We start from the raw sequence: 57,671 nt of genomic DNA on the forward strand, positions 1-57,671 counted from the left end.
GCGGAATTTTTAAACCGTCCAGCTGAAACAACTATTAAAACATTACTTTTCATGGCAGATGGCAAACCAGTAGTAGCTTTATTAGTTGGTAATGACCAAGTCAATGATGTTAAATTGAAAAACTATTTAGAAGCTGATTTCTTAGAAGCAGCAACTGAAGAAGAAGCCTTCCAAACTTTTGGAGCTCATTTTGGGTCACTTGGACCAGTTGGCATTTCTGAAGATATCCGCATTGTCGCTGATCGTAATATTGAGAACTTGGCTAATGCTGTTGCCGGTGCTAACAAAGATGGCTTCCACGTAACTGGTGTTAACCCAGGTCGCGACTTCCAAGCTGAATATGTCGATATTCGTGAAGTTAAAGAAGGTGAAGATTCACCTGATGGACATGGTGTTCTTCAATTTGCCCGTGGTATCGAAGTTGGTCATATCTTTAAATTAGGGACACGCTACACAGAAAGCTTTAATGCCAATATTCTTGATGAAAATGGGCGAGCAGTTCCAATTGTTATGGGATGTTATGGTATTGGTGTTTCTCGAATCTTGTCTGCAGTCATTGAACAACATGCCAGATTATTTGTTTCCAAAACGCCTAAAGGTGATTACCGTTTTGCCTGGGGTATTAACTTCCCAGAAGAATTAGCTCCATTTGATGTTCATCTCATCACTGTTAATACTAAAGATCAAGAAGCTCAAGATTTAACAAGTAAGGTTGAAGCTGACTTGATGGCTAAAGGCTATGAAGTACTAACTGATGACCGTAATGAACGTGTTGGTTCTAAATTCTCAGATAGTGATTTGATTGGTTTGCCAATTCGCATCACTGTTGGTAAAAAAGCTTCCGAAGGTATTGTCGAAATTAAAATCAAAGCAAGTGGTGATAGTATTGAAGTTCACGCTGATAATATTATTGAAACACTAGAAATTTTGACTAAGAAATAGAACGTAGAAGCAGATATTTTAAGACACTGCTTTTACATAGGGCAAAGTCCTTCAAAAAAACGACCACGAATCTATGGTCGTTTTTTTGAACCCGAACAGGGTTTGATGATTACCGAGGCTTATCTTGCCAGTCGAAATTTATCAAGAAATATGATAAAATAGAGCCTAAGAAATTCAGGAGAAAATTATGTCAGACTTATTCGTAAAATTAATGGAACAAATAGAAATGCCACTTGAAATGCGTACTTCAAGTGCTTTTTCGACTGCTGACATTATTGAAGTTAATGTGCATTCCCTGTCACGTTTATGGGAGTTTCACTTTTCTTTTGCGGAGATTTTACCCATTGAAATCTTTCGGGAATTGCATTATCGCTTAACGCATACCTTTAAGGCGGCTGATATCAAAGCGACTTTTGATATTAAAGCGGACAAGGTGGATTATTCAGATCAGGACTTGTTACAAGCCTACTATCAGGAGGCTTTTGAACACGCGCCCTGTAACGCGGCCTCTTTTAAGTCTTCTTTCGCCAGTCTCAAAGTTTCTTACCAGGATGGCGTACTGATTATTGATACGCCTCAATTTGTCAATAATGATCATTTCAAGAAGAACCACATTCCTAATCTGGTTGCACAATTTGAAGCCTTTGGCTTTGGCCAAATGGCCATAGAAATGGTAAGCAATCAGGAAATGACCGAGGCTATGAAGCATTCTTTTGTGTCCAATCGCCAAGCTATTCTAGAGAAGGCGGTACAGGAGAATCTAGAGGCGCAAAGATCATTAGAAGCCATGCAGCCACCTGCTGAGGAAGCTAGCGACAAGCAGCCAAGTTTTGACTATAAAGAAAGAGTTGCTCAAAGGCAGGCTGGTTTTGAAAAAGCGTCTATCACTCCGATGATTGAAGTGGAGACTGAGGAAAACCGCATTGTCTTTGAGGGAATGGTTTTTGATGTTGACCGCAAAACAACGCGGACAGGTCGTCATATCATCAACTTTAAAATGACCGACTATACCTCAAGTTTTGCTATGCAAAAGTGGGCTAAGGATGACGATGAGTTACGCAAATTTGATATGATTGCCAAAGGGTCATGGCTACGGGTTCAAGGGAATATCGAAAACAACCAGTTCACTAAGAGTTTGACCATGAATGTGCAACAAATCAAGGAGATTGTTCATCACGCTCGGAAAGATTTGATGCCAGAGGGGCAAAAACGGGTTGAACTCCATGCTCATACTAACATGTCAACCATGGATGCTTTACCAACCGTTGAATCTTTAATTGACACAGCTGCAAAATGGGGTCACACGGCTATTGCTATTACTGACCATGGCAATGTTCAGTCCTTCCCTCATGGTTATCACCGTGCTCGTAAAGCCGGGATTAAAGCTATTTTTGGTATAGAAGCCAATATTGTTGAAGACAAGGTTCCTATTTCTTATGACCCTATTGACATGGACTTGCATGAGGCAACTTATGTGGTTTTTGACGTTGAAACAACGGGTCTTTCAGCCATGAATAATGATTTGATTCAAATTGCGGCTTCAAAAATGTACAAAGGAAATATTATTGAACAATTTGATGAATTCATTAATCCTGGTCATCCACTTTCCAGTTTTACAACGGAACTTACGGGAATTACCGACAATCATTTAGTTGGTGCTAAGCCACTCTTACAAGTACTAGAAGAATTCCAAGCCTTTTGTCAGGATACGGTCTTAGTTGCCCATAATGCTAGCTTTGATATTGGCTTTATGAATGCCAACTATGAGCGGAATAATCTGCCTTTAATCACGCAACCGGTTATTGATACCTTAGAGTTTGCCCGTAATCTTTATCCAGAATACAAACGTCATGGTCTTGGCCCATTGACCAAACGTTTCCAGGTCTCTCTTGATCATCACCACATGGCCAATTATGACGCGGAAGCCACTGGACGCTTGCTTTTTATTTTTTTAAAAGAAGCTAGGGAAAAACATGGCCTTACCAATTTAATGGACCTAAATACCAAACTTGTGGCCGAAGATTCTTATAAAAAAGCTCGGATTAAGCATGCGACTATTTATGTGCAAAATCAGACTGGTTTAAAAAATATTTTTAAACTTGTTAGTCTTTCTAATGTGAAGTATTTTGAAGGTGTGCCAAGGATACCAAGAACTGTTTTGGACCAATACCGTCAAGGTTTACTTTTGGGTACAGCTTGTTCTGAAGGTGAAGTCTTTGATGCCGTTCTAACCAAGGGTGTTGATGCGGCTGTTGAAGTGGCTAAGTATTATGACTTTATTGAAATTATGCCGCCAGCCCTGTATCAGCCACTGATTGCACGTGAGTTGGTTAAGGACCAGGCAGGCATTGAACAGGCCATTCTCGATTTGGTTGAAGTAGGTCGTCGTCTCAACAAACCTGTCATAGCCACAGGTAATGTTCATTATATCGAGCCAGAAGAAGCGATTTATCGTGAAATCATTGTCCGCGCCTTAGGTCAAGGGGCTATGATTAATAGAACCATCGGCCGAGGGGAAGGGGCGCAACCAGCACCATTACCAGAAGCCCATTTTAGAACTACTAATGAGATGCTTGATGACTTTGCCTTTTTGGGGAATGACCTGGCTTACCAAGTTGTGGTTCAAAACTCGCAAGATTTTGCCGATCGGATTGAGGCCGTAGAGGTCGTTAAAGGGGATTTGTACACCCCATTTATCGACAAGGCTGAAGAAACTGTTGCAGAATTAACCTATCAGAAAGCCTTTGAAATTTACGGAAATCCTCTACCAGATATCATTGACCTTCGAATTGAAAAAGAATTAACCTCTATTTTGGGAAATGGATTCGCTGTGATTTACTTGGCCTCTCAGATGTTGGTTAATCGTTCAAACGAGCGGGGTTACTTGGTAGGTTCGCGGGGGTCTGTTGGCTCTAGTTTCGTTGCCACCATGATTGGGATTACGGAAGTTAATCCTATGCCACCGCACTATGTTTGTCCCAATTGCCAGCACTCAGAATTCATTACCGATGGTTCTGTCGGTTCCGGTTACGACTTAGCTGATAAAAACTGTCCAGAATGTGGCACAGCCTATAAAAAAGATGGGCAAGATATCCCATTTGAAACCTTCCTTGGTTTTGATGGGGATAAGGTTCCCGATATCGATTTGAACTTCTCTGGAGATGATCAACCGTCAGCCCATTTGGATGTTCGAGATATTTTCGGGGAGGAGTATGCTTTCCGTGCGGGTACCGTTGGTACGGTTGCGGAAAAAACTGCCTATGGTTTTGTTAAGGGCTATGAGCGTGATTTTGGTAAAATGTATAGAGATGCCGAAGTTGATCGACTAGCAGCAGGTGCTGCCGGTGTTAAACGGACAACAGGTCAGCACCCGGGTGGTATCGTTGTTATTCCAAACTACATGGATGTTTATGATTTTACACCTGTTCAATACCCAGCTGAAGATGTTACGGCTTCTTGGCAAACCACTCACTTTAACTTCCATGATATCGATGAGAATGTCTTAAAACTTGATATCCTGGGTCATGATGACCCAACTATGATTAAAATGTTGGAAGATTTAGCAGGCATTGATGCTAAGACCATTCCAGCTGATGATCCAGGAGTCATGGCGCTCTTCTCTGGAACAGAGATTCTAGGGGTAACGCCAGAACAAATTGGGACACCAACAGGGATGTTGGGAATTCCGGAATTCGGAACCAACTTTGTACGTGGCATGGTTAATGAGACCCATCCAACCACCTTTGCAGAACTTTTGCAGTTGTCAGGACTGTCACATGGTACCGATGTTTGGTTGGGGAATGCCCAAGACCTTATTAAAGAAGGAATTGCAACCCTAAAAACGGTTATCGGTTGTCGGGATGACATCATGGTTTACTTGATGCATGCTGGCTTAGAACCCAAAATGGCCTTTACCATTATGGAACGGGTGCGGAAGGGCATGTGGTTGAAGATTTCTGAAGATGAACGTAATTCTTATATTCAAGCCATGCGTGAGAACAATGTGCCCGACTGGTATATTGAATCTTGTGGGAAAATCAAATACATGTTCCCTAAAGCCCATGCAGCAGCTTATGTATTAATGGCCTTGCGGGTTGCTTACTTCAAGGTACATTACCCAATCATGTATTATTGTGCTTATTTCTCTATTCGGGCTAAAGCCTTTGAATTGAAAACCATGAGTGGTGGTCTTGATGCTGTTAAAGCAAGAATGGAAGATATTGCCCTTAAACGCAAAAATAATGAAGCAACTAATGTTGAAAATGATCTCTTTACGACTCTGGAACTGGTTAATGAAATGTTGGAACGTGGCTTTAAATTTGGTAAGTTGGACCTTTATAAGAGTCATGCCCTTGAATTCCAAATTGAAGGAGATACCCTTATTCCACCTTTCGTGGCCTTAGAAGGCTTGGGTGAAAACGTGGCTAAACAAATCGTTAGGGCGCGTGAAGAAGGGGAGTTCTTATCGAAAATGGAGTTACGTAAACGTGGCGGTGCTTCACAAACGATTGTTGAAAAGATGGATGATATGGGAATCCTGGGGAATTTACCAGAAGATAACCAATTAAGTCTTTTTGATGATTTCTTCTAAAAAAACAATTATCTTAAAAAATCTTCTATGAACGAAAGAAAACAAGTTGATTGCGTTTATTACTAATTAGTTATAAAATAAGTCCATAAAAGGAAAGGAGGCAATATGGGAACATTTAAAAATTCAGCAGTAAAATCAATGGTTGTTATGCGTAAGGCATTCCGGACTATTGATGCCAAAGTTTCTGAAAGCTATAAAGACTTTGAACTAACCCCAACACAATTTGCAGTACTGGATGTCTTAAATGCAAAAGGAACCCTTAAAATTGGTGAACTCATCAATAGCATGTTGGCAACATCAGGTAATATGACCGTTGTTATCAAAAACATGGAGAAAAAGGGTTGGGTTGAACGGATCATGTGTCCAAATGACAAACGCTCTTTCCTTGTTAGCTTAACGGAGGATGGCAAAGCAGTTATCGAGAAAGCTTTACCTCAACATATCAGTCGTGTTGAAGAGACCTTTTCCGTACTGACAGAAGCAGAGCAAGAAGAACTCATTAGACTTTTAAAAAAATTTAAAAATTCCTGAGTCATTTCTTTCGACTTTACTAATTAGTAATAATATAATTACTACATAGTAATAAAAAAGAGTGTTACAGACATTCTTTCATAGCCACAATTTCATAGGAGAAAAACATGTCATTTTTACAAGAATTAAAAAACCGTCGCACAATCTACGCTTTAGGTCGTAATGTTGAAGCTTCAAACGAACAAATCGCTGAAGTGATTAAAGAAGCTATCCGTCAATCACCATCAGCATTTAACAGTCAAACAACACGCGCTGTTATCTTGTTTGATGAGCAAGTGACAAACTTCTGGAATACATTAGTAGCTACTGACTTAGAAGCTACAATGAAAGAACAGGGTGTTCCTGAAGAAGCAATCGCTGGAACTAAAGAAAAATTAGCTAGCTTTGGAGCTGCTAAAGGGACAGTATTGTTATTTGAAGACCAAGACGTTGTTAAAGGCTTGCAAGAACAATTTGCGCTTTACGCTGATAACTTCCCAGTTTGGTCTGAACAAGCTTCAGGTATCTCAACTGTCAATGCATGGACTGCACTTTCAGCTGAACTTGGTTTAGGTGCTAACCTACAACATTACAATCCAGTTATTGATGCATCAGTTGCTAAAGCATTTGAAGTTCCTGCTTCATGGAAACTTCGTGGTCAATTGAACTTTGGTTCAATCGAAGCTGCAGCTGGCGATAAAGAATTTATGGCTGACGAAGATCGTTTTAAAGTTTTTAACTAATTTTTAGAAGTCTTCTAAACTATTAATGTCTATTGATAAGAAGTTGAGCACTTTGCCCAACTTCTTATTTTTATGAGTTAAATTGATTGACTTTACTAACTAGTAATAATATAATTACTACATAGTATTAATGAGTTGCTGATTAGTAACGAAATAAAAGGAGACAATATGTCTATCATTGCTAAACTTAAAGGTTTTTTTAAAGGAGAAAAAGAAGTGAAAAATATTCTATTTATCGACGGTTCTTTACGTAAAGGGTCATTCAACCATCAGTTAGCTCAAGCAACTGAAGAAATTTTAGCTGGTAAAGCTAACGTGACTTATTTAGATTGGGCACAAGTTCCTGTATTCAGTCAAGATCTTGAAGCAAATGCTCCAGAATCTGTCGTTAAAGTTCGTGAAGCTATCCAAGCTGCAGATGCTATTTGGATTTTCTCACCAGTTTACAACTTCTCAATTCCTGGTTCAGTGAAAAACTTACTTGACTGGGCATCACGCGCACTTGATTTATCAGATACAACTGGTCCTTCAGCAATCGGCGGTAAAGTCTTAACTGTTTCATCAGTTGCTAACGCAGGTCATGAACCAATGTTTGCCATCTACAAAGATTTAATTCCATTTATCCGTACAACTTCAGCTGGTGAGTTTACAAAAGCTACTGTTAACCCTGAAGCATGGGGAACTGGTGTGCTTGAAATTTCTGATGAAACGAAAGCAAGCTTGTCAGCTCAAGCAGATGCTCTTTTAGCAGCTATCTCAACAGAAGCTTAAGTGTAATTCTCCCTAAATAATCCACACATACAATCCCCCCAAAAAAAAAGAAAATCTCAGTTCAAGCGAACTGAGATTTTTTATTATTCAATAATTAACATACCTTCTTTAATAGCAAATGGATTGTCTTGATTGATGCGGTCATAGAACATAATGCCGTTAATATGATCGATTTCATGTTGAACAACAATGGCATTATAACCTTTGAGTTTGATGCGTTTTTTCTCACCGTCTTTAGTGAAGTAGTCAACAGTGACACGTGAATGTCTGACTACATAACCTTCCACTAAACGGTCGACAGACAAACACCCTTCTCCATCAGCGAGTGCTGCATCTTGAACAGCATGGGCCACAATTTTGGGGTTATACATAATTTCTTGAAGACTATAGGCTTCTTTCGGTGGATTGCCTTCTGCGTCTTCCATGTTAGGTACTAGGACTGCGAGGATTCGTTTGGAAATATCTAATTGCGGTGCAGCCAGTCCTACGCCTCCCCGTAAGTCTAATTTCTCAGCCATGACAGGATCTTGAGAATGTTTCAAGAATTGCATCATTTTTTCACCTAAGATGATATCTTCATCACTTAAGGGGAGGGCTACTTCTTGAGCATTTTCTCTGAGGGTAGGATTACCTTCGCGGATAATATCATCCATGGTAATCATGTGACTAGCTTTTATAATTTTATCTTGTGCGGACATTATAACTCCTTTAATGTTTCATGGAAATACTATATCACAAAATAGCTGATTTATAAAGCGCAGCCAGGGACAAGTTAGCCAACTTTCAGGCTCTGTTCTCTTCTTTTGAAAACTTTAAAGCTTTTATTTTCCCAGAAAAGGGGTTGGAAAAAGGAGAATGAGGACATGGCTAGGCATAAGGAAGCGAGGATGTCTGTTGGGAAATGATCCCGGAGGTAGACACGCGAGAAAAGAAGTGCCAAAGTCATGAGCAGTGCGCCACATCTCATGAGAGCGGCGGAAGTGTCTTTATGGCCAGCTAGTAGGACTAAGAGGACTTGGAAAAAAAGAATCATACAGATACTATGACCACTAGGGAAGCTAAAGCCAGTATCGGGGAAAAGTTGAAAATGAGGTCTGCTTCTGTGGATGAGATGTTTCAGCACCAGGGCCATGGCGCTGGTTCCAAAATAAAAAGTAGCCAAGTAGATGCTTTTAGTGACCTGATGCCGGTTAAGGATAAGTAAGATGGTCGCTAATACACTTACGATTAATGGGCTAGCAATACTAGAAACATAAATCATGAATGTAGTTAAGTTATGGCTATCACTTATAGCGACTAGGTTAAAGATAGCATTGTCTAGATAGTGAATCATGGCAGAGTTGTTGCTGACGCCAAGTGTTAGTAAGAAAAAGAGGCCACTATAAAGTAAGGTGACCTTTCTAAAAATAAGTTTGGTCATTTTTGCTCCTTTAATTGCTATAGCATATCCCAGTTAGCTTAAATAAAACAAAAATAGTAGAAAGTGGAATGCGACTTTAAGTTTCTTTTTAGGAAGGGCCATAAAACCATCAAACATAGGGATTGACGACCTCGAAGGATTGTTATCAGACCAACCTGATTTGATTGACAAGGCTTCCAAAGAAGCTTATAATGTGCTTATCATTTTAAGAAAATACGTCAGAAAATAGATAGAAAGTAGGCTAAGAATGGAAGGAATTATTGCACTTGTTTTTATGGTAGGCTTGGGCTGTGCTTTGTATTCAGCCTTTAAAGCGAAGCTTTGGGTAACCAAAACCTTAGGTTATGATTATTATATTCGTTTTGTCGGCATGAGTGAGGGAATCGATCTAAAAGAGAGTCCAAAAATCATGAAAAAAATCAAGATTGTTTCAGGGTCTAAGTCGCAAATGTCTTATTCTGTCCAATCTTTACTCAACGATCATGCCTTGAAAGAATTAATTATGGCTGAATTTGACTTACGTAGTGATCAAGTGATTATTCAATCTGAACAATTATCTGGTGTTCTCGGTATGGTTTAAAAGCTTGTTTGTTTTATTCCGTACAAGTTGTTATCAGAATAGACAAGTTATCATATTATTTGCAAAAAGATATTGTATATTAGATTGTCTTTAGTTATAATACTACTATCTCCAAACAATATAATCCTCAGTTGAGAGAGAGGATGATAAGACAAATTTTAAAAGGTCCTTTCTTGAGGACCTTTTTACTTTTTATAAAAGGGGTATTAAGATATTACCTGTCTTAAAAATAAGGCTCAGCCTCATTTTTTATTTTAAGCGATTGCGTAATCGGTTAAAGAACTGATTGATTGGTTTCTTATTGGCTTTGTTTTGAATTTCCTGCAAGCGAATTTGTTTTTGGAAGTTCTTTTCGGCATCTTTGATAAAAGAATCTTGCGCTGAAAAGGGTTTTTGCCCTTTAATTGGAGGTATCATTTCATAAAGTCCAGTGGATGAGACTTTACGTCCTTTTAAGGTATCTGAAAATTGACGGTTCATGTAAGTTATTATCCGTTGTTTGATTTTGGGATCATAAACTGGTGCGGCAATCTCAACCCGTTCTTCCATATTTCGGGTCATCAGGTCAGCTGATGAAATATACATGCGCATGTCTTTGTCTTTACCGAAAATATAAACACGTGGGTGTTCCAAGAAACGGCCGACGATGCTATGGATTTCAATATTTTCAGTCACTCCAGGGATTCCTGGAATCAAGCAAGTAATACCACGGATGATTAATTTAACGGGTACTCTGGCTTTAGAAGCTTCCACCAACTTATCAATGAAGACTAAATCAGTAAAGGAATTAAATTTGAAGAACAGATAGCCGTCTGGTCCCTTAGCGATTTCGCGGTCAATCAATTCTAAGAATTGTTGGCGAAGACTAGTTGGTGCTTGTAAGAGATGTTTGTATTTACCATTCAAATTACCTAAGGACAGATGGGTGAAGAAGTCGTTAGCATCCAAACCAATTTCGGGATTAGCTGTTAGCAATGAAAAGTCAGTGTAAATTTTAGACGTTTTTTCATTGTAATTACCTGTTCCTAATTGGGTAATAAAATGAATATTTTCTGAACGGTCCTTGAAAATAGCCAGACAGACCTTAGAGTGGGTTTTATATTCTTCAAAACCATAGATAACGTGACAGCCGGCTTTTTCTAAAATTCCAGCATAATTAATATTGGACTCTTCGTCGAAGCGGGCTTTTAATTCCATCAGAACGGTCACATCAATCCCATTCTCAGCGGCCTTAATCAACTGCTCAACGATTTTAGATTGTGAAGCAAGGCGATAGATGGTGATTTTGATAGCACGACACTCGGGGTCTTCGGCCATCTCGCTTAAGAGTGCAACGAATCCTTCAATATCTTCATAAGGATAGGAAAGCAATTGGTCTTCTTGGCGAATCTTGTTGATAATGGAATGGGTGTATTTGAAGGGATTATAGGCGTTAATCTTTGGATAGAGCAGGTCGTTTTTGACAGCAGAAGGCACGATATCCATCATTGGGAAAACAAAATCCATACTCAATGGTGTTTGGCTGACCATATAATGGGCATCATCTAGACCTAATTTCTCAAATAAGAAGGCCTTACTAGTCTCAGAAAGAGGACCTTGTGACTCCAGACGAACAATGTTGAGACGTTTGCGCTTTTTAACAATGGCTTTCATAAAGTCTTTGTAATTGTCAAACAGGTCGTTGTTTTCATTATCCGTACTTAAGTCAGTATTACGAGTAACAGCAATGATTGTCTTAGTAAGGACATTATAGCCTTCAAAAATCTTTTCAATTTTATGGAGAATCAGATTCTCAGTTAAGATGAAGTCCACCTGGTGGCCTGGCAAACTAAGGACCTGCTGGGATTTTTCTGACATTGGCAATAATCCAAACATGGTCTGACCATCACGTTCCAATTCTGTCAGTACATAACGCTTGTTATTTTCCAAGAAGGGAAGTGGGTGGCTCATGTCAATGATTTGAGGCGACATCAATTCATCAACACGTTGCTTGAAGAATTTATTTGCAAATTGTTTTTGTTCCTGATTGAGTTCTGGATAGGTTAAATGACGAATATGGTAATTTTTTAAATCTTCTAAGGTATCTTGATAAATTTGATCACGCTTTTGATAGAGGTCGGGCATCATGCTCAAGATTAAATCAACCTGTTGGGCAGCAGTCATATCTGACTTATTATCGATTTTATGCTTTTTCATCAACATTAAATCGTGGAGGGTTCCAACCCGAACCATAAAGAATTCATCTAAATTACTCGTAAAGATGGCAATGAATTTGAGTTTTTCTAAGAGGGGAACTTCTGAAGCTTGAGCTTCTAAAAGAACTCTCTCGTTAAAATGTAACCATGCCACCTCGCGGTTTTGCATGTATTTGTTTGTCATAGTAAAGCTCCTCTAGCTCAGGCCTTTGAGCTATTTTTCATTTCTTTGAGACTATTAATGAGGTAACCTTCGCGGATACCTTTATTTGAAATACGGATTGTTTTGATGCCAAAGTCTTTGCAGACTTCCATTAAAATAATGACACCAGGTGTCAAGGTGTGAACACGATCAGGAGCCACTTTAAAGACATTAACCATGGTCTTTTTGTCTTTTTTCAGTAGTTTTTTCGAAAGTGTTTTTAGTTGATCTAGGCTAAATTCTAATGGGCTATCATTGTCTTCATTTTTCTGGATGACTTTACCAATGGCCCGCACACTACCCCCAATACCGATAATGGTGTCAAAGTTAGGGAGTTTATCACTAGTCTTTTTAAGTGTCTTTTTCACTTTTTCAGACATCTGGTTGCATTCGTCTTGGCTTGGTAAAATGTCATCGACATATTTTTTATAGAAAGATAAGGAACCGTCTGAGAGGTTAAAGTCTTTAACAATGGCCTCATCTTTAAAAATGGCAATTTCAGTTGAGCCGCCCCCGATATCGATTGAAAGGCCGTCTGAGTGACCGTAAACTTCTTCAATCCCGATATGACCTAATCGTGCTTCCTCACTTTGTTTTAAAAGGTCAATTGTGATATCTAATTCGTCTTTAACTTCTTTGATGACAGCGTCTTGGTTACTAACATTACGAAGTGAAGCAGTAGCGAAGAAGTGAACAGCATCAAGTTTGACAAAAGTAGTAACTTTTTGAATGGATTTTAGGGTTGTTTTTAAGGTTTCAACACCATCCTTGTTTAATTGGTCATCTTCCACATAAGAAGCCAAACTTGCTGTGTATTTTTTGGTAAAAAGAATTGAATAGTCTTTTCCTTCAAGATGGTAAATGTTCATCCGAATCGTATTAGATCCGATATCAATGATTGCAATATTCATAGTATTCTCCTTTATATATTATTATAGATGAAAAATAGAATGTATTGTTCGGTTTTATCTAATTTTTACAAAAATTTTACAATTGAAAGCACCCACTTTTTCAAGGGGTGCCTATTTTCATAAAATAATCCTAGATGGCACAAGGAAAGCTTTTAATAGGAGCAAAGCTAAAGTTAGTTCGCATTAGTCCCATTCAGCCATTTCTGTTAGTGCCTTTGGATTTAGAATCTGATAGTTCTTAAAAGACTTGGTTTCGATGATTTCCGCCTGTTTTAATTGATTAATGACACGGTGCAGATGGCGATAACTGGTGCCAAAAGAATCGGCTAACAGTGGTAAGTTCAATTGGAAATGGCCATCTGACTGACTTTCTAAGATGTGTTTAGCTAAGCGTTCTTTGACCGTATAGGTGACATTTTGGGTGCTTTTAATATTCTGTTTGTAAAAATTTTTAGCCAATTCATGGCTAATTTGGTATAAAAAGTTGGGGTTTGCCAATAACTTTTCTTTGGTGATATTGTTTAATTGGATGACATAGGTCTCCTCAAGGGCAATGACCGAAGTGACGGCTTTTTGATTGGTTAGGATTTCAATATTGCCAATGATACAGGGTTGTTTATAGCTCTCTAAGACATGTTCCTTGCCATTAGAAAGGCGTCTAACTATTTTGACATTGCCGCCAAGGGCATAGGCTAAAAATGATATTTTTTGATCTTGATGGCAGATGATTTGCCCTTTCTGATAGCGCAAAAGTGTCAATTCTGAACGCAAAGATGGAGGGAAAAAATCTTCCAAGTCATATTCTTTCAGTAGTTGCTCTAATATTTCTTGATTTGTAATCGTCTTCATGTTAATTTTGTGACCTTGGTCCTATTTTTATTTGTCGCTTTTGATTATACTGAAGTAAATGAGAATTAACAAGAAAAAGGACGGTAATACGTGAAAGCATTTTTAGAAAAAGTCTCATTATTAAGTCTTTCCTTAATGATGATTTCCCCCTTCTCAGTAGCGCCAGCAATTCCACGGATGCTACTATTTTTCGAAAAGCAGGGCTATGGTGAAAGCAGTGTTAATATTTTATTCTCGCTCTCATCTTTCGCAATCTTAGCTGTTCTATTGGCCAATCCCTTGCTCAGTAAATACCTTAAAGAAAAGCAAACCATAATTCTAGGCTTACTGATGATTGCCTTAGGTGGTGGTAGTCCTGTATTGATTCAAGCTTACCCGGTGCTTTTCTTATCTCGGATTCTGCTTGGTCTAGGGATTGGACTCATTAACGCTAAGGCTATTAATATTATAAGTGAGCGTTATTCTGGCAAAGAAAAAATTACCCTCCTAGGTTATCGGGGATCGGCGGAAGTTCTGGGTTCAGCGGCCTTCACCTTTTTGGCTGGTTTCCTGATTACCTTCGGTTGGTCCAAAGCCTACGCTATCTACTTTTTTGCTCTCATTATTTTGGGGCTCTACCTCTTGTTTGTTCCCCAGATTCCGGAGGTCATTCATGAGCAGAAAAGTCCGAAAAGCCAGAAGTTTACCTTCCAACAATTGCTGATGATTATTGGTCTGGCCATTTATGCTGGTTTTGTGATTATCGTTAATACCTCTATCACCATGCGGATTCCATTAGTTGTAGCCCTGCAAAGCCTTGGTTCGCCAGCAGCTGCCAGCCTGGTCCTCAGTCTAATGATGCTGATGGGCATCTTGGCAGGCATTAGCTTCAGTGCTTTCTTGGCGCGTTTTAAGGAGAGCCTACCGGCAATAGTGGCCATTTTACTAGGTTTAGGAACCTTGATCTTGTGGCTAGCGAATAGCTTGTTCCTGATTGCTATCGGAGCTTTGCTGACAGGATTTGTTTATAGTCTGGGGGTTACCTATGTTTTCCATCACGTGTCAGAAAAAATTCCTGCCCAGCAACTGACCAATGCTACAACCTTAGTTTTACTTGGCTGTAACATTGGTGGTGGTGGCGCAGCCTTGATACTACAAGTCTTTTCTTACTTATCACCATCGTTGGTTCTCCCTTACTTAGTTTATGGCTTGCTCAGTTTAGGACTTGGTATCCTGCTCACTGTCAGAAGATTAGGGAAAACAAACTAGACTGGCCACTATTTAAAAAAAGAAAGCCAACCTTGACCAAGCTAAATGAATCTGATAAAATAGAGAGGTCGAAAGACATACCAACTTTTTCTTGGTTTCAGGAGTGCCAATCCTAAGACTCGGATTAAGCAAAAAAAGGAGAAAATATTATGGCAATCTCAAAAGAGAAAAAAAATGAAATCATCGCTCAATATGCACGTCATGAAGGCGATACTGGTTCAGTTGAAGTTCAAGTAGCAGTACTTACTTGGGAAATCAATCACCTTAACGGACACATCAAAGAACATAAAAAAGACCACGCTACTTACCGTGGGTTGATGAAAAAAATTGGTCACCGTCGTAACTTATTAGGTTACCTACGTCGTACAGACGTTAACCGTTACCGCGAGCTTATCCAATCTCTTGGTTTACGTCGTTAATTTCAAGTTTTAAAAGCCCTCTGCCGTCGTTAGCTGCGATAAGGTAATCCTAAGATTAACCTTATCTTGCTGTCTAGGCAGTGGGCTTTTTAATTCTTGGAATGTTTCATAACTTAAGTTATGCCTGCGACAGGCAAACTTGTCAGAAAGAGATTTTAAATTTAATCAAAAGGACAGTTCATTTTTGAACTGTCCTTTTATTATGCCGTCGTTAGTTGAAATAAAGTAATCCTAAGATTAACCGAGTGGGGCAGTGAGTTTTTTTATTTTTTGAAATGTTTAAATATTTTAAGTGTGTTTTTTCTGAATTTGACTGACTGTTTTTTTATGGTAGATGTTCTAATCTAAAAAATCATTAATAATAGGCGAAAGAAGCCCATTTGCTGACAGCTTTTTTCTTCTTGGGAAACCTTTGTATCCGTGCTATTTTCCGTTTTTTGTGGTAAAATCATAGAGATACGACTGTTTGATACAAAGAGGAGTTTAAGAGTTTTTCTTAGGTTGCTTTTTGTAGCAAAATCAGACCGTATCACAAAAAGATATTTTGAAAGGAAGAATAAGTTTTGCTGGGGATTAACGACTTTCTTCAAGACTTATTTTAGGAACACAATTTATGTCAAAACAAACATTTACAACAACTTTTGCTGGTAAACCTTTAGTTGTTGAAATTGGTCAAGTTGCCAAACAAGCTAACGGCGCAACAATTGTTCGCTATGGAGAATCAACTGTCCTTACAGCTGCTGTTATGTCTAAGAAAATGGCAACTGGCGATTTTTTCCCATTACAAGTTAATTATGAGGAAAAAATGTATGCTGCAGGAAAATTCCCTGGTGGCTTCATGAAACGTGAAGGTCGACCGTCAACAGATGCGACTTTAACTGCTCGTTTAATTGACCGCCCAATCCGTCCAATGTTTGCGGAAGGTTTCCGTAACGAAATCCAAGTTATTAATACTGTTCTTTCTTATGATGAAAATGCTAGCGCTCCGATGGCTGCCATGTTTGGCTCATCACTTGCTCTTTCAATCTCAGATATTCCATTTAACGGCCCAATTGCTGGGGTTCAAGTGGGATACATTGATGGCGAATTCATCATCAACCCGGACAAGGCTCAACTTGAAGCTTCGCTATTAGAATTAACAGTTGCTGGTAGTAAAGAAGCTATCAACATGGTTGAATCTGGTGCTAAAGAACTTTCTGAAGATATCATGTTGGAAGCTCTTCTTAAAGGACATCAAGCGATTCAAGAATTGATTGCCTTCCAAGAAGAGATTGTCGCTGCAGTTGGTAAAGAAAAAGCAGAAGTTGAATTGCTTCAAGTTGATGCTGACTTACAAGCTGAAATTGTTGCAAAATATAATGGACAATTACAAGCAGCTGTTCAAGTTGAAGAGAAAAAAGCGCGTGAAGCGGCAACTGAAGCGGTTAAAGATATTGTTAAAGCTGAATACGAAGCAAAATTTGCCGAAGATGACAACTTTGCTATTATCATGCGTGACGTAGTTGAAATTCTTGAACAAATGGAACACGCTGAAGTTCGCCGTTTAATTACTGAAGATAAAATTCGCCCAGATGGTCGTAAAATCGATGAAATTCGTCCGCTTGATGCTGTTATTGACTTCTTGCCAAAAGTTCATGGTTCAGGTCTCTTTACCCGTGGACAAACTCAAGCCTTGTCAGTATTGACCCTCGCACCTATGGGTGAAACTCAAATTATTGATGGTTTGGATACTGAGTACAAAAAACGCTTTATGCACCATTACAACTTCCCACAATATTCAGTTGGGGAAACTGGTCGTTATGGTGCTGCAGGACGTCGTGAAATTGGTCACGGTGCCTTAGGCGAACGTGCCCTTGAGCAAGTTTTACCAAGCTTAGAAGACTTCCCATATGCAATCCGTTTGGTTGCTGAAGTTCTAGAATCAAATGGTTCATCTTCACAAGCATCTATCTGTGCTGGTACCCTTGCCTTGATGGCTGGTGGTGTACCAATCAAAGCTCCAGTTGCTGGTATTGCTATGGGTCTTATCTCAGACGGTACTAACTATACTGTTTTAACTGACATTCAAGGTCTTGAAGACCATTTTGGTGATATGGATTTTAAAGTAGCTGGTACTCGCGATGGTATCACTGCCCTTCAAATGGATATCAAGATTGCTGGTATTACGCCGCAAATTTTGGAAGAAGCGCTAGCTCAAGCTAAGAAAGCCCGCTTTGAAATTCTTGACTTGATTGAAGCAACTATTCCGGCACCACGTCCCGAATTGGCCCCAACAGCTCCAAAAATTGACACCATTCAAATTGATGTTGATAAAATCAAGATCGTTATCGGTAAAGGTGGCGAAACCATCGATAAAATCATTGCTGAAACAGGCGTTAAAATTGATATCGACGATGAAGGGATGGTTCAAATCTTCTCAAGCGACCAAGCTGCTATCAATCGCACAAAAGAAATAATTGCTGGTTTAGTGCGTGAAGCTAAAGTTGGTGAAGTTTACCATGCTAAAGTGGTTCGGGTTGAAAAATTCGGTGCTTTTGTTAACCTCTTTGACAAGACAGATGCCCTTGTTCACATTTCTGAAATCGCTTGGACAAGAACTGCAAATGTAGCCGACGTTCTTGAAGTTGGTGAAGAAGTTGATGTTAAGGTTATCAAAGTGGATGAAAAAGGCCGTGTTGATGCGTCAATGAAAGCCTTGATTCCACGCCCGCCAAAAGCAGAGAAAAAAGACTTTGACAAAGCTGTAACGCCAGCAACAGCTGAAAGAAAAGAAAAACAGGATTAAGCATATGAATGAATTAGATAGACGCTTACGGGCTTTTATCAATGCCCCTGACAACTTTTTGGATAGTGTTGCCTTAGTCAATGCCCTTCACAACTTTCCAGTTTGGGCAGCCAAAGAACCATATGCCATTGAGATTGAGGGCCTTCAAGTAACCCCTGTCTTCACAGACAAAGATGATATGGCCTTCTTCAAGGATCAGCAAAAGAGTGCTCAAAGCCACTATTGGTTGGAGCGCTCTGCCGTCGCTGTCTTGGAAGAGGTCATCAAAGCGGGTGTTTCTGGCCTTGTCTTCAACCTTAAGAAAAAAGGGGACTTCGGCAATTCTACCATTTTCAAAAGTAGCGATATGATTCAGTTTATCAACAACTATACCGCTATTTTGAACACCCTTATGGGCGACAAAAACTTGGCAGCTGACGCAATGGACAAAGTCTACTTAGTACCGGCCTTTGTTCAGGTGCTTGGTGAAGATAAATATGATCGATTCTTCCCAACCATGTCAACCCCAGAAGGCAAGTCTTACATTCCGGCCTTTTCTAATCTGGATTCATTTGCTAAGTGGTATAACCAAGAGGACTTTGGCGGAGCTTTCCGTAAAGCTCAAGGTGTTATCATGACTTGGAAGATAGAAGACATTTACCAACCCCGCAATGGCGAAAATGAAATTGAAGAAACTGTCGGTGTAGCCGTCAATCCTTTTGACGAGCAACAAATCCTCATGGATTGGACCGACATTGAGAAATAAGAGGAGATGAAATGGGCTGGTGGAAAAAAAGTATTGCTATTGTCAAAGAGTTAGACCCAGCCGCACGTAGCTCTTTAGAAGTAGTTTTAACATACCCAGGCATTAAGGCTTTAGCTGCCCACCGTCTATCCCATTTTTTATGGAATCACGGTTTTAAGCTTTTAGCCCGCATGCATAGCCAATTTTGGCGCTTTTTAACCAATATTGAAATTCATCCAGGAGCAAGTATTGCGGCCGGTGTCTTTATTGACCATGGTGCAGGACTTGTCATCGGAGAAACAACTGAAATTGAAGAAGGTGTTATGCTTTATCATGGTGTAACGCTTGGTGGAACAGGAAAAGATTGTGGCAAACGCCATCCTACAGTACGTCGCGGAGCCCTAGTTTCTGCCCACGCACAGGTTATTGGACCTGTCGAAATCGGGGCCAACGCTAAAGTTGGTGCGGCAGCGGTAGTCCTTTCGGATGTTCCCGAAGATGTGACTGTTGTTGGGGTACCAGCAAAAGTCGTCCGAGTTCATGGGCAAAAGGATGTGATTCAAATCCAGTCCATCGAACATCAACGTGAGGAATCTTATTATTCCTCAAAATTATAAAAGACCATAGAAACCAAGGAAAGATTGAATGATCAAAATATATGATACCCTGACCCGCAGCCTACGTGAATTTGTACCTTTAGTTGATAAAAAGGTCAGCATGTATGTTTGTGGACCAACTGTATATAATTATATTCATATCGGAAACGCTAGATCGGCGGTTGCTTTTGATACCATTCGTCGTTATTTTGAGTACCGTGGTTATCAGGTCAACTACATTTCCAACTTTACTGATGTTGATGATAAAATTATCAAGGCGGCAGCTGAAAATGACATGACGCCAAAGGCTTTGGCGGATCAATTTATTGCAGCCTTTATGGAAGATACCAAACAATTAGGCATTAAACCGGCTAACCAGAACCCACGGGTTATGGATTATATGGGGGAAATTATTGCTTTTGTGCAGGAGCTCATTCAAAAAGGCTTTGCCTATGAGTCGCAGGGTGATGTCTACTTCCGTGTTGTCAAATCAGAGAATTATGCAAGGCTTGCCAATAAAACCTTAGAAGACCTTGAAGTAGGGGCTAGTGGCAGAACAGATGCTGAGACAGAATTGAAGGAAAATCCTCTGGATTTTGCCCTTTGGAAATCAGCTAAGCCAGGTGAAATTTCTTGGCCAAGTCCTTGGAGTGATGGCCGTCCGGGCTGGCACATTGAGTGTTCGGTTATGGCGACGGAAATTTTAGGGGATACCATTGATATTCATGGTGGTGGTGTCGATTTAGAGTTCCCACATCATACCAATGAAATTGCTCAGTCAGAAGCTAAAACAGGGCACACCTTCGTTAATTACTGGATGCATAACGGTTTTGTTAATGTGGATAATGAGAAAATGTCTAAGTCCTTAGGGAATTTTGTCACTGTCCATGACATGTTAAAAACCGTCGATGGCCAAGTGTTGCGCTTTTTCTTAGCGACTCAACAATATCGCAAGCCCATTAATTTTACAGAAAAAGCCATTCATGATGCCGAAGTTAACCTTAAATATTTAAAAAACACTTATACCTTACCGCTTCATGAAGCAGCAGAAAAAGCTCAGTTAGCTGACTTTGTGACTGCTTTTACGGAAGCCATGGATGATGATTTTAATGCTGCTAATGGGATTACCGTTGTCTTTGATTTTGCCAAGTGGATAAATTCTGGTCATTTTGATCAAGAAATTAAAGAAGCCTTTGGTCAAATGCTTGAAGTCTTTGGTATTGTTTTCCAAGAAGAAGTCTTGGATGCGGATATCGAAGCCTTGATTGCAGATCGTCAAGCGGCGCGGGCGGCCCGTGATTTTGCCAAAGCAGATGCTATCAGAGACCAATTAGCTGCCCAAGGCATTAAATTGTTAGACACTAAAGAGGGTGTGAGGTGGACACGTGACTGATTTAGATGTCAATCTTATTAATGGGATTGCCCTAGCTTTTGAAGGGGATGCGGTCTATTCTTATTATATCCGCCGCCACTTGATTTTTACAGGGCAAACCAAGCCTAGTCAGTTACACCACTTGGCGACCCACTATGTCTCTGCTAAAGCACAGGCAAGTCTGATTCAAAAAATGTTAGAAGCTCAGCTATTAACCGAAAAAGAAGAAGATATCTACCGTCGAGGGCGCAATACCAATAGTCATACCAAGGCCAAAAATGCTGATGTGGTAACTTATCGCATGTCGACAGGCTTTGAAGCTGTCATGGGTTTTCTTGATATGACTGGTCAGACGGAAAGACTTGAAGAATTGATTGCTTGGTGTATCCAAGAAGTCGAAACCAATATGGAAAAAGGGAGATGAAAACATCCCTTTTTTTCATTGCTACTAAAAGGAGGATGAATGTCACAATCTTATTTGAAACCAATGGGAGCAACACTGGCTAACGGTATTGTGCTCTATTTTGCCCTAGCTATGGGGCACTTAAGTATCGGAACACTTGGAGCTTTGGGATCCTTTTCCTTTCTTGCCTTCCAAAGCCGTTCTTTTACCTATAATCTCAAAGCTATTTTCCTCCATGGCCTAGCCCTTTGGTTAGCCTTCCTACTTGGTGCTGCAACATCACTAGCACCCTGGCTTCTTCCCTTTGTCACAGCAAGCCTGACCTTTGTTGCCTTTATCGTTACAAAACTCTACCGCATTCCCAAACCCGACTATTTCTTCGTCATTATGGTTTATGCGACTGGCTACAATTTCCAAGAACCCTTCTAAATCAGCTTTGAGTGTGGAACAATAGGCTTGTCTTTAGGAATAATCGTCTCCTTGCTGGTGTCTTTACTAATCTCCAAAGCCCTCAACCTACCATGGCAGGAGCAGAACCAGAGCTTGCGCTACCAGAATCTACGTGACAGATACCAGGCTGCCCTGACAGAAGATCCAACTGTTATTGTCAAGGCTGGCCACTTCGCCAGCATCCTTTTTGTGACATCTTACTTAGCCTATCTATTGATAAATCAAGATGGTTATTGGGTCCTTATCTTGTCAGCCGCTGTTTTGTCGGGGGAACACTTGCAGCGAATCAAAAGTCGGACCTTTGGTCGGGTGCTGGGCACGATTGTTGGAATCGGTCTAGGTGTTTTAATCCTACAAATAAATCCTCCAGTCACCCTACTGATTCTGATTTTGGTTATTTCCAACTTCCTAACCGAACTCTTCATGCCCAAGAACTATACCATTGCTAATTTCTTTACCAATCCCCAAGTAATTATCCTAATGACCTTATCACACTCTTTCAAACATTGAGTTCCAACCATGCGTTTTGTCGGCGTTTTCCTAGGCTCTTTCGTGGCTCTAGCCATCATTCTTATCTTGGAATATGCCCTTCAAACCATGATTGACCATAAAGAAACCCTGGCCTTGGAAGAATCAAACAGAGAAAACCTCTAAAAATGATAGATTAAAAACTGACCTCTCAGAGTGTCAGTTTTGCTATATACTTGATGCTTTACCAATCCCCAAAGGAGGAGACTAGCTAGTTAAAGAGCGAGAGACCACCTATAATAGTTGAGCTATGGTTTTTCCTTGAAATATCTTTTTTATTACTATACAATGGCAGTAGTAGGAGAAAAAGGAGAAAAAAAGATGAAAAAAATGAGAAATCGCAAGACAATTACCCTCATTGCCACTCTTACCCTAGCTGCTAGTGGCTTACTAATGGCACCACAAGTAGCTGCTCAAGAGACAGGAACAGCCCCTCAAGCAAGCACTAGCCAGACAAACACTTCTGGCTTAAGCATAAATGCGCAAATGCGCAAAGATACTGTCATTATTGACTGCCAATTAGGCATAAGCTCTGAATTGGCAAAAGGTGGGCAGGCCATGCTTCAATTGGTGGACAGCCAAGGCAATGTCTTAGCAACTATCCCATATGAGTTAAAAGCCGGCTGGCAAAGTATGACTGCCTGGTTTGACCTGACAGGTTACCCAAGTGGCGACTATAGTATCAAAGCTAGCTACAATGGTCAAACTGTTCAATCAGCGACCATTCACCACCAAGTAAAATAGAACCTCCTTGAAAAAAGCAGCTACTGAGCAGTAGCTGCTTTTTGAATGACTACTTTGAGGTGTTTGACATAGAAGGAATTCTATCAAATTCTTTCCCATATATTCTTTCTTCCACTCCTCCCTTTCTTTGCTTTCGTGTTATAATAGGTCTTATGAAAGATAAAGAAAAGTTTAATGATATGATGGAAACAAGTAATGATATGGTTTACGGCGTGCATGCCGTTACCGAAAGTTTAAATGCCAATACTGGCAACAAGCTCTATATTCAAGAAGACCTGCGTGGCAAAAACGTGGATGCCATTAAGGCTTTAGCCACTGAGAAAAAGGTCTCCATTTCATGGACACCTAAGAAGACCTTGTCTGAAATGACAGAAGGGGCTGTCCACCAAGGATTTGTCTTGCGGGTTGCTGAATTCGCCTATGCTGATCTGGCAGAGCTGATAGCCAAAACTGAAGGGGAAGAAAACCCACTGATTCTGATTTTGGATGGTTTGACGGATCCTCACAACTTTGGCTCAATCTTGAGAACGGCCGATGCTACGAAGGTTTCTGGAGTTATTATTCCCAAGCACCGCGCTGTCGGTGTCACACCGGTGGTTTCTAAGACGTCAACAGGTGCGGTGGAGCACGTTCCCATTGCCCGGGTCACCAATTTAAGCCAAACCTTAGACAAACTTAAGGAAGCAGGTTTCTGGATTTTCGGCACGGATATGGACGGTACGCCGGTTCATAAATGGAATACCTCAGGCAAGCTGGCGCTGATTATCGGTAGTGAGGGCAAGGGCATTTCGGCCAATATCAAGAAGCAGGTGGACGAGATGATTACCATTCCTATGGATGGTCATGTGCAGAGCTTAAATGCAGGTGTCGCTGCGGCTGTGCTCATGTATGAAGTTTTCCGCAATAAACTCTAGGAGCGCCATGAAGAAAAAAATACTCTTGGTAGATGGCTACAACATGATTGCCTTCTGGGAGGAGACTAAGCAACTCTTCAAAACCAACCAGTTGGATCAAGCCAGGACAGTTCTGCTTAACAAGCTCAATAACTACGCCCACTTTGAAAAGATTGACATCACCTGTGTTTTTGATGCCCAGTTTGTCCCAGGAGTACGCCAACGCTATGACCAGTATATGATTTCAGTGGTCTTCACCGAGGAAGAAGAAACAGCAGATTCCTATATTGAGCGGACGGCGGCAGAACTAAACACGGTCCGCAATCTGGTCGAAGTAGCCACCAGTGACCTCAACGAACAATGGACTATCTTTTCGCAAGGAGCCTTGCGGGTCCCAGCGCGTGAACTGGAACGCCGGGTCAATACCGTCAAATCCGATTTAGACCAGATGTCCAAATCCATCGAAATGAAAAAACCAAAACTCCGCCCCTTTGAGGAAGGTAATATGCAAAAACTCAAAGACTTTATGGATGATTTGGGGTAAATGAGTTAAAAGAAAGAAGCACTGAGGTGCTTTTTTAGTTGCACTTGGAGAGGGAGAAAGAGAAGTAGTAGCCGAATGAAAAATTCAAACTTTTTTATAGTAGGAATAAGAATTTGCAACTATTAGATTATCGATTTGATAGCAAGTAGGATGAACTGATCCGAGTTCCAAGATGAAAATTTCAGCACATTTTATGATGAAAAATTCCAATTATCCTATTTCCGTAATGAGATTTACCCACTATTAAAACTCTAAAATTGTCAAAAAATAAAAGTAACTTTCAAGACTAAGCTTGCGCCCTCAGGCACTTTCTGCTAAAATAAATCAATTGTCAAAGGAGTTTTCATGTCATTTTCCATACTTACGGATTCAACAGCTGATTTAGACCAAAGTTGGGCCCAAGAGCACCAAGTCGATATCTTAGGGTTGACCATTAATTGTGATGGTAAAACCTATGAAACAGTGGGTTCAGATGTCCTAAGCAGTTCTGAACTCTTAGCCATGATGAAGGCCGGCAGTAAACCGACAACCAGCCAAATCAACGTCGGTGAGTTCGAAAAGTATTTCCGTAAACATGCAGAAGCAGGACAAGATGTCCTCTATATCGCCTTTTCATCAGCTCTGTCTGGAACTTACCAGAGTGCGGTTATGGCGCGTGAAATGATCCTGGAGGACTATCCTGATGCGGTTATCGAAATTGTGGACACGCTAGCAGCCGCGGGCGGCGAAGGCTACCTGTCGATTCTGGCAGCGCAAGCCAGGGACCGAGGCCAGTCTATTCAGGCCGCCAAAGCCCTGGTTGAGGATTTTCACCCTCGTCTTCGCACATACTTCTTGGTGGACGATCTTTACCATCTTATGCGTGGCGGTCGCTTGTCGAAAAGCTCAGCGATTCTCGGAAGTCTAGCGAGTATCAAGCCTATTCTCTGGATTGACCAAGCCGGAAATTTGGTGCCCGTCGCAAAAGTTAGGGGGCGCAAAAAAGCCATGAAGGAAATCGTGAATCAGCTGACCTCTGACATCGGCCACTCCACTATGATTATTGGCTATTCAGACGATCAAGAAGCGGCACAGGAGCTACGTGAGACCCTCTTAGAGCATGCGGAAGTGACCGATGTGCTGATCATGCCACTAGGTCCAGTTATTGCTGCCCACGTCGGTCCAAACACCCTAGCTGCCTTTGCCTTCGGTAAGGAAAAACGCTAATCAGACTAGGCTTTGTAAGCTGTCAAAAAAAGAAAAATAAAAGAGAAAAAGTACTTGCTAGTGGCAAGTATTTTTGATATTATAGTAGGCGGTATTGTTTACCCCATTTGAAAGGCCCCGGAACCTTCCAAATACCTTCGATGGGACGGAACACCCATCAACCCTGTAAACAAATATTACGAATTCGTATAGGAGAAATCATGAACAAAACAACTTTTATGGCTAAAACTGGCCAAGTTGAACGCAAATGGTACGTTGTTGACGCAACAGATGTACCTCTTGGACGTCTTTCTGCAGTAGTTGCTAGCGTACTTCGCGGAAAAAACAAACCAACTTTCACACCACACACTGATACAGGTGACTTTGTAATTGTTATCAATGCTGAAAAAGTTAAATTAACTGGTAAAAAAGCAACTGATAAAATCTACTACACTCACTCAATGTACCCAGGTGGATTGAAACAAATCTCAGCAGGTGAACTACGTTCTAAAAATGCTGTTCGTTTAATCGAAAAATCTGTTAAAGGCATGCTTCCACATAACACTCTTGGACGTGCACAAGGTATGAAATTGAAAGTCTTCGTTGGCGGTGAGCACACTCACGCAGCACAACAACCAGAAGTACTTGACATCTCAGGACTTATCTAAGAGGAAAGGAGCACATAAATAATGGCACAAGCACAATATGCAGGAACTGGCCGTCGTAAAAACGCTGTTGCACGCGTTCGTTTACTCCCAGGAACTGGTAAAATCACAGTTAACAACAAAGATGTTGAAGAATACATCCCACACGCTGACTTACGTTTAGTCATCAACCAACCTTTCGCAGTAACATCTACTGAAGGTTCATACGACGTATTCGTAAACGTAAACGGTGGTGGTTACGGTGGACAATCAGGAGCTATCCGTCATGGTATCGCTCGCGCATTGCTACAAGTAGACCCAGACTTCCGCGATTCATTAAAACGCGCTGGACTTCTTACACGTGACGCACGTATGGTTGAACGTAAAAAACCAGGTCTTAAAAAAGCCCGTAAAGCATCACAATTCTCAAAACGTTAATATACACTGGTATATCAATTTTTCAAAGCACTCAAGGGTTTGCCCTACGGGTGCTTTTTTGATACATTTTTTGAGAATTTGCCCTAAAATGATACACAAAAATTTTTTGATTACGTATTCTCTAACTTTTCTTGTATATCCTATAATTTAATACAAGGATTTGTGTTTAAAATCTTCAAATACTATTTATGCAATAGTTTGACTTTAAGTAACAAATATTATATTTTTAATATGACAAAATGCCAAAATAATAAGAACAATAATAATTACTAATAAGGAGAAAAACAATGGAAAATCAAGTTTCTGATGCACTGCTTAGAGCTGGCGTTGAATTAGGTGTACTAGCTGTTAAAGGTACAACAACTTTGGTAAATAGTAAAATTCAATCAATTAGAGATGAAAAGAGCGCAGAAAAGTTAAGAAATACATATGATGAAATTATAAATGAATTACTTTCAGAAAGAGAGCAAGCAATAAGAATAGCTCAAGCCTATAAAGAAGAATATGAAAAGGTCAATATTAATGATGAGGATATTGAATATTTACATAAAACTTTGACGCAGATGATTTCGCTGATTTCGTCTTTCACAAATGTTGATAGTGAACAAGAAGCATCTATGACTCAGTTAGTGGAGCTCTTAAATAAAGATACATTAAAAACAATGCAGTTGCTTGGATTCAATTATAAAGAAGCAATTGGTGAACCGCTAACTGAAGTATGTGCAACAACAATTAAATGTAAATTGAGTCCGTCACCTAAAAGGAATAATAAATCACAAAGGAAATAAAAATATTTTTAAAAAACCGGTAATACATCACAATTCTCAAAACGTTAATATACTGTTATATCAACAATTGGAAACACTTCATGGTTCACACTATGGAGTGTTTTTTGATACTTTTTTGAGAATTTGCCCTAAAATGATGGTTGTGATGTTGCGTTTCCAAAAGTAAGATTCTAAACTAAAGTAAAAAAACACCCAAAAATGAAAAAGATCATTTTTGGGTGTTGGGTGATTAGCAAAAGCAAATTTCTAGTAGAAGTTTATTAACAAGAATAAAGACGGTAGTTGTAATCAGGAAAGTGAAGTGATGCCTATGAACAGAAATCATAAAATCCTAATAGAAAGGAGCAACCAAAATTTTTCACTGTTAGGATTGTCAATGCTCATGTTTAATAAGGGAAATTTCACCATTTCACTCGTGAAACGAAAACTTGATTTTTTTGAGTATTAAAAACTAAATAATTTATTTTGGCCAGTCTAGGGTTATTTTTAAAATGAATGCAACTACAGTCTTAATTGTATCTGAGATAAGCTCTTTACAACTTATTTATAATATTATTCTAACATTTAGTAAATAATATTACAACCGATACAGGAATTTTCAACATAAAAAAATTATTTAAAGTAAAATCGAATGCTATAAAAATAGAAAATTCTTTTTAAAGTATTGGAATACTGATTAAGTGCAGTAATAAAATGATATAATTGTAATAATAAATAGATTTCAAGGAGAATACTTTGGAAGAGAGTTTAATTAAATCAAAACAACGAGTTCAAAAACATGGCGAGGTCTTTACACCATCTTGGATGGTTCAAAAAATGCTAGATACCCCTGGTGTAAAAGAGGCTTGTGAAAATGTATCGGCAACGTTCTTAGAACCATCTGCTGGTGATGGAAACTTTTTACAAGCAATATTAGAGAGAAAGTTAGAGCATGTTGTTAAAAAATATGATAAAAGAAATTGGAAAACAAAATCTTTAATAGCCTTATCCTCAATATATGGTATAGAATTTCTTGAAGATAATCTAGAGGTAGCACGTTCTCGAGTATTCCTATATTATTTAGATTGGTATGAGAAAACTTTTAACATAAAGTTAACTAGTAAAAGTGACATCTATAAATCCGCTCATTATCTTATTCATAAAAATATTGTAAGAGGTAACACACTCTCCCAGAAACATCCTATTACAGGAGATCCGATTGTCTTTTTTGAGTGGCGATTAGTGAAAGGTCATCATAGTTTTGTCAAAAAAATTCCATTTACTTTGTCTGAACTTCTAGGTGATACTGTTGAAAATGATAAAGGAGTTGTTGAAGGGCAAATGAGTTTCTTTGATATGGATGATGAATTTAGATTAGAGGAAGAGATTGTAGAAAAAACTAAAGTGGTAGAAGAAATAAATATTCAAAAGGTGTATTTATTAGGAGATTTATAAAATGATTTCAAATTTTGAGTTTTTGACAATTGACATTGATACGGCAGAGCTTTTCAGAACAATAAATATGGCCGAAGAAAATTATACTCACGGCGATTACGAAGGGACATTGATTAAGGTAAGAAAAGTAGCTGAAAATACAGCACGATTAATTGCTGATAGAGAGTATATAGATGTTCAAGAACGTACAACATTTAACGATATCCTTAAAGAAATAAGATACTTAATTTCTAATAAAACAATTGTGGATAATTTCTATGAAATTAAAGGTAAAGGAAATAGCTCTGCTCATGTCCTAAATCCAGAGAATGCTACAAAAGAAAACGCATTGAAATCTTTGGAGCAATTATTTGATATATTAGCATGGGTGATGCTGACTTATATTGATCCTGAAATTAAAAAAAGTGCAATTGGTCAGTTTTTAGAACCGAGAGCACAAGAAATGTATACAACGGCAGAGCGTAAATTCATCTATGTTCAAACGGTAAATAATGAGAGTGGGTTATTTAGTGCATTTGAAGGAACACAAAAAATCGGGGAAGGAACGGTTTCCTCAGACGATATTGAGACAGATTGGTCTCCAAATAGTGACTTTTTAAGAAGGGTTGCTCCGAAGCGAATCAATCAATATATGAAAACATCTGGATTACCATATACCCTTGGGTGGGTAGAACTTGCTTATAAAAAAGCAACAAAAACATGGTTTCATGATTATGACGTTCATAATGTTTTAAAACGATCAGGTATTGAACAGGCAAAACATTTGGAAGGAAATGAGTGGTATAATACCGATATAGAAACTGCAAAGGCAGCAATAAAAGCTGTGAAAAATGGTATTAATTATCTTAATGATTCACAAAGGGTAACGATAGTAGAAGAATCGACCATTAATCTTCGACCGGAGCAAGATGAAGCTGTCAAACAGACGCAAAATGTATTTAAGAAAAAAGATAGGATGCTTTGGAATGCAAAAATGCGTTTTGGAAAAACATTAACCTCTCTGCAATTAGTCAAAAATGAAAAGTTTCAAAAGGTCTTAATAATGACACATAGACCGGTTGTAGCTGATTCATGGTTTGATGATTTTAAAAAGATGAGTATGAACAAAGCTGGGTATAATTTTGGTTCTGTAAATAAAGGAGAAACTCTTGAAAATTTAAAGAAATCAAGGAAACCATTTATTTACTTTGCCTCGATACAACTGCTGAGATACAATAATGGACAAACAAATCTTAAGGAATTTTCTGATATTGATTGGGATTTAATAATTATTGATGAAGCTCATGAAGGTACTCAAACTGAACTCAGCGATACTGTGATGAAAGAGCTTGTAAAAACCAAGACTAAGATACTAGAATTATCAGGGACACCCTTCAATCTTTTAGATCAATTTGACGATGAACAAGTTTACACTTGGGATTACGTTATGGAACAAACTGCGAAGAAAAAATGGGAACTTGAACGTCCTAATGAACCGAACCCTTATGAAACTTTACCAAAAGTATCCATGTATACTTTTGAAATGAAAAACAAAAATCGTTTTACAGATGAAAGTAAATCGTTCAACTTTAGGGAATTCTTCCGTGTGGGTGAAGATGGAAAACTTGTTCATAAGCATGATGTTCGACAATTTTTAGATAATATTACTAATCCTGATAGTAGTACTAACTATCCCTTTTCAACGAAATCTTATAGAGATGAATTACGTCATACACTTTGGCTCATGCCAGGCGTCAAGGAAGCAAATGCATTTGAAGATTTACTTAAAGAACACCCAGTATTTGGTATGGATTACAAGATTGTTAATGTTGTAAAAGGTTCAAGTTCAGATGACGGTATCACAAATGAGGCGGATATTGAAAAAGTTAGAACAGCCATAACAAAAGACCCGTCACAAACAAAAACAATTACTTTGACTGTTCGTAAATTAACGACAGGTGTCAATATTCCCGAGTGGACCGCAGTTTTATTTCTTTCCAATACAAATAGTGCAATGAATTATCTCCAAGCTGCTTTTCGTGCTCAAACTCCATTTTCACACGAAAAATTAGGAATGAAAACAAACTGCTATGTTTTTGACTTTGCTCCGGATAGAGCATTGACTGTTATGGCAGAAAGTGCCCAAATCAATTCAGGAGTAGGTAAGAAGAATACTCAAGAGCAAAAACAAGCCATGGCACGGCTTCTCAATTTTATGCCAATATTAGGCTCTACAGATAATGGTATGAAAACTTTTGATGTAGACAGAATGCTTACACAACTCAAAAAAGTGTATGCTGAAAAAGCTGTTCGATCTGGGTTTGAAGATGACAGTCTCTATAATGACAATCTTCTTACATTGACCGCTGAAGATGCGACAATGTTTAGCAAACTTAATACAATTGTTGGAAAGTCACAAAATCAAAAAGCACCTAAAAAAGTTGTCGTTAATGATAATGGCTTTACCGATGAAGAGTATGAACAAGCCGAAAAAGCAAAGAAAAAACCTAAGGACAAACGGACACCAGAAGAGCTTGAAGCTATAGAAAAACAAAAAGAAGCCAAAAAACAACGTAAAAGCATGATTTCTATATTACGTGGAGTTTCTATCCGTATTCCAATGATGATTTACGGGATGGCAGTTGATTTATCAAAAGATATCACAATTCAAGAATTTATCCAACAAGTGGATGATGAGTCTTGGAAAGAATTTATGCCAAAAGGGTTTACCAAGGGGATGTTTAGTGACATCACAAAATATTATGATGCAGAAGTATTTATTGAAGCAGGACGTATCATTCGTCAAAGAGCAAAATCTTTTGATGATATGGATTTTATTGAAAGGGCAGAAAACATTGCTGCGCTGTTTAGTACCTTTAAAAATCCTGACAAAGAAACAGTACTGACACCGTGGCGTGTTGTGAATCTTCAGGTCACGAAATCTGTCGGTGGATTGAACTTTTATGATGATAACTTTGAATCTGTGACAGACGGTGCGACGTCAAATCTTCATTGGGTGGAAAATGAGGTAACACCTTTAATCTATCAAAAAGAGACGAAAATCTTAGAAATCAATTCGAAGACTGGACTTTATCCACTTCATAGTGCCATCAGTCTGTATTATCAAAGGGTTGCACAAAATGATGATAATCATTTTGAAGCTGACCAAGTCTATCAAGAAATTTTGGAAAACAATATCTACGCCATTGCGAAAACCCCTATGGCTAAAACCATTACTGAACGTACCCTGACAGGATATCGGAATTATAAGACAAATATTATCCATATTGATGATTTGACAGATACACTAAAAACAGATCTAAAAAAAGGCAAAATGTTAGTAGAGGAGGCATTTAATAACGTGAAATTTGATGTTGTCATTGGTAATCCTCCATATCAAAATGAGGGTTCAGGTGATGTAGCTCGTGATGAACCAATCTATCATAAATTTATGGATTTAGCTTACGAAGTTGCAGATAAAGCGGTCTTGATTACGCCGGCTCGCTTTCTTTTTAATGCTGGACAAACCCCGAAATCATGGAATAAGAAGATGTTAGAAGATACTCATCTCAAAGTAATTTATTTTGCACAGAAATCGGAAGAAGTGTTTCCAAATACAGACATCAAAGGTGGGGTTGTAGTTACATACCGAGACTCTATGCGAAATTTCGGGGCTATTGAGACATTTACACCGATTGAATGGTTAAATGACTTGTTCCATTTAATTCGTAATAAGGAAAAGAGATCATTTAATGAATATCTTTTCGGACGGAGCAGTTATAAACTTACTAAATTAGTTTACGAAGAGCATCCGGAATTAAAAGGTAGGATTAAACAAAGTGAAGAAAAGTCAATTGGTTCAAATATTTTTGACAAGTTACCTGAAATTTTTATAGATAGACCTTTAAATTCAGAATATATTCGTATTTTCGGTAGACAAAATAATGAACGTGTATATAAATGGATTAAGAAATCTTATGTTCAAGAACATGAAAACTTGAACAAATACAAGGTCTTTCTTCCGAAGTCAAACGGAAGTGGGGCGATAGGTGAAGTATTATCGACCCCACTCGTGGGTACCCCACTCGTGGGTCACACACAAACTTTTATTTCATTTGGGGCTTTTGACACTGAAATAGAAGCAGAAAACTGCTTGAAGTTTATTAAAACTGATATTGCTCGTGCTATGTTAGGTACATTAAAAATAACTCAGGATAATGCTACTAAAGAAGTTTGGGGGAATGTTCCGTGGTTTGATTTTAATGATTACTCAAAAATTGACTGGTCAAAAACAGTAGAAGATATTGAAAGACAACTTTATGATTATTTTAGTTTACCAGACTACATAATTGCTGAATTAAAAGCTAATGTAAGAAGGATGGACTAATGGTTTATTACGTAGAAATAATTAATTCAACTCATATATAGATTCATAAAAATATTTAAGTTGCTCATTTGGCAAAATCTCAAATTGGTATTTTTGGTGTTGAAAAGTAATTCTATTATATAAGTTAAAAGTGTAGCCTCGATAAAATTTGAATACAATCTAACGTGGGGGAAATAAAGTGGATATATTTTATTTAGTGCACAATTTTAAGGTTATTGCAATTAATACTGAAGAAATTGATAGCTATAAACAATTAAGAAATATAAAAAATCAGGAAGAATTAAATACTAAGTTCGAAGAATTAGGTTTAGAAATTGAAGATGGTATAATCGAAGAAATTCAAGAAATTTTCGGTTTGGATAACACAGATGATGGAAATAGGAATGAAGAATTTAGAATCAAGCATTGGGTGAGTAATAGATCATTTGGTGAACTAGTTGATATGTATAAACATGGAGAGATAAAAACTCCAGAAATGCAAAGGAAATTTGTGTGGAATTCTGTTAAAAGTTCTAGATTAATTGAATCTATTATTTTGGGATTACCAATTCCTCCATTGTTTCTTTTGGAAGTTGATGATAATGAATATGAGATTATTGATGGGTATCAGCGATTAACTACTCTTCATAATTTTATTGAAGGGTTACCTTGGGTTGGGTATAAAGAAGGAAAAAGAAAAGTTACTTCCCGATTGTCTAGAAAAAATATATTAAAAGATATAGAAGGTAAGTGTTTTGATGAACTTTCTATTGATCATCAAACAAAATTAAGAAGAAGTACAATTCCTCTGGTAGAGTTTAAACAGTTAAGTCCAGGAGATTTTAGTTCAAAATATTTAATTTTTGAAAGAATAAACACTGGTTCTGAAAAGTTAAATGGAATGCAAATTCGAAAATCTCTTGCATATGGTCCATTTATGGAAAATCTTTATGATGCGGCAAATTCAAATGATAATTATCTAAGCCTTTTCTCAACAACACAGATAAAAAAGGATATCCATGTTGAAGCCCTACTTCGAATTCTTGCTGTATCTGATTTAAATTTTGGAAGATTCTCTCCGAAAAGATATGGAATAAAAAATATTTTAGATGAATATGGTGAACTCTATCGTAATACAGAGATAAGTCAAGATAGATTGAAAGCAATTTTTTCATATATTGAACAATTTGTTGATTTGTTTCAAAAAAATCATGTATTTAAGAGAGTTAATTCAGAAGGAGAGTTTGAAGGCATTATTAATATAGGGATATTGGAATCGTTAGTTGGAAGTTTTGTTGAAAGTAATAAAGTAATTCCGGATAAATTTATTGATATTTATAAAAAAGAACTGACGAAACTATGGGATTCTTATGTTCTTGAGGAACAAGAAAATCCATTTTCTACAAATACTGGTAGTTTAGAGTCTATTCAAAAAAGATATGAAATCTTTAAGTCCATGATAGGATAAAGTATGGATATTGAATTTTTTAATGAAAGATTTTCAAAAATTGAAGAATCTGTTAAACTGATAGATATTATGGAGGATAGTATATCAAATGGTTCGGGTCCTCACAGAGAATTAGCGATTAAAATAGGTATTCCATATAGGGATCTACGTAGTATCTATAAAGCACAAGAACTGAAATTACTTGTCGACTATTATACTTTTTGTGAGCAACTAATGAAGCATTTTATTTATTCTGTATTGGATGTTCATGCTATAGATAGAAATATTCATAGAAAGAAGTACTTAAATGATAATTTAAATCCTAGTACTTTTTCTCCAAGAGTAAAATATAAGGAGATAGAAGATAATCTTAATAAATACTTATATACTTCGCCAAGAAAGATAAAATTACTTTCGTTTTGTATTGAATCAGACATACGACATAAGCATGATGAATTAATATTAGCACGCCATACTTATGCGCATAAAGGAGAGGAACCTACATTTAGTATATTAGGTTATGTGAAATCAAATTTAGCACTTTTAAAGTATTTTTTGAATGATTTTCAAAATATAGAAGTAGACCTTTCAAATAGACTAGAATTACAGGAAGCAATAATACAAATACTTGAAGAACAAAAAAAATTGCAAAAACTTGATCTACGTAACAAAAATTGGAAAGAAAGGTTTGATAATCTAAGAAAAGTTGCTTCGGACACTCAAATGTTACTAAGTAAACTTGAAATAAATTCTGAAACTTATTTTTACTTAGAGTCACAGTTACGAGAATTTCAAAAAATTGATTTACGACGGAGTTTGAGTAAAAACAAAGAAATTATTAGTATTATTAGTTTAGAGTCTTCGTGAATTGATATAGTTATATGAGGAAATGATAACCTACCATGTAAAAAGTTTAAATCGAAGTCAATGTTTGAAAGGTTATTAGGTATAACTATTATCATTATTAATCATTTTTTAATAAAGTAAAGACGAAAATAATCGAGACTGGAATCGTCTGTTTTAGTATTATCAACAGATAGTTAATTCAATAAAAATATAATGTTATTAAGTTAATATTGATTATTTATTTGGTTTTGGTATTGTAGAAAAGTAAAGACAATTGGAGTTGCTCTAAATGAGAAAAAATTCAACAATTGATTGCAAACTTGATAATATGTCGCCAGAAGATTTTGGCAAGATGATGGTAGTTGAATTTCAAGATGTAGAAAAAGGTGACTCAAGACTAGCAAAAGAGGTCTTCGGTGAGTATAAAAAGCTTGGGATCGGAATAATAGAACTTCTAAATGGTAAGGCTAGTATGAATAGTAGTTATAGGAGTACTCCATTTCCAGCCAGCATATCATTGAGAAATATTAGTTAAGGCAGTCAAGAGGAATTACTAAACATCTTAAAAGGCTAAAGAATCTATTGGATATTATCTAGTTGAGTGGATGTATAACCAATCATTATTAAATAAAATGACTCAGTAAATTGGAAATACTGAGTCATTTTTTTTAATTCGTTGAAAAATACAATCTTAAAAGGTTATAAAATACCATGAAAGCGATTTGAAAAGTGGTATAATTGGTTCATAATAATAAATTTAAAAATATCAAACTAATAATAATAAATCTTTAAAATGAAAAATGGAGAAACAGGAATTGGAAAGATTAGGGCAAAATTTAAAGCAAATTCGAGAAAAAAATGGTGAGACTATAACTGATTTGTCTGAAATATTAGGTAAAGCTATAAATACAATTTCACAATATGAGAATAATAAGAGGAAGCCGAATTATGAAGATTTGGAAAAAATATCGAATCATTATAATGTTAGTATAGATGATTTATTATACTCTGATTTATCTGATAGTTTAGAAACAGTTAAAATGTTAAATAACATAAAAAATAATTATGAATTTCTTAATAAAAAGTGTTTAATCATGTTTCCCATTTTATCTAGTACAGAAGCTAAACAAAATCAAAAGTTTACAAGAGCAATAAAGTTACATAAAAGTTGGTTTAATAATTTTGAACATTTCACAGATCATGAAATGGATGAGTTATTTGATTTATACTTTGACTTATATTTTGAAACTGATCTTGCTGTTGTACGAGCAAATATACTAGGAATTATTTTTTTAGTAGCATCAATGGGGAACATGTCAGAAATTAGGGATGAATTTTTAAGTTTTATAAAGCATCAAGGAAAAACTAATAAGTATAATAACACTAAATTTTTTGTTTCAAATTTTTACTTAGACCGAAAAAAGACATCTTTGGACGAAATTATTGATACATCAAAATCAGAAATAGATAATTTTATATTATTACTTTTATCCAATCTCAAAGGCAGTGAAACATTATATAATTTGAGAGAATATTATTTAGCCTTACGTTACATTTTTGGAATAATAAATAACAGTTTCAATGAGATAAATAATAATAATTTTGGCATTTTACTCATGCTAGATCTCGAAAAAATGGGAAATAAATACGCGAAAAATTATTTATCCTTAATAAGATTTGTCTACAATAATTGAAATATTCTCAGAATGAGAAAGACTTTTTCTAGACAATTTGATATTATCATCATAAATAAGAAGATGAGGTATCATTTATGAACGAAATGTTAAATGAATTTTCAAATTTAATGAATAAAGATAGAGTTAATGAATTTGAATATGCAAAATTAAGTAAATTAGCTAGTCAGGTTGGAGGTCCAGAAAAATTTATTGAAATTGTTTTTAGTGATGGATTTAGTGAAGGGGAAACAATTGGGTATAATAACGGGTTTGAAAAAGGATGCACACAAGGTAGGATAGAAGGGATAATTTTAACTACTGGATTAATATCAATAGGAACCTTCATCTTTTCGAGAGTTAGTTATTTTAAAAATAGAAAAAGAAAAAAAATATTAATGAGACAGTTAAGAGACGGGCAATATATTATGTAAATGAGAAGTTCAAGACAATAAAAAATAACGAAAAAGATTGTAATGATGGTAAAAAAATAAGTGAATTTGAAAGCTAAAATAGAAATCACAGCAAAAAGAAGGGACAAGATATGAGATATGTTTTTGAGGCAACACAAATAGGATGGGATAAAAATGTTGATATTGTCTGGTTCAACAAATCAGCTTATACATATGAAGAAGCCGTTGCTGAGTTTAAAGAATATCAAGGAGAAACAATTAATGGTTATTCTTATACTGGGTATGAATATGATGGTATAAAATACCATGATTTCAAATTTCTTGGAGAGTTTGAGGAAGATAAAATGCCTTATTTATAAGATGATTATTGTCTTAGTATAAATATTGAAAATATGAAAAGAGAACAAAAATGTTAAATTCGAAAAAAGTTGATTTATATAAGATGTTGCTATTGGAATTGAATACTTTTGCAGAAGATAAGTTTAAATATGAATATTCAGATAATGTTGCTCCTGAATTAGTTGCTGCCCTAAGTGGTATTGGCACAGGTATGCTAGGAATTGGAGCCGTTTATTCAGTTTTTGCTGGTATGTCGGGTGCACAAATAATGTCTACTCTTGCAGGATTCGGTGTAGGAGGTACTGTTGGAGGGATAGCTAGTATTGCAGCCTTAGTTTCAGCACCAGTTCTACTTGTAGGTAGTGGTGCCTATACTTTTACGAAAAAAAGAAAATTAAAAAATGAGGTTAAACAATTAGGAGATATTTCCATTGACCTTAAACAAAAAATGAAAGAAGATGATAGAGGAAGAGTAAAAGAACTTTTAGTTGCTATAAATGATCTTGAAAAAGTATTGTTTAAAAAGTAAGTTAAATCTTATATTTATCAATTATTTATTAATAATGTATACAAAGAAATGAGGAATTATGGGAATTTTTGATTTTTTTATGAATTCGGATAAGGATAAAGAGTCCGTAGAACAACGTCAATCGTATTTTGAGTTTACTAAAACTTATCCATTTACTGTTTTGATACCAGATTTTGAAATAGGACAAGACTATTTTGAAGAGATATCTGGAGATATTACATACACTGCTGAAGTTGAATGGAATGAAACTACTGATCAATATGATGTTACAATATTAGATTGGGATGATAATACTGGCAGATTTACGCATGATGGAAGTGCGCCAGCAAAAGAAGATGACTTTTATGAGGATTTAAAGGATTATTTAATCTCGCAAGGTGTTTCTGAATTTGATATTGATTGGTAGTTGATTCTATTATGATTGAATACTCATTCAACTTTTATAAAACCTATCTCCTTTAATATGGAGATGGGCTCTTTTTTTAAAAAAAGATTTGAGTAGTTCATTTGTTTGGAGCTAAAATTCTTGTATTAACAAAAAAAGAATAAATCTCCTTAGCAGTCTTCTGAACAAACTAGAAGGGGATTCATTCATCTTATTTTTTAAATTAATTCAGTTTTCTAATTACCTAGGAAGGCGGGTAACAATCCAAAGATTAGATTGAATTGAATCCAAAATGCAAAAATACATATGAAGCCAAGAAAAATATATTTCAATTCTTTGGTGATCAATGTTAGCAATAAAGAAAATACGCAACAAATTGGTAAGATTAGATTAACAATAATAAAATAGGGGTAATACCCCATAATCTCGCAGTCCCATGGAATAAGTAAACTACTAAACCAGATCAAGGCAATTAAAATAAAATAGAATCTTCTAAATTGATTTATGTTTTTTCTCAACTTTAACATTCGATCAGCCCTCTGACATCATCTTTGATAATTTTTCTTTCATGATTCGATATAGTCAAATAATCTTATTGAAAAAAGATTTGGAAGTCAAAACAACTTTTTGAATTCAATTTAAAAAATTGAATAGTGTCTTTGTAGAAGACCTCCTCCCGAACTTTTTGTTCATCTTTCCCCCACATTTTTCAATCAATTTGTGACCTTTTGACCGCTTTGGGGTTGAGGGGTCTTTTTGGTCTTGGGCTGTGGTAAAATTGAGCTAGTTAAATAAGAAGAAGTGAGGGTTTAGCATGGAATTTAAGTCTTTGATGCATATTGCTTTCTACACGGATCAGCTGGATCAGATGTTGGATTTTTACGTCAACAAGTTGGGTATGACTAAGAAGTCTGAGGTTAACTATTCTATTTATTTGGATCGGGATGACCGGCCGGCTTTGCAGAAGATTGCGCGTGAGGAGCCTGACAGAATTTTTAATATTTACCTTGAGGCTGCTCCAGGTCAGTTTATTGAACTTTTTACGGCTCATGCGACTCAGAAGGAGCACACGCAGTGGGATGAGCATAAGGGTTATTCGCATTTTGCCCTTTTGGTGGACGACATTTTCAAGACGCGTGATCAGCTGTTAGCCGCTGGTGTGGAGCTGGTTCACGATATTTCCAAGGGTCCGTCTGAGACTTACCAGATGTGGCTTCGTGATCCGGATGGCAACTATTTTGAAGTTATGCAGTATACTGAAAAGTCCATTCAGCTTGTTGGTAACTGCTAGTCGGTTTTGAAGTCAAAAACAAATTCTGTCTGATGAAGGCTCTGGCAGAATCGAAGGGAGTAAATAAGAATGTCTCACAATTTAATGGAATTAGCGCAGCAATTCTCTAAAGAAGACAAGGAAATCTTAGCAAGCATTGAAGAAAATTTGATTTTCCAGTCTTTCGATAGTCAGGCGGCTCTGGCTTTGGGGGCGCTTTTGGTGGAGGAAGCGGTGGCTTTTGGCGAGGAGCCGGCCATTCGGATTGAGCGCTTATCTGATGGGGCGGCCATTTTCCAATACATTGGTAATTCTGGCGGGGAGCGCAATATTGGTTTTGCTCTGCGCAAGATGGCTGCTGTCAGAGTGACGGGATTCTCTAGTCTCTATTCTCTAGCTTTGTTAGGCGAGGATCCGCAACTTTTGGATTTGGAGCGCATTTTGCCAGTTGCGGGTGCCTTTCCCATTAAGGTGGCTGGAGAAATGGTGGCAATTTTAGGCATTTCCGGTTTGCATCATGGCAATGATCATCGCCTTTTGATGCTAGCTTTATCTAAATTCTTGGGTCTTGACCTTCCGGAATACCAAGGTTTGATTATTTGAGTATAGTAAAAGCATCCGAGGATGCTTTTTTTTATTCATAATCTGTTGGGTATTCAATCAGATTGATTTTCCCATCTTTGACCTCAACGCCGAAAAGCAGATCGTAACTATCATAGGAGTCTTTATCCTTTGTGTATTCAAAGTCAACCTCATAATAACCATCTGGGCACTGGGAGACATTTAATTGGTCCAATTGACCTGTCATACGATCGATTTCTGCTTTAAGGGAAGTTCCCTGTTTCACTTTTCCGTAAATCGGTGACATGTAGATTTTATAGGTATAGAAATAATTAGCTAAATAGGATTTTAATTTTAGGTCATAGATTCCAAGAAGCGGTTTCTTTTTTGCTTCTTCAAGGGGACCAATATCTTTGATTAATTGTTGTTTGACCGCTTTCTGGTCGTAATCTCTTGAAGTAGGTCTATCATAATAGAGAGCTATTCCACTTGGGTTAATTAACCTTCCTTTTTCATCACTGATTGTTTTTGAAAAAGAATACTTGATCTTTTGGTTATATTCTTTGGCCTCTTGTCCGTGGCCTAAGGTTTTGTCAAATAAATAAGCGATATGTTCATCATATTTAAAGAGGTGATTTGAAATCAAGTCTTCTGTGCTGGTCACTGGGGGCAATGATTCGATTCCTCCAGCCGGTAATCGATAATCTCTAAATTTATAGGTCACTTTGTGGCCATTAATGTTTTCAACATAATCATATGAGTATAAGTAATAACTCTCAAAGGCATCAAGCTCAATATTAAAATTTTTAATTTTCCCATTGAAACCACTCTTTTTATAGTAAGAGATTAACAGGGGTTTGAATTTGTTTTCATCATATAAACTATCCGTTTTATCTTGATACGTAAAGATATCATACAAGGTGAAGGCGACAAAACCAAAGAAGATAACCCCTGGTAAGGTGACAAGGATACAAGCTAAAACGATTAGGACTTGTTTTACTCTTTCAGACATTTCTTTTTCCTCATTTTTCTTTAATTATTTTACCATAAAATCATGTCAAAAAGCCAAAAATTAATCATAATTATGAATTGAAATATTGTGCAAAGGGTGAAAAAACATCAAGATTTGAGCCTTTGTTAGTGAATTTAAAGATTGGTCAGTTTTATTGAACTATTCTGTGAATTTGTGACATATTATGATTGACTATTTTTTTGAGTTATTGTAATATTAAAAATATTGTGAATGGATTAATTTTTTGATAATATTCAAACATTTAGTCATTTTACTTTCATATTTTATAAAAGAGAGACCGACTTTGTTCGGTGGAGAGAAATTTTGGGGAAAAATACTATTTTAAAAACACTGACGGCGCTTGGTGCTATTTCTGGTGCTTCAGCTCTTGTTCAAACAGTAGAGGCAGCTGATGCGACTACTCTTGGGCTAACGTCTGAAATGGCTCTAGATCAAACGACACAATTGGATTCTAATGTCGTTGTTGCTGCGTCCGCAAATGCTGTGATTTCTGACTCTGCTTCAGCTTCAGCTAGCGTTATGCCATCTTTATCAGAGGCGACTAGTGAATCAACTTATTACACTTACTCTAATTCAACTTTAAATAGTTCACAGCTAGCTTCATATTCTGAACAACAATCCTTATCCCTCTCAGAATCTGAAAGTATTTCAATGTCAGAATTCGAGTCTCTTTCTGATAGCATTACTAAGCCATACTTGGAATCTTCATCTATTAACTATTCCTTATCAATGAGTACTGATTCAACTTTCTCAGCAACACCATCACAATCTGCTAGCTTATCTGGTTCAACAGTTGAAACAAGTTCATTCCCATCAGAATCAGCTTTTCCTTCTGAGTCAACTTCAGCAAGTTTGACACAATCAGAGTCAACAACAGAAACTTATTATGAATATTCAAATTCATGGTCTCAATCAACAAGTGCAACATCAGAATCAGTGGCTTCAACTTCAGTTAGTCAAAGTCAAACAACAAGTCCAGTGGCAACATCAACTGCTAAACCAGTTTCACAAAAAGTTGCTCCAATGCCTGTTGCAACTGAGAACAAAGAAGTAAGTTCTCAATCAGCTCCACAAGCAGCCTTACCAAATACTGGTAGTCAATCTTCAAATAGTGCTTTAGCAGTAGTAGCAGCTAGCTTTATGGGCGCATTTGCTCTATTAACTGGTAAAAATCGTAAAGAAAATAAATAAGAAAAATACTCATACTTAAAAATATCACCTGAAAAGGTGATGTTTTTTTTGTTTTTTGGAATTTTTTTCGAATGTAATTAGTGAGATGGCTTATGGGTACCTTTAAAATAAAAAAATTCATCTCTAAAATCGAAAATTTCTTGCAAGAAATTTTTTCCCATATCATTTATTTTTTTACGAAACAATTTAATCAGACTTCCCTGACATTGTCAGACTATTGAATAGGTGATATTCTAAATTAACTTATTTAAAAACTATAGAAGAGGAGAAAAAATATGAATACTGTACTAAAAAAATACAAAAATAATATGGAATTGGCTATATTACAATATACAGATTATTTAAATGAAAAGTATAAGAACACACTAGAAAACAAGTGGTTTTGGATTATTGTTGCCATGGTAACTCTTGCGGCAATTGGTCTTTATGCATGGTATTGTACAAGTAGAGGTTATGCCTTCGCGTTTAATATCAAATATAACTGGCCAAAATCTGGTCAAATGGGTATTGCATGTAAGTAGTATAAAAGAACATTTTATGTGAGAAATATTGTTTTTATTTATTTCCTAATTTGGAGGGGTAATGTTTAATATAAATAATTTAGATCAATCTTTTAGTAGCAAAAGAATTTTACGAGAAATTTCTTGTCAATTTCCAAATAGTGGAGTTAGTATTATCATCGGAACAAATGGATGTGGAAAATCCACTTTCATGAATGTATTATCTGAAATGATTCCATTTAGTTCTGGGGAAATTATATGCAATGGTTTTCCAATAAAGAGTAAAGAATATAATGAACAAATTTTCTATATTCCTTCGGATTTTTATTTACCAGAATTTATGACTGGAGAAGAATATATAAATTTTATTCTAAAACATTATAAAAATGCTGATTTTTTACTAGTTGAATTTTTGTTGAATCTTTTTGATCTTGCGGAATATAAAAATACTTTAATAGAAAAATATTCTTTTGGTATGAAAAAGAAAATTCAAGTTATTGCTTCATTTTGTTCATTTACACCTTATATTTTAGCAGATGAAATATTTAGTGGTTTGGATTTTGACACGGTGATATTATTAGAAAGCTTAATTGACTATTTTAAAGAAAAAAGAAGTTTTATCATTGTATCACATGATATGGATACCCTTAAACGATTTCCGGAAAATATTTTTATCATGAATAAAGGTTGTATTACTCCATTTTTAGGAAATGTTAATGATAAGAACAATATTGTGAAATCTATAGGAGGAATCAGTGATAAAATCAATTCATTACATGAATATTTTGGAAATAGTAAAACTATTTATTAACGATTCCTTCCATGGATTTATTAAAAGACCAATATTCAAAAATAAAATTGGGATTTATGGTTTACTTACAACTTTCTTGATTCTCTATTGCTTTTATTTCTATATAAATGCAGTGGAGTTTGTAAACTTAGGTCAAAATAGAGGGAATTATACATTTGAGGAGCTTAAAATTGCTCAAAAATTATCAATTACAAGTTATTCCGATTTATCATTTGTCTTTGGCATATTAATTTTCCATTTATCAGAAGCCATAATTCAGGTGAAAAGTAGCTCGTTATTTACGATTAAATCTCTTCCATATCATAAAAATGAATTAAAATATGCTGTGCAGTTTTTCAAATTAGGGACATCGGCTATATTTTTTGAATTATTTTTCATCATAATGATGCCTGGGTTACAAATAATTGGAAATGTGATTATTTCAACTCTTTTATTTTTCACCTGTCATTTTTCATTTTTTAACGGTTATATGCTGAGTTTGTTTTACTATAATTCATTTAATAAAATATTTATCTCATATTACTCCAAATTGAAAAATTTTCTAACAGTTGCATTTTTGTGTTTGACTTTTTATTTTTTTTACATTGGGAGATTTAAACTAGAGACTTTCTTATCAAAACTAATTAATCAACCTATCTATTTGACAATAATTTGCTTTGTTTTCAATATTATTATTGTTTTTATTTTTTTAAGTATTCCTTATAGGAATATAGAAAATCAATTTTTAAAAAGCACTTATTATTATTTGCCCTTCTCAAGATATCTTCCTAATGAGTACAAAGGTTTAATGAGAACAAAACTTTATATTGTTTCTCAGATTGTTTTAACTGTAACATGTTTATATTCATTGATAGTTGCTGATTTTATGACGATGTTATCTATATTTGGCCAACTCTTTCCATTTCTTAATGTTGTTTTTTTGCATTATTTTGATTCAACTGCGAAAGTTCGAAAAATATATAATTTACTCAATGTTTCTATTTTGAAAGAATTATTTAAAGTATCAATTTGTGTTGTGGTCTTTCAAATTCCCTTAATTATTTTGGGATTTTATTTGCCAGGTAGATATCATGACTTTTTATGGGGGATATTATTGGCGTTTGCAGCAATCATTATTGGAGCTTTATTTCCCAAAAGTAGTAGCACATTAAACGAAACTGTTTCAACATTTTTACTATTTCTAACAGTTGTCATGATATTGATTATGAAGAACTATCTATTGCCAATGATATTTGTAATAGTAATATTTATAGCCATTATTCTTTATTTATTAAAAAAAGAAAGAAGTTTAGTATGATTCAAAAGATGATAAAACAATTTTGTTATATTAATTTACTTTGGTTGATATTATTTCTAATTGACTATGGTATAGAATTATTTCAAGTAAATAATTCTGAAAGAATAACAGTAATGGGGTTGTATATAAAAAGTGCAGAAAATAGTAATGGGCTTTATACCGTATTTGGATTGACTTATAAAATATTAATTATTTATCTCATTATGATTTTTGTTTGGTTAGGTATATATTATGTTTTACAAAAATGGAGGAAACGAAAATTATTGTTCTAACATTTTTACTATTCTCAGTGATTACACTTTTGCTTGTGATTTTACATGAAAGTTTTCATTTTCTAACTGCGTATTTGCTCAATCTATCACCTGAAATAAAATTCAACTTTTGTTGTCCGTCAATAAAATATCAAAACCAAGAATCTAATTTTAAAAATCTACTTGTATCAGCACTTTCTCCGATAATAATAATTGGTTTGGGAGTAATTCTTCAAGATTATAGTATTTATGGATTTTATACAAAAGTATTATGTTTTTCCAATATAATAAACTTATTTCCAGTTACTTCAGACGGTGAAGTCATTCTGATTTCAATAATAAGGTTGGTGAAGAAAATATGAAAAAAATTATTTCAAAGATATTCTTTCTATTATTTTCGATTTCTTTTGTCTATTATATTGCAAACACAAAAACAGAAAGTAATTCAATTAGAATAGAAAACTCTATTAATTTTACTAAGGAACCATTTGGTCGTACAATGAAAATGATATCCTCGAAAAAACCTGGGATATATTATTTTGGTTATCAAAATTGTCCTTGGTGTGTAGAACTTCAGCCAATTCTTGATGAAGTTTTAGAACAAAACAAGATAAAAGCCAATTACACCAATATCAAAGACAAGAATTTTAAAGACAACTATAAAAATCAATTAAATAAATTGTATGCAAAACATGTTGGAGGTAACTTAGAAGTTCCTTTTCTCGTAATCATCGATCCTGAAAGAAATATTTCTACTCACGTTGGCACTTTACCTAATCATAATGCAATCCAAAACAAATTAACTCACAATGAAAAGAATAAGTTAAAAAGTATATTGAACAAACTCGTAAGTCAAAATATTAGCAAGTAATGAATCTTTTGACTTATTTAGAATATCAAGAATTAAAAGCAGAAAAAGAGTGATGTCAGCAATTAGTGATATAATGAATGGAATCGTTGGAAAAATTAAAATCACCACCATTAGAATCAGGGCAGAATATGTATTTTACAAGTACCTCAGGGCAAAAGCTTTACTATGAAATTTATGGGATGGGTTATCCTATCGTCTTTTTCCATGGCAACAATCAGACAGTGGCTTATTTCAAACCACAACTGCATTTGGCTGATAGCTATTAATTGATTTTGGTGGATAGTCCTGGTCATGGGCAATCGGGAGCTATGAAAAAGAAGATAAGCTCTGCCAAAATGGCGAAAGATGTTTATGATTTACTAGAAACTTTACATTTGGATCAGTATGTTTTGGTCGGGCACTCTGATGGGGCTAATTTAGCCATTGCTTATGAGAATCTCTTTCCCCATAAGGTCGGTGGACTCCTCTTAAATGCTGGCAATATTACGTTCTTTGGCTTACTGCTTCATTATGTTTTTTCCATTTCAATCAAGGTCTTGAAACTGGCTTTAGGGAGCATCTTTTCCCCCAAAAAAAGAAATGCATATCATGTTGCTCAGTTAATGATGGCCCACCAGACCATTGTGCCAAGTCATTTCTCTGACAGCATTCCGGTTTTTGTTCTGGTCGGCCAGAGGGACATGATTCGCCCTAGCCATTCTTTGAAAATTTCCCAGCAGTACAGCAATAGTCGGCTGATTACCATTCCCAATATGGGTCATAACGTCAATAAAAAACCTGGTGTTCTTGATGCTGTGCTGGCAGAATTGATGGTAGAAGTGGAAAAAAGCAATCAGAAATTTATTCATAAAAACACTGAGTGATTCGTTAGATATAGTAAACAATTCTAAAACGTGTTAAAATATGTTTAAATAATTTAGAGGAGGTGTGAAGCTCTGCTATGATAAAAAAATCATATACAATGAAAGATGTTGCCAAGCAAGCTGGTGTAAGTGTAGGTACCGTTTCACGGGTTATCAATCATGAACAAGGAATAAAAAAGGTTACGCTAGAAAAAGTAAACAAAGCAATTAAAGAATTAAATTATGTTCCAGATAATTATGCTAGAGGCATGAAAACTAATCGGACAGAAACAGTTGCGTTGATTGTACCAACAATATGGCATCCATTCTTTTCAGAATTTGCATTTTATGTTGAAAAAGAATTAAGTCAAATAAATTACAAATTACTTTTATGTAATACTGATGGTTTTAAAAAAGAAGTAGAATATATCAATATGCTACAACAAAATAAAGTTGATGGTATCATTGCAATCACCTATAGTCCAATTGAGGATTATTTAAATTCTAATATTCCATTTGTTAGTATTGATAGATCCTATGGAAGTAAAGATATTCCATGGGTAAGTTCTGATAACTTTTCTGGTGGACAAAAAGCAGCCCAAGTATTACTTGAAAATAATTGTAAAAATCTTCTCTTTGTTGGAAGTCATAATAAAACAGATAATGAAACAAAGAATAGAAGAAACGGTTTTGAGAGCTTTTTGAAAGAAAAAGATGTCATTCCTCGGGTATTTGATCTAGAAGAGCCTTTTGATGATTTTGTTAGACCCTTAACTTCTTATTTGGAGAACCATCTTGATATTGATGGGATTTTTGCGATAAACGATTTTACTGCACTTGATGTCATTGATATTTTGGAAAAATTGGGAAAAAAAGTTCCAAAAGATGTCCAGGTTATTGGTTATGATGGTATAAAACTCGCTAATGAGAAATCTTACCCTATTTCAACAATTAAACAACCACTTAAAGAAATGGCAAAAGAAGCAGTTCGTATTTTATTAAGTATTATTGAAAATGAGCCCCATAAATTACAAGTTACTTTACCAATTTCATTTATTGATGGGCCAACAACAAAAAAATAAAAAAATTCTGTTGACAGAAAGCGCTATCAATGGTAGAATTTATCTGTAAATAAATCGATTTACTTTTTTTTAAAGGTGATAAATGAAACGTTTCAAATAGAGTAGACTTATAAGTCACTCTATTATATTCCTATTAAAATGAAACGTTTCAAAAAAGGAGAAAGAGATGTCAATAAAAAATAACAAGTCGAATTTTTTAGCTAAAGTAAAACGACAACGATTATTATTACTTATGTTAGTACCAGGACTTTTATTAACTTTTATTTTTAAATATATACCAATGTATGGAGTATTAATTGCTTTCAAGGATTATAATCCACTCTTAGGAATTTTAAAGAGTCCTTGGGTTGGATTTTTGGAATTTAAAAATTTTCTGGCTTCACCAAATTTTAATATTCTACTTGGGAATACAATCAAGTTAAGTGTCTTTGGCTTGCTATTGGGTTTTTTTCCTCCAATTATTTTAGCTATTATGCTAAATCAATTAATAAGTGAGAAAGCAAAGAAAAGAATTCAATTAATTCTATATGCACCAAACTTTATTTCTGTAATAGTTATTGTCGGAATGATTTTTTTGTTTTTCTCAGTAGAGGGTCCAGTAAATGATATCTTAAAAAGTTTTGGGCTAAAAACCAATTTCATGACTAGTCCAGGATATTTTAGACCCTTGTATATTATTAGTGGTATTTGGCAAGGAATGGGATGGGCCTCAACTCTTTATACCGCTACTTTAGTAAATGTAGATACATCATTGATTGAAGCTGCTCAATTAGATGGGGCAAATATTTTCCAACGAATTAGACATGTTGATTTACCAGCCCTTAAACCAATAATGGTAATACAATTTATCTTAGCTGCTGGTAATATTATGAATGTCGGTTATGAGAAAGCATTTTTAATGCAAACCTCTCTAAATTTACCAGCGTCAGAAATTATTTCAACTTATGTTTATAAAGTTGGTTTAGTTTCAGGTGATTATTCATATTCAACTGCTGTAGGTTTATTTAACTCAGTAATCAATATGATTCTACTATTCTCTGTAAATAAAATAGTAGAAAAAATCAATGATGGAGAAGGGATTTAGTGAGGATTATGAATACTAATTTATATACTGATTTTGACAAAAGAGTGTTAGTCGTTAATAAAATCATTGTTGGTTTTTTGGTTTTAATCACTATCGTACCTATGGGTTATATTTTGATTGCTTCTTTTATGGATCCTCAAGTTCTTGCAAATCAAGGACTCAGTTTAAACCCTCAAGATTGGACTATCGAAGGTTATCAACGTGTATTGGGAGATGGGGCAATTTTAAGAGGGTTTATCAACTCACTTATTTATTCGGTAACTTTTGCATTACTTACAGTTGCAATATCGGTTTTAACGGCTTATCCTCTTTCAAAAAAAGATCTAGTTGGTAGAAGATGGATTAATTATTTCTTAATATTTACTATGTTTTTTGGTGGTGGTCTAGTCCCAACTTATCTACTAATTAAAAATTTAGGAATGTTGAATACGATGTGGTCAATTATTATCCCAGGAGCTGTAAATGTTTGGAATATTATATTAGCGAGAACATATTTCCAAAGTCTACCTGAAGAATTAGTTGAAGCTGCTGTAATTGATGGGGCAAATGATTTTCAAATTTTCTTGAAAATAATGCTTCCTCTTGCTAAACCAATTATGTTTGTCCTCTTTCTTTATGCATTTGTGGGTCAATGGAATTCTTACTTCGATGCAATGATTTATATTAAAGATCCAAATCTTGCTCCATTACAGCTGGTATTACGGAATATTTTGATTCAAAGCGAGGTGAGTCAAAATATGATTGGCGCGCAAGCAGCAATGAATGAGATGAAGAAAATTGCAGAGATGATAAAATATGCCACAATTATCATTTCTAGTTTGCCGCTTATTGTCATGTATCCTTTTTTCCAGAAATACTTTGACAAGGGAATTATGGCAGGCTCACTAAAAGGTTAATAAAAATTTATTTATAGGAGAAATACAATGAAAAAAAGATGGATTACATCGAGTGTTGTCGTGTTAGCAAGTGCAATTGTACTTGGTGCCTGTGGAGCAAAAAATACAGTTTCTAGCCCTGATTATGAACTAAAAAAAGTTTCATTCCCATTAAAGGATAAAGTAACATTGAAATTTATGACAGGTAGTTCAACTTTAGCTCCTAAAGATCCAAATAAAAAATTAATTTTGAAACGGATGGAAAAAGAAACTGGTGTAAAAATTGAATGGACAAACTATCAATCGGATTTTGCTGAAAAACGTAATTTAGATATTTCAAGTGGTGACTTGCCAGACGCAATCCACAATGATGGTGCTTCGGATGTTGAGTTAATGTCATGGGCTAAACAAGGAGTTATCATTCCAGTTGATGATCTTATTGAAAAATATATGCCTAACTTGCAAAAAGTATTAGAAGAAAAACCTGAATATAAATCAATGATTACGGCTCCTGATGGTCACATTTATTCATTCCCTTGGATTGAAGAACTTGGTGAAGGAAAAGAATCTATTCATAGTGTTAATGATATGGCTTGGATTAATAAGGATTGGTTAGATAAACTCGGTTTGGAAATGCCACAAACAACAGAGGAACTAGTTAAAGTGCTGGAAGCATTTAAAACTAAAGATCCGAATGGAAATGGCAAAGCTGATGAAATTCCTATGTCATTCATTAATAGTCCAGGGAATGAAGATTTCAAAGTTCTTCTAGGGTCATTTGGTGAAGGAGATAATGATGACCATCTTATTGTTAATAATGACAATAAGGTTGACTTTACCGCAGATAATGATAGTTATAAAGAGGGTATTAAATTTATGCGTACTCTTCAAGAAAAGGGATTATTAGATAGTGAAGCCTTTGAACAAGATTGGAATTCATATGTAGCGAAGGGTGGAGAAAATAAATTTGGAGTCTACTTCACTTGGGATAAAAATAATGTAACAGGTGCTAAAAGTAATTATGAACTTCTTCCGGTATTATCTGGTCCAAATGGCGAAAAAAATGTTACGAGAACAAACAATGTAGGTTTCTCAAGGGATCGTATGGTTATCACTAGTGCTAATAAGAATTTAGAGTTAACAGCTAAATGGATTGACCAACAGTATACACCACTGCAATCTGTTCAGAATAATTGGGGCACATTTGGGGATACAAAACAACAAAATATCTTTAAATTTGATAAAGAAAAGAAAATGTTGAAACACTTACCACTTGAGGGAACTGCCCCAACTGAAATTCGCCAAAAAACAGAAGTTGGTGGACCATTAGCAATTCTTGATAGTTACTATGGTAAAGTAACAACAATGCCAGATGATGCAAAATGGCGTTTGGACTTGTTGAAAGAAAATTACGTACCATATATGAAAAATAATAATATTTATCCTAAAGTGTTCATGAAAGAGAAAGATCTTGATAAAACGGCACAAATTGAAGCTGATATGACAGATTATATCGCTCGTAAAAGAGCAGAATGGATTACAAAAGGTGGAATTGACAAAGAATGGGACGCTTATAAAAAAGAATTAAGTCGTTATGGGTTGAATGATTGGCTCACAATTAAACAAAAATATTATGACGATTACTTAAGTACAAAGAATAAGGAGTGAAAATGAGTCAATTCGAGTATTCAATTGAAAAAGCAAATGCGTTTATTAATAATAATCATAATGCCATTGTAAATAATACTTTCAAGCCTGAGGTGCATTTTTCAGCCCCAATTGGTTGGATAAACGATCCTAATGGATTTGTTTATTTCAGAGATGAATACCATCTTTTTTACCAATATTATCCTTATGATAGTGTTTGGGGTCCTATGCATTGGGGACATGCGAAAACAAAAGATTTTGTTGAGTGGGAACATTTACCCATTGCCCTAGCACCAGATATGCCATATGATAAGGATGGTTGTTTCTCAGGAAGTGCAATTGTAAAAGATGACACTTTGTGGATAATGTACACAGGAAATATAATTGATTCTAAAAATGGAAATCGTCAAGTTCAAAATATAGCATTTTCTAAAGATGGTATTCATTTTCAAAAATTAGCTTCAAATCCAGTAGCTACTGGAGAAATATTACCTTCAGATTTAATACCTTCAGAATTTAGGGATCCTAAGTTATTTGAAAAAGATGGTTGTTATTATTCGGTTGTTGCTGCTCAACATAAAAATCAGGTAGGGTGTATTGTTTTACTTAGTTCAGAAAATTTAGTGGATTGGTCATTTGAATCTATTTTTCTTGAAGGTAAAAAGGGACAAGGTAAAATGTGGGAATGCCCAGACTACTTTGAAATTGATGGTGAATCTTACCTTGTTCTATCACCAATGCGATACCCCAAAGATGGGAATCACTACACAAATATTAATTCAGCAGTTATTTTTAAAGGGAAAGTGGATTGGCAACAAAAAATCTTTCTGTTTGAATCCGTTAAAGAGTTAGATCAAGGCCATGATTTTTATGCTCCTCAAACCTTGATTGATGATAAAGGACGTCGACTGATGATTTCTTGGATGCATACATGGGGAAGGACCGTTGTTACTCATGAACTCAAACATCACTGGTCAGGGCAAATGACAATACCTAGAGTGTTAAAAGTTGAAAATAATACTATTAAACAAGAGTTTATTGAGGAAGTCATTGAGAAATTGCCTATCATTGATGTAAATAAAGTATCAGAAGGACCAGGGGTCTTAACGATTGATATTGACGGCTCCTTTGAAATGAAATTGGGTTCTGAAGGTGACTATATTACTTTTGGATATACTGATAAATACAATAGTGTTTACATTGATAGAAGTAAACAGGCGCTAAAAATTATTGGTGAAGAAGAATGGGATACATCGATAAAAGCAGTTAATATTAGTGCTGAGAAACTGAAAGTGGTTATTGATAAGTCTTCGATTGAAATATTAATTAATGATGGGGAAGCTGCCTTAACTTCAACCTACTTTATTCAAGGGGGGCACAAATTACAAAAGTTAATTTGAAGGAGATTTTAATGACACGATTGTATGGAAGTATTGAAGCGGGTGGTACTAAATTTGTCTGCGCTATTGGTGATGATTCCTTTAGCGTTATTGAACAGACGCAGTTTCCAACGACTAATCCGCAAGAGACTATTGCCAATTGCATTGCCTTTTTCAAGCCTTTTGCTAAAGATTTAGTAGGTTTAGGCATTGGCTCGTTTGGTCCTATTGATATTGACCCTGATTCAGCCACTTATGGCTATATTACCAGCACTCCAAAACCAGGATGGGCTAATGTTGATTTGTTGGGTGGTCTTAGAAATGCCCTTAAACTGCCTATGTATTTCACGACAGACGTTAATAGTTCAGCCTATGGTGAAATAATGGCTCGGTCAGGTGTCGATAGCCTAGTTTATTACACAATCGGTACTGGAATTGGGGCTGGAGCTATTCAAGATGGTCAATTTGTTGGTGGTATGGGGCATACAGAAGCTGGTCATACCTATGTTATGGCTCATCCGACTGATATAGAAAATGGTTTTACTGGAGTTTGCCCTTTCCATAAGGGCTGTCTCGAAGGGATGGGCGCAGGACCAAGTTTAGAAGCTAGAACTGGTATTAAAGGAGAGCTTATTCCAATGGATTCACCAGTTTGGGATATTCAGGCCTTCTATATTGCGCAAGCGGCCCTTCAAGCAACCATGCTCTATCGCCCAGAGGTCATTGTATTCGGTGGTGGCGTTATGGCTCAAGCACATATGGTTGATAGAGTTCACTGTCAATTCGTAGAGCTGCTTAACGGCTATCTACCAGTGCCTGATCTTAAATCTTATATTGTTACCCCTGCTATTGAGAATAATGGCTCCGCAACACTTGGTAACTTTGCCTTAGCCAAAGCTGCCGCTGAAAACTAAAAATCTTCATGTTTTACTTGCCTTGGAGTGGACTCCATAGTTTATAATGAACTTATTTAATGAAATGAGGGTAAGATAATGGAATACACACGTTTAGGTCAGAGTGGTTTGTTGGTTTCGAAGGTTTGTCTGGGTACCATGGGTTTTGGGACTCCGGGAAAACTGTTCTCTTGGACAGTTGGTGAAGAAGAGGCTGAAAAGATTGTTAAGGAATGTCTGGATCTTGGCATTAACTTCTTTGATACGGCTAATATCTATACCGATGGTGAGTCTGAGGAAATACTGGGTCGGGCCTTGAAGAAATATGCTCAGCGTCAGGATGTGGTCGTTGCTAGTAAATGTGGCTTGAGCTATAGTCGCAAGCCCAATACCGAGGGTCTGTCGCGCAAGGTGATTTTTGATGAAGTCGAAAAATCCTTGAAACGATTAGGTACTGATTACCTTGATTTATATATTATTCACCGTCCAGACATGGAGACTCCGACTGAGGAAACCATGAAAGCCTTGCATGACTTGGTGGAGATGGGTAAAGTCCGTTATATTGGGGCTTCCAACATGAAAGCATGGCAATTTGCTAAGTACCAGTATACGGCTAAAATGCATGGTTGGACGCCTTTCATCTCCTTGCAAAATGAGCATCATATCCTATCGCGCAAAGCTGAAGAAGAATTATTCCCCATGCTGAAAGATATGGGTGTTTCCCTAACAGCCTATAAGGTTTTAGCAGGTGGACGTTTAACCCGCAAGGGAAATGAAGAAACAGTCCGTTCGAAAACACAGGTATTGTCTGATTTTGAAAAAGAAATTAGTCAAAGCTTGCAAGTTATAGCTGATCGTCACCATTGCTCCAAGGCGGATGTGCTCATTGCTTGGGAGCTGGCTAAAAAACCGATTGACGTTGTTTTGGTTGGTACTACAAAAGCTGGTCGCATGACTGATACCGTTAAGGCTTTAGAGATTAAATTGTCTGAGGAAGATTTAGAAGAATTGGATAACTTTCTTCAAGGGAAATAGGTCAAGAGTGCTAGGATTCAATAATTAATTTCATCATTTTTAGCATGACACTTCTCTAACAAGTGAGGTGTCTTTTTCTGTTTCATCTTGTTCGCATTAGAATTTCCCGAAAATTAGCGGTATAATAAGGATGAATTCGTTTTCGTTTTAAAAACTGTTGCATCAATAATAAAGGAGTCTAACATGAGTGTATTAAGGGATGATTTTTTATGGGGTGGTGCCATTGCGGCCAATCAGGTTGAAGGGGCTTGGAATCTTGATGGTAAGGGCCTTTCGGTTGCTGATGTTGCTGTCTTTAAGCCAAATTTGGATGTGACTGATTATGCTGGTCATAATACAGTTACCACTGCCATGATTGAAACAGCTATGGCGACTGATGATGCCAAGGACTACCCTAAGCGTCGGGGGATTGATTTCTACCATCATTATGAGGAAGATATTGCTCTCTTTGCGGAGATGGGTTTTAAGACATTGCGTCTTTCCATTGCTTGGTCCCGTCTCTTTCCAACCGGTGAGGAGGAAGTTGCTAATGTGGCGGGTCTAGCCTTTTACAAAAAGGTCTTTGAAGAGCTTAAGAAACATGACATTGAGCCTATTGTCACCCTATCTCACTACGAGATGCCTTTGGCTTTAAGCCTTAAATATAATGGTTGGGTGGATCGTGCGGTGATTAGCCATTTTACCCGCTTTGCGGAATGCTGTTTTGAAGCTTTCGGTCAGTATGTGACTTATTGGCTGACTTTCAATGAAATCGATTCTGTCGGTCGACATCCCTTTACCACAGCTGGCATCATTCCCGATCAATGCCAGGCTTACTCGCTGGAAAAGGCTGTCTATCAAGCCTTGCATCATCAGTACTTGGCGGCAGCCATTGCCACGCAAAAATGCCATCAAATGATTCCGGGTAGTCAGGTTGGTTCTATGTTGACCAAATTGACCACCTATCCTCACACTTGTCATCCTGAGGATGTGGCATTGGCGCTGGCTCAAAATTTGGACAATTATTCCCATTCCGATATTCAAATTTTTGGCAAGTACCCGGTCCTTCATTTGAAGAGATTGCAGGCTAAAGGAGTGGCACCTGACATGGAAGCGGGCGATGAGGAGCTTTTGGCGAATGGCCGAGCTGATTATCTAGCCTTTAGTTACTATATGTCACGGACCGAATCAGCAGACCCCGAGCTGGAAAAGACTGCGGGCAATACCATTATGAGTGTGAAAAATCCTTACTTAGCGTCAACGGACTGGGGATGGCAAATTGACCCCGTGGGCTTGCGCATTTCTTTGTTAGAGCTTTATGACCGCTACCAAGTGCCTTTGATTATTGTGGAAAATGGTATGGGAGCTAAGGATACTATTGAGGCAGATGGCAGTATTCATGACCCTTACCGCATTTCCTATTTGAAAGCCCATATTGAAGAAATGAAAAAGGCTGTTGCTATGGGGGTTGATTTATTTGGTTACACCAGCTGGGCACCAATCGATTTGATTAGTGTCTCGACCTCGCAAATGTCTAAACGTTATGGCTACATTTATGTGGACCAGGATGATTTGGGCAAGGGTAGCTTGGAACGCAGACCTAAGGATTCCTTCTACTGGTATCAAAAAGTCATTCAAAGTAATGGTGACGAGTTAGATTAAAGGTTAATGTTTATTGATGCAATATCAAAATCAGAAATATTCACGTTTGTGAAAGTAATTAACATATGATTATATAAAAAAATATGCTACAATACTCTCAGACTAAATAATATAGAGGAAAACTAGATGTCTGAAGATAAATTATTAGTAAGAATTGCGGAAATGTATTATCAAGAAAATAAGACCCAAAGTCAAATTTCTAGGGAATTAGGAATTCATAGAACCACAATAAGTAGGTTACTTAAACAATCTAGAGACGAGGGAATCGTTACAATAACAATTAAGTATGATAAAGCAGGTACTTATAGTATTGAACAACAACTTGAGTCAAACTTTGGATTACATAAAGCTATTGTTATCCCTACTGCGACTGATATGACTAGAAAACAAAAAGACTTATCCTTAGCTGAGGGGCTGTCATCATATCTAAAAGAACTTCTTCATGATAAAATGATAATTGGATTTTCCTGGGGAGAAACAATGTCTGCGGTTTCAGAAAAAATGCCTAGCCTAAAACTAAAA

58 protein-coding genes (2 of these 58 running past the window's edge) are annotated in these 57,671 nt (G+C 36.3%); 52 read left to right on the plus strand and 6 right to left on the minus strand.

Annotated features, from left to right (window positions below; all coding sequences use genetic code 11):
• The 5 genes from A9Q68_RS09530 to A9Q68_RS09550 all read left to right on the plus strand — a co-directional run.
• Nucleotides 1-942 carry the 3' portion of a proline--tRNA ligase gene (locus tag A9Q68_RS09530; protein ID WP_071794455.1) on the plus strand. The gene continues 912 nt to the left of window position 1, outside the view, so 942 of the gene's 1,854 nt are visible here — the last part of the coding sequence; the start codon falls outside the window, past its left edge; it ends in the stop codon at nucleotides 940-942.
• Between the two features lie 187 nt (nucleotides 943-1,129).
• On the plus strand, nucleotides 1,130-5,533 hold the full coding sequence (locus A9Q68_RS09535) for a PolC-type DNA polymerase III (protein WP_071794456.1): 4,404 nt from the start codon (nucleotides 1,130-1,132) through the stop codon (nucleotides 5,531-5,533).
• A 105-nt stretch (nucleotides 5,534-5,638) separates the two neighbouring features.
• Nucleotides 5,639-6,064 (plus strand): MarR family winged helix-turn-helix transcriptional regulator, encoded by a 426-nt coding sequence (locus tag A9Q68_RS09540; protein WP_071794457.1) that lies wholly within the window; start codon nucleotides 5,639-5,641, stop codon nucleotides 6,062-6,064.
• A gap of 107 nt (nucleotides 6,065-6,171) precedes the next feature.
• Nucleotides 6,172-6,786 carry a nitroreductase family protein gene (locus A9Q68_RS09545; RefSeq protein ID WP_071794458.1) on the plus strand — a complete coding sequence of 205 codons (615 nt, stop codon included), beginning with the start codon at nucleotides 6,172-6,174 and terminating at the stop codon, nucleotides 6,784-6,786.
• Between the two features lie 216 nt (nucleotides 6,787-7,002).
• Nucleotides 7,003-7,557, plus strand: a complete 555-nt coding sequence (locus A9Q68_RS09550; RefSeq protein WP_338061959.1) for an NADPH-dependent FMN reductase — start codon at nucleotides 7,003-7,005, stop codon at nucleotides 7,555-7,557.
• 83 nt (nucleotides 7,558-7,640) lie between these two features.
• Here the strand turns inward: A9Q68_RS09550 and def are convergent, their stop codons facing one another.
• Nucleotides 7,641-8,255 carry a peptide deformylase gene (gene def, locus A9Q68_RS09555; protein WP_071794460.1) on the minus strand — a complete coding sequence of 205 codons (615 nt, stop codon included), beginning with the start codon at nucleotides 8,253-8,255 and terminating at the stop codon, nucleotides 7,641-7,643.
• Between the two features lie 74 nt (nucleotides 8,256-8,329).
• The gene (locus A9Q68_RS09560; RefSeq protein WP_106404012.1) at nucleotides 8,330-8,977 is read right to left on the minus strand and encodes a phosphatase PAP2 family protein; all 648 of its coding nucleotides are present in this window, start codon (nucleotides 8,975-8,977) and stop codon (nucleotides 8,330-8,332) included.
• A 247-nt stretch (nucleotides 8,978-9,224) separates the two neighbouring features.
• Here A9Q68_RS09560 and A9Q68_RS09565 point away from each other — a divergent pair, with 247 nt between their 5' ends.
• Nucleotides 9,225-9,557 (plus strand): hypothetical protein, encoded by a 333-nt coding sequence (locus tag A9Q68_RS09565; protein WP_071794461.1) that lies wholly within the window; start codon nucleotides 9,225-9,227, stop codon nucleotides 9,555-9,557.
• A gap of 249 nt (nucleotides 9,558-9,806) precedes the next feature.
• On the opposite strand, the gene A9Q68_RS09570 is transcribed toward A9Q68_RS09565, so the two are convergent.
• From A9Q68_RS09570 to A9Q68_RS09580, 3 genes are all read right to left on the minus strand, one after another.
• The gene (locus tag A9Q68_RS09570) at nucleotides 9,807-11,936 is read right to left on the minus strand and encodes an RNA degradosome polyphosphate kinase (protein WP_071794462.1); all 2,130 of its coding nucleotides are present in this window, start codon (nucleotides 11,934-11,936) and stop codon (nucleotides 9,807-9,809) included.
• Between the two features lie 17 nt (nucleotides 11,937-11,953).
• Nucleotides 11,954-12,865: a Ppx/GppA phosphatase family protein gene (locus A9Q68_RS09575; protein ID WP_071794463.1), complete on the minus strand. Its 912-nt coding sequence runs from the start codon at nucleotides 12,863-12,865 to the stop codon at nucleotides 11,954-11,956.
• 183 nt (nucleotides 12,866-13,048) lie between these two features.
• A complete protein-coding gene (locus A9Q68_RS09580) occupies nucleotides 13,049-13,714 on the minus strand; it encodes a Crp/Fnr family transcriptional regulator (protein WP_071794464.1) in 666 nt (221 codons plus the stop codon).
• 90 nt (nucleotides 13,715-13,804) lie between these two features.
• On the opposite strand from A9Q68_RS09580, the gene A9Q68_RS09585 reads away from it, so the two are divergent.
• The 29 genes from A9Q68_RS09585 (at nucleotide 13,805) to A9Q68_RS09720 (ending at nucleotide 40,759) form a co-directional block, all read left to right on the plus strand.
• Nucleotides 13,805-14,962 carry an MFS transporter gene (locus A9Q68_RS09585; RefSeq protein ID WP_071794465.1) on the plus strand — a complete coding sequence of 386 codons (1,158 nt, stop codon included), beginning with the start codon at nucleotides 13,805-13,807 and terminating at the stop codon, nucleotides 14,960-14,962.
• A gap of 149 nt (nucleotides 14,963-15,111) precedes the next feature.
• The gene (gene rpsO / locus A9Q68_RS09590) at nucleotides 15,112-15,381 is read left to right on the plus strand and encodes a 30S ribosomal protein S15 (protein ID WP_071794466.1); all 270 of its coding nucleotides are present in this window, start codon (nucleotides 15,112-15,114) and stop codon (nucleotides 15,379-15,381) included.
• Between the two features lie 613 nt (nucleotides 15,382-15,994).
• Complete coding sequence (pnp, locus tag A9Q68_RS09595) at nucleotides 15,995-18,166, plus strand: polyribonucleotide nucleotidyltransferase (RefSeq protein WP_071794467.1); 2,172 nt, start codon at nucleotides 15,995-15,997, stop codon at nucleotides 18,164-18,166.
• Nucleotides 18,162-18,911 (plus strand): SseB family protein, encoded by a 750-nt coding sequence (locus tag A9Q68_RS09600; protein WP_106404013.1) that lies wholly within the window; start codon nucleotides 18,162-18,164, stop codon nucleotides 18,909-18,911. The genes pnp and A9Q68_RS09600 overlap by 5 nt, the downstream gene beginning before the upstream one ends.
• Nucleotides 18,912-18,922: 11 nt before the next feature.
• The gene (cysE, locus tag A9Q68_RS09605) at nucleotides 18,923-19,507 is read left to right on the plus strand and encodes a serine O-acetyltransferase (RefSeq protein WP_071794469.1); all 585 of its coding nucleotides are present in this window, start codon (nucleotides 18,923-18,925) and stop codon (nucleotides 19,505-19,507) included.
• A gap of 28 nt (nucleotides 19,508-19,535) precedes the next feature.
• The gene (gene cysS, locus A9Q68_RS09610; RefSeq protein ID WP_071794470.1) at nucleotides 19,536-20,879 is read left to right on the plus strand and encodes a cysteine--tRNA ligase; all 1,344 of its coding nucleotides are present in this window, start codon (nucleotides 19,536-19,538) and stop codon (nucleotides 20,877-20,879) included.
• Nucleotides 20,872-21,282 (plus strand): Mini-ribonuclease 3, encoded by a 411-nt coding sequence (locus tag A9Q68_RS09615; RefSeq protein WP_071794471.1) that lies wholly within the window; start codon nucleotides 20,872-20,874, stop codon nucleotides 21,280-21,282. Before cysS ends, A9Q68_RS09615 begins: the two co-directional genes overlap by 8 nt.
• Nucleotides 21,283-21,321: 39 nt before the next feature.
• On the plus strand, nucleotides 21,322-21,690 hold the full coding sequence (locus tag A9Q68_RS09620) for a hypothetical protein (RefSeq protein ID WP_071794472.1): 369 nt from the start codon (nucleotides 21,322-21,324) through the stop codon (nucleotides 21,688-21,690).
• A gap of 27 nt (nucleotides 21,691-21,717) precedes the next feature.
• Entirely contained in the window at nucleotides 21,718-22,221 is a 504-nt protein-coding gene (locus tag A9Q68_RS09625; RefSeq protein ID WP_240494230.1) for an FUSC family protein, read from the plus strand.
• A 9-nt stretch (nucleotides 22,222-22,230) separates the two neighbouring features.
• Nucleotides 22,231-22,365 (plus strand): hypothetical protein, encoded by a 135-nt coding sequence (locus A9Q68_RS11090; RefSeq protein ID WP_276204051.1) that lies wholly within the window; start codon nucleotides 22,231-22,233, stop codon nucleotides 22,363-22,365.
• Between the two features lie 195 nt (nucleotides 22,366-22,560).
• On the plus strand, nucleotides 22,561-22,983 hold the full coding sequence (locus A9Q68_RS09630; protein ID WP_071794473.1) for a hypothetical protein: 423 nt from the start codon (nucleotides 22,561-22,563) through the stop codon (nucleotides 22,981-22,983).
• A gap of 152 nt (nucleotides 22,984-23,135) precedes the next feature.
• A complete protein-coding gene (rlmB, locus tag A9Q68_RS09635; protein WP_071794474.1) occupies nucleotides 23,136-23,897 on the plus strand; it encodes a 23S rRNA (guanosine(2251)-2'-O)-methyltransferase RlmB in 762 nt (253 codons plus the stop codon).
• A 7-nt stretch (nucleotides 23,898-23,904) separates the two neighbouring features.
• Nucleotides 23,905-24,420, plus strand: coding sequence for an NYN domain-containing protein (locus tag A9Q68_RS09640; protein ID WP_071794475.1), 516 nt, complete (start codon nucleotides 23,905-23,907; stop codon nucleotides 24,418-24,420).
• Nucleotides 24,421-24,765: 345 nt separating this feature from the next.
• Entirely contained in the window at nucleotides 24,766-25,626 is an 861-nt protein-coding gene (locus A9Q68_RS09645) for a DegV family protein (RefSeq protein WP_071794476.1), read from the plus strand.
• Between the two features lie 200 nt (nucleotides 25,627-25,826).
• On the plus strand, nucleotides 25,827-26,273 hold the full coding sequence (rplM, locus tag A9Q68_RS09650) for a 50S ribosomal protein L13 (RefSeq protein ID WP_071794477.1): 447 nt from the start codon (nucleotides 25,827-25,829) through the stop codon (nucleotides 26,271-26,273).
• A 21-nt stretch (nucleotides 26,274-26,294) separates the two neighbouring features.
• Nucleotides 26,295-26,687 carry a 30S ribosomal protein S9 gene (gene rpsI / locus A9Q68_RS09655; RefSeq protein ID WP_003085621.1) on the plus strand — a complete coding sequence of 131 codons (393 nt, stop codon included), beginning with the start codon at nucleotides 26,295-26,297 and terminating at the stop codon, nucleotides 26,685-26,687.
• A 287-nt stretch (nucleotides 26,688-26,974) separates the two neighbouring features.
• On the plus strand, nucleotides 26,975-27,475 hold the full coding sequence (locus A9Q68_RS09660; RefSeq protein ID WP_071794478.1) for a hypothetical protein: 501 nt from the start codon (nucleotides 26,975-26,977) through the stop codon (nucleotides 27,473-27,475).
• Nucleotides 27,476-28,210: 735 nt separating this feature from the next.
• A complete protein-coding gene (locus tag A9Q68_RS09665) occupies nucleotides 28,211-28,909 on the plus strand; it encodes a methylase (RefSeq protein WP_071794479.1) in 699 nt (232 codons plus the stop codon).
• Between the two features lies 1 nt (nucleotide 28,910).
• Nucleotides 28,911-33,275 carry an Eco57I restriction-modification methylase domain-containing protein gene (locus tag A9Q68_RS09670; protein WP_071794480.1) on the plus strand — a complete coding sequence of 1,455 codons (4,365 nt, stop codon included), beginning with the start codon at nucleotides 28,911-28,913 and terminating at the stop codon, nucleotides 33,273-33,275.
• Nucleotides 33,276-33,453: 178 nt separating this feature from the next.
• Nucleotides 33,454-34,722, plus strand: coding sequence for a DUF262 domain-containing protein (locus A9Q68_RS09675; RefSeq protein WP_071794481.1), 1,269 nt, complete (start codon nucleotides 33,454-33,456; stop codon nucleotides 34,720-34,722).
• Nucleotides 34,723-34,725: 3 nt separating this feature from the next.
• Nucleotides 34,726-35,568, plus strand: coding sequence for a hypothetical protein (locus tag A9Q68_RS09680; protein ID WP_071794482.1), 843 nt, complete (start codon nucleotides 34,726-34,728; stop codon nucleotides 35,566-35,568).
• Between the two features lie 268 nt (nucleotides 35,569-35,836).
• Entirely contained in the window at nucleotides 35,837-36,082 is a 246-nt protein-coding gene (locus A9Q68_RS09685; RefSeq protein WP_071794483.1) for a hypothetical protein, read from the plus strand.
• 280 nt (nucleotides 36,083-36,362) lie between these two features.
• The gene (locus A9Q68_RS09690; RefSeq protein WP_165605242.1) at nucleotides 36,363-37,241 is read left to right on the plus strand and encodes a helix-turn-helix domain-containing protein; all 879 of its coding nucleotides are present in this window, start codon (nucleotides 36,363-36,365) and stop codon (nucleotides 37,239-37,241) included.
• 77 nt (nucleotides 37,242-37,318) lie between these two features.
• The gene (locus tag A9Q68_RS09695) at nucleotides 37,319-37,654 is read left to right on the plus strand and encodes a hypothetical protein (protein WP_071794485.1); all 336 of its coding nucleotides are present in this window, start codon (nucleotides 37,319-37,321) and stop codon (nucleotides 37,652-37,654) included.
• A gap of 110 nt (nucleotides 37,655-37,764) precedes the next feature.
• The gene (locus A9Q68_RS09700) at nucleotides 37,765-37,992 is read left to right on the plus strand and encodes a hypothetical protein (protein ID WP_071794486.1); all 228 of its coding nucleotides are present in this window, start codon (nucleotides 37,765-37,767) and stop codon (nucleotides 37,990-37,992) included.
• Between the two features lie 50 nt (nucleotides 37,993-38,042).
• Nucleotides 38,043-38,501, plus strand: a complete 459-nt coding sequence (locus tag A9Q68_RS09705; RefSeq protein ID WP_071794487.1) for a hypothetical protein — start codon at nucleotides 38,043-38,045, stop codon at nucleotides 38,499-38,501.
• A 58-nt stretch (nucleotides 38,502-38,559) separates the two neighbouring features.
• The gene (locus A9Q68_RS09710) at nucleotides 38,560-38,907 is read left to right on the plus strand and encodes a hypothetical protein (RefSeq protein ID WP_071520185.1); all 348 of its coding nucleotides are present in this window, start codon (nucleotides 38,560-38,562) and stop codon (nucleotides 38,905-38,907) included.
• Nucleotides 38,908-39,700: 793 nt separating this feature from the next.
• Nucleotides 39,701-40,177, plus strand: a complete 477-nt coding sequence (locus A9Q68_RS09715) for a VOC family protein (RefSeq protein ID WP_071794488.1) — start codon at nucleotides 39,701-39,703, stop codon at nucleotides 40,175-40,177.
• A gap of 69 nt (nucleotides 40,178-40,246) precedes the next feature.
• Nucleotides 40,247-40,759, plus strand: coding sequence for a heme-binding protein (locus A9Q68_RS09720; protein ID WP_071794489.1), 513 nt, complete (start codon nucleotides 40,247-40,249; stop codon nucleotides 40,757-40,759).
• Nucleotides 40,760-40,790: 31 nt separating this feature from the next.
• On the opposite strand, the gene A9Q68_RS09725 is transcribed toward A9Q68_RS09720, so the two are convergent.
• Complete coding sequence (locus A9Q68_RS09725; protein ID WP_071794490.1) at nucleotides 40,791-41,729, minus strand: hypothetical protein; 939 nt, start codon at nucleotides 41,727-41,729, stop codon at nucleotides 40,791-40,793.
• 324 nt (nucleotides 41,730-42,053) lie between these two features.
• On the opposite strand from A9Q68_RS09725, the gene A9Q68_RS09730 reads away from it, so the two are divergent.
• From A9Q68_RS09730 to A9Q68_RS09810, 17 genes are all read left to right on the plus strand, one after another.
• Entirely contained in the window at nucleotides 42,054-42,941 is an 888-nt protein-coding gene (locus tag A9Q68_RS09730; RefSeq protein WP_071794491.1) for an LPXTG cell wall anchor domain-containing protein, read from the plus strand.
• Nucleotides 42,942-43,216: 275 nt separating this feature from the next.
• On the plus strand, nucleotides 43,217-43,462 hold the full coding sequence (locus A9Q68_RS09735; RefSeq protein ID WP_071794492.1) for a hypothetical protein: 246 nt from the start codon (nucleotides 43,217-43,219) through the stop codon (nucleotides 43,460-43,462).
• 61 nt (nucleotides 43,463-43,523) lie between these two features.
• Nucleotides 43,524-44,252 carry an ATP-binding cassette domain-containing protein gene (locus A9Q68_RS09740; protein WP_071794493.1) on the plus strand — a complete coding sequence of 243 codons (729 nt, stop codon included), beginning with the start codon at nucleotides 43,524-43,526 and terminating at the stop codon, nucleotides 44,250-44,252.
• Nucleotides 44,197-45,549, plus strand: coding sequence for a hypothetical protein (locus A9Q68_RS09745; protein WP_131814179.1), 1,353 nt, complete (start codon nucleotides 44,197-44,199; stop codon nucleotides 45,547-45,549). The genes A9Q68_RS09740 and A9Q68_RS09745 overlap by 56 nt, the downstream gene beginning before the upstream one ends.
• 244 nt (nucleotides 45,550-45,793) lie before the next feature.
• Nucleotides 45,794-46,162, plus strand: coding sequence for a metalloprotease family protein (locus A9Q68_RS11165; RefSeq protein WP_071794495.1), 369 nt, complete (start codon nucleotides 45,794-45,796; stop codon nucleotides 46,160-46,162).
• On the plus strand, nucleotides 46,159-46,671 hold the full coding sequence (locus tag A9Q68_RS09760) for a hypothetical protein (protein WP_071794496.1): 513 nt from the start codon (nucleotides 46,159-46,161) through the stop codon (nucleotides 46,669-46,671). The genes A9Q68_RS11165 and A9Q68_RS09760 overlap by 4 nt, the downstream gene beginning before the upstream one ends.
• A gap of 77 nt (nucleotides 46,672-46,748) precedes the next feature.
• A complete protein-coding gene (locus A9Q68_RS11005; RefSeq protein ID WP_240494231.1) occupies nucleotides 46,749-46,937 on the plus strand; it encodes an alpha/beta fold hydrolase in 189 nt (62 codons plus the stop codon).
• Nucleotides 46,938-46,946: 9 nt separating this feature from the next.
• Nucleotides 46,947-47,534, plus strand: a complete 588-nt coding sequence (locus A9Q68_RS09765) for an alpha/beta fold hydrolase (RefSeq protein ID WP_276204052.1) — start codon at nucleotides 46,947-46,949, stop codon at nucleotides 47,532-47,534.
• A gap of 77 nt (nucleotides 47,535-47,611) precedes the next feature.
• Nucleotides 47,612-48,595, plus strand: coding sequence for a LacI family DNA-binding transcriptional regulator (locus tag A9Q68_RS09770; RefSeq protein ID WP_071794497.1), 984 nt, complete (start codon nucleotides 47,612-47,614; stop codon nucleotides 48,593-48,595).
• 166 nt (nucleotides 48,596-48,761) lie between these two features.
• Nucleotides 48,762-49,679 (plus strand): ABC transporter permease, encoded by a 918-nt coding sequence (locus A9Q68_RS09775; protein ID WP_071794498.1) that lies wholly within the window; start codon nucleotides 48,762-48,764, stop codon nucleotides 49,677-49,679.
• Between the two features lie 8 nt (nucleotides 49,680-49,687).
• Nucleotides 49,688-50,575, plus strand: coding sequence for a carbohydrate ABC transporter permease (locus A9Q68_RS09780; protein WP_071794537.1), 888 nt, complete (start codon nucleotides 49,688-49,690; stop codon nucleotides 50,573-50,575).
• A gap of 27 nt (nucleotides 50,576-50,602) precedes the next feature.
• Nucleotides 50,603-52,222 (plus strand): ABC transporter substrate-binding protein, encoded by a 1,620-nt coding sequence (locus A9Q68_RS09785; protein ID WP_071794499.1) that lies wholly within the window; start codon nucleotides 50,603-50,605, stop codon nucleotides 52,220-52,222.
• A 2-nt stretch (nucleotides 52,223-52,224) separates the two neighbouring features.
• The gene (locus A9Q68_RS09790) at nucleotides 52,225-53,601 is read left to right on the plus strand and encodes a glycoside hydrolase family 32 protein (RefSeq protein ID WP_071794500.1); all 1,377 of its coding nucleotides are present in this window, start codon (nucleotides 52,225-52,227) and stop codon (nucleotides 53,599-53,601) included.
• A gap of 11 nt (nucleotides 53,602-53,612) precedes the next feature.
• Nucleotides 53,613-54,494, plus strand: a complete 882-nt coding sequence (gene scrK, locus A9Q68_RS09795; RefSeq protein ID WP_071794501.1) for a fructokinase ScrK — start codon at nucleotides 53,613-53,615, stop codon at nucleotides 54,492-54,494.
• Between the two features lie 78 nt (nucleotides 54,495-54,572).
• The gene (locus A9Q68_RS09800; RefSeq protein WP_071794502.1) at nucleotides 54,573-55,508 is read left to right on the plus strand and encodes an aldo/keto reductase; all 936 of its coding nucleotides are present in this window, start codon (nucleotides 54,573-54,575) and stop codon (nucleotides 55,506-55,508) included.
• Nucleotides 55,509-55,691: 183 nt separating this feature from the next.
• A complete protein-coding gene (locus tag A9Q68_RS09805) occupies nucleotides 55,692-57,149 on the plus strand; it encodes a glycoside hydrolase family 1 protein (RefSeq protein ID WP_071794503.1) in 1,458 nt (485 codons plus the stop codon).
• Nucleotides 57,150-57,275: 126 nt separating this feature from the next.
• Nucleotides 57,276-57,671, plus strand: partial view of a sugar-binding transcriptional regulator gene (locus tag A9Q68_RS09810; protein ID WP_071794504.1) — the 5' portion only. The gene runs 549 nt beyond the window's last position; 396 of the gene's 945 nt are visible here — the first part of the coding sequence; it begins with the start codon at nucleotides 57,276-57,278; its stop codon lies beyond the right edge, outside the window.

It is taken from the genome of Streptococcus bovimastitidis (assembly GCF_001885095.1).
Taxonomy (GTDB): domain Bacteria; phylum Bacillota; class Bacilli; order Lactobacillales; family Streptococcaceae; genus Streptococcus; species Streptococcus bovimastitidis.

Coding starts and splice junctions, on each gene's coding strand:
- rlmB (WP_071794474.1), top strand. CDS start 23,136: ATGAAAGATAAAGAAAAGTTTAATGATATGATGGAAACAAGTAATGAT.
- A9Q68_RS09715 (WP_071794488.1), top strand. CDS start 39,701: ATGGAATTTAAGTCTTTGATGCATATTGCTTTCTACACGGATCAGCTG.
- cysS (WP_071794470.1), top strand. CDS start 19,536: ATGATCAAAATATATGATACCCTGACCCGCAGCCTACGTGAATTTGTA.
- A9Q68_RS11165 (WP_071794495.1), top strand. CDS start 45,794: ATGGAGGAAACGAAAATTATTGTTCTAACATTTTTACTATTCTCAGTG.
- A9Q68_RS09580 (WP_071794464.1), bottom strand. CDS start 13,714: ATGAAGACGATTACAAATCAAGAAATATTAGAGCAACTACTGAAAGAA.
- rplM (WP_071794477.1), top strand. CDS start 25,827: ATGAACAAAACAACTTTTATGGCTAAAACTGGCCAAGTTGAACGCAAA.
- A9Q68_RS09575 (WP_071794463.1), bottom strand. CDS start 12,865: ATGAATATTGCAATCATTGATATCGGATCTAATACGATTCGGATGAAC.
- cysE (WP_071794469.1), top strand. CDS start 18,923: ATGGGCTGGTGGAAAAAAAGTATTGCTATTGTCAAAGAGTTAGACCCA.
- A9Q68_RS09770 (WP_071794497.1), top strand. CDS start 47,612: ATGATAAAAAAATCATATACAATGAAAGATGTTGCCAAGCAAGCTGGT.
- A9Q68_RS09535 (WP_071794456.1), top strand. CDS start 1,130: ATGTCAGACTTATTCGTAAAATTAATGGAACAAATAGAAATGCCACTT.
- rpsO (WP_071794466.1), top strand. CDS start 15,112: ATGGCAATCTCAAAAGAGAAAAAAAATGAAATCATCGCTCAATATGCA.
- A9Q68_RS09680 (WP_071794482.1), top strand. CDS start 34,726: ATGGATATTGAATTTTTTAATGAAAGATTTTCAAAAATTGAAGAATCT.
- A9Q68_RS09700 (WP_071794486.1), top strand. CDS start 37,765: ATGAGATATGTTTTTGAGGCAACACAAATAGGATGGGATAAAAATGTT.
- A9Q68_RS09565 (WP_071794461.1), top strand. CDS start 9,225: ATGGAAGGAATTATTGCACTTGTTTTTATGGTAGGCTTGGGCTGTGCT.
- A9Q68_RS09660 (WP_071794478.1), top strand. CDS start 26,975: ATGGAAAATCAAGTTTCTGATGCACTGCTTAGAGCTGGCGTTGAATTA.
- A9Q68_RS09760 (WP_071794496.1), top strand. CDS start 46,159: ATGAAAAAAATTATTTCAAAGATATTCTTTCTATTATTTTCGATTTCT.
- A9Q68_RS09630 (WP_071794473.1), top strand. CDS start 22,561: ATGAAAAAAATGAGAAATCGCAAGACAATTACCCTCATTGCCACTCTT.
- A9Q68_RS09620 (WP_071794472.1), top strand. CDS start 21,322: ATGTCACAATCTTATTTGAAACCAATGGGAGCAACACTGGCTAACGGT.
- def (WP_071794460.1), bottom strand. CDS start 8,255: ATGTCCGCACAAGATAAAATTATAAAAGCTAGTCACATGATTACCATG.
- A9Q68_RS09560 (WP_106404012.1), bottom strand. CDS start 8,977: ATGACCAAACTTATTTTTAGAAAGGTCACCTTACTTTATAGTGGCCTC.
- rpsI (WP_003085621.1), top strand. CDS start 26,295: ATGGCACAAGCACAATATGCAGGAACTGGCCGTCGTAAAAACGCTGTT.
- pnp (WP_071794467.1), top strand. CDS start 15,995: ATGTCAAAACAAACATTTACAACAACTTTTGCTGGTAAACCTTTAGTT.
- A9Q68_RS09685 (WP_071794483.1), top strand. CDS start 35,837: ATGAGAAAAAATTCAACAATTGATTGCAAACTTGATAATATGTCGCCA.
- A9Q68_RS09735 (WP_071794492.1), top strand. CDS start 43,217: ATGAATACTGTACTAAAAAAATACAAAAATAATATGGAATTGGCTATA.
- A9Q68_RS09790 (WP_071794500.1), top strand. CDS start 52,225: ATGAGTCAATTCGAGTATTCAATTGAAAAAGCAAATGCGTTTATTAAT.
- A9Q68_RS09640 (WP_071794475.1), top strand. CDS start 23,905: ATGAAGAAAAAAATACTCTTGGTAGATGGCTACAACATGATTGCCTTC.
- A9Q68_RS09540 (WP_071794457.1), top strand. CDS start 5,639: ATGGGAACATTTAAAAATTCAGCAGTAAAATCAATGGTTGTTATGCGT.
- A9Q68_RS11005 (WP_240494231.1), top strand. CDS start 46,749: ATGGAATCGTTGGAAAAATTAAAATCACCACCATTAGAATCAGGGCAG.
- scrK (WP_071794501.1), top strand. CDS start 53,613: ATGACACGATTGTATGGAAGTATTGAAGCGGGTGGTACTAAATTTGTC.
- A9Q68_RS11090 (WP_276204051.1), top strand. CDS start 22,231: ATGCGTTTTGTCGGCGTTTTCCTAGGCTCTTTCGTGGCTCTAGCCATC.
- A9Q68_RS09775 (WP_071794498.1), top strand. CDS start 48,762: ATGTCAATAAAAAATAACAAGTCGAATTTTTTAGCTAAAGTAAAACGA.
- A9Q68_RS09645 (WP_071794476.1), top strand. CDS start 24,766: ATGTCATTTTCCATACTTACGGATTCAACAGCTGATTTAGACCAAAGT.
- A9Q68_RS09695 (WP_071794485.1), top strand. CDS start 37,319: ATGAACGAAATGTTAAATGAATTTTCAAATTTAATGAATAAAGATAGA.
- A9Q68_RS09740 (WP_071794493.1), top strand. CDS start 43,524: ATGTTTAATATAAATAATTTAGATCAATCTTTTAGTAGCAAAAGAATT.
- A9Q68_RS09725 (WP_071794490.1), bottom strand. CDS start 41,729: ATGTCTGAAAGAGTAAAACAAGTCCTAATCGTTTTAGCTTGTATCCTT.
- A9Q68_RS09705 (WP_071794487.1), top strand. CDS start 38,043: ATGTTAAATTCGAAAAAAGTTGATTTATATAAGATGTTGCTATTGGAA.
- A9Q68_RS09570 (WP_071794462.1), bottom strand. CDS start 11,936: ATGACAAACAAATACATGCAAAACCGCGAGGTGGCATGGTTACATTTT.
- A9Q68_RS09800 (WP_071794502.1), top strand. CDS start 54,573: ATGGAATACACACGTTTAGGTCAGAGTGGTTTGTTGGTTTCGAAGGTT.
- A9Q68_RS09710 (WP_071520185.1), top strand. CDS start 38,560: ATGGGAATTTTTGATTTTTTTATGAATTCGGATAAGGATAAAGAGTCC.
- A9Q68_RS09805 (WP_071794503.1), top strand. CDS start 55,692: ATGAGTGTATTAAGGGATGATTTTTTATGGGGTGGTGCCATTGCGGCC.
- A9Q68_RS09545 (WP_071794458.1), top strand. CDS start 6,172: ATGTCATTTTTACAAGAATTAAAAAACCGTCGCACAATCTACGCTTTA.
- A9Q68_RS09785 (WP_071794499.1), top strand. CDS start 50,603: ATGAAAAAAAGATGGATTACATCGAGTGTTGTCGTGTTAGCAAGTGCA.
- A9Q68_RS09720 (WP_071794489.1), top strand. CDS start 40,247: ATGTCTCACAATTTAATGGAATTAGCGCAGCAATTCTCTAAAGAAGAC.
- A9Q68_RS09780 (WP_071794537.1), top strand. CDS start 49,688: ATGAATACTAATTTATATACTGATTTTGACAAAAGAGTGTTAGTCGTT.
- A9Q68_RS09670 (WP_071794480.1), top strand. CDS start 28,911: ATGATTTCAAATTTTGAGTTTTTGACAATTGACATTGATACGGCAGAG.